This window comes from Trueperella sp. HMSC08H06 (genome assembly GCF_001808465.1).
Taxonomy (GTDB): domain Bacteria; phylum Actinomycetota; class Actinomycetes; order Actinomycetales; family Actinomycetaceae; genus Trueperella; species Trueperella bernardiae.
On record NZ_KV793344.1, the window covers coordinates 42696 to 100366 of the forward strand.

At 66.0% G+C, this 57671-nt stretch carries 49 protein-coding genes (1 of these 49 only partly in view); 38 read left to right on the top strand and 11 right to left on the bottom strand.

What is annotated here, in order from left to right; translation table 11 throughout:
• Positions 1-157 precede the first annotated feature (157 nt).
• Positions 158-1864, top strand: a complete 1707-nt coding sequence (locus tag HMPREF3174_RS02575) for a dihydroxyacetone kinase family protein (RefSeq protein ID WP_062613241.1) — start codon at positions 158-160, stop codon at positions 1862-1864.
• 66 nt (positions 1865-1930) lie between these two features.
• Positions 1931-2974 carry an alcohol dehydrogenase catalytic domain-containing protein gene (locus HMPREF3174_RS02580; protein WP_070447740.1) on the top strand — a complete coding sequence of 348 codons (1044 nt, stop codon included), beginning with the start codon at positions 1931-1933 and terminating at the stop codon, positions 2972-2974.
• Positions 2975-3235: 261 nt separating this feature from the next.
• On the opposite strand, the gene HMPREF3174_RS02585 is transcribed toward HMPREF3174_RS02580, so the two are convergent.
• Together HMPREF3174_RS02585 and HMPREF3174_RS02590 are read right to left on the bottom strand one after the other, a co-directional pair.
• On the bottom strand, positions 3236-3670 hold the full coding sequence (locus HMPREF3174_RS02585; protein ID WP_062613245.1) for an RpiB/LacA/LacB family sugar-phosphate isomerase: 435 nt from the start codon (positions 3668-3670) through the stop codon (positions 3236-3238).
• Positions 3671-3900: 230 nt separating this feature from the next.
• Positions 3901-4596, bottom strand: coding sequence for a GntR family transcriptional regulator (locus tag HMPREF3174_RS02590; protein WP_062613246.1), 696 nt, complete (start codon positions 4594-4596; stop codon positions 3901-3903).
• A gap of 143 nt (positions 4597-4739) precedes the next feature.
• Here HMPREF3174_RS02590 and HMPREF3174_RS02595 point away from each other — a divergent pair, with 143 nt between their 5' ends.
• The 8 genes from HMPREF3174_RS02595 (at position 4740) to HMPREF3174_RS02630 (ending at position 12805) form a co-directional block, all read left to right on the top strand.
• A complete protein-coding gene (locus HMPREF3174_RS02595) occupies positions 4740-5786 on the top strand; it encodes an L-idonate 5-dehydrogenase (protein ID WP_201783149.1) in 1047 nt (348 codons plus the stop codon).
• Between the two features lie 43 nt (positions 5787-5829).
• A complete protein-coding gene (gene dctP, locus HMPREF3174_RS02600; RefSeq protein WP_070444798.1) occupies positions 5830-6846 on the top strand; it encodes a TRAP transporter substrate-binding protein in 1017 nt (338 codons plus the stop codon).
• 53 nt (positions 6847-6899) lie between these two features.
• Positions 6900-7535 carry a TRAP transporter small permease gene (locus HMPREF3174_RS02605; RefSeq protein WP_083200540.1) on the top strand — a complete coding sequence of 212 codons (636 nt, stop codon included), beginning with the start codon at positions 6900-6902 and terminating at the stop codon, positions 7533-7535.
• On the top strand, positions 7532-8854 hold the full coding sequence (locus HMPREF3174_RS02610; RefSeq protein WP_210382919.1) for a TRAP transporter large permease: 1323 nt from the start codon (positions 7532-7534) through the stop codon (positions 8852-8854). The genes HMPREF3174_RS02605 and HMPREF3174_RS02610 overlap by 4 nt, the downstream gene beginning before the upstream one ends.
• Positions 8855-9238: 384 nt before the next feature.
• Positions 9239-10138, top strand: a complete 900-nt coding sequence (locus tag HMPREF3174_RS02615; protein ID WP_148132149.1) for a sugar-binding transcriptional regulator — start codon at positions 9239-9241, stop codon at positions 10136-10138.
• An 89-nt stretch (positions 10139-10227) separates the two neighbouring features.
• A complete protein-coding gene (locus HMPREF3174_RS02620; protein WP_062613254.1) occupies positions 10228-11232 on the top strand; it encodes an ADP-ribosylglycohydrolase family protein in 1005 nt (334 codons plus the stop codon).
• The gene (locus HMPREF3174_RS02625; protein WP_070447747.1) at positions 11229-12188 is read left to right on the top strand and encodes a PfkB family carbohydrate kinase; all 960 of its coding nucleotides are present in this window, start codon (positions 11229-11231) and stop codon (positions 12186-12188) included. The genes HMPREF3174_RS02620 and HMPREF3174_RS02625 overlap by 4 nt, the downstream gene beginning before the upstream one ends.
• A gap of 35 nt (positions 12189-12223) precedes the next feature.
• Positions 12224-12805: a gluconokinase gene (locus HMPREF3174_RS02630; protein ID WP_083297656.1), complete on the top strand. Its 582-nt coding sequence runs from the start codon at positions 12224-12226 to the stop codon at positions 12803-12805.
• A gap of 98 nt (positions 12806-12903) precedes the next feature.
• Here HMPREF3174_RS02630 and HMPREF3174_RS02635 read toward each other — a convergent pair whose 3' ends face one another.
• A complete protein-coding gene (locus tag HMPREF3174_RS02635) occupies positions 12904-13392 on the bottom strand; it encodes a DUF4411 family protein (RefSeq protein ID WP_070447751.1) in 489 nt (162 codons plus the stop codon).
• A complete protein-coding gene (locus tag HMPREF3174_RS02640; RefSeq protein ID WP_068538607.1) occupies positions 13389-14546 on the bottom strand; it encodes an ImmA/IrrE family metallo-endopeptidase in 1158 nt (385 codons plus the stop codon). The genes HMPREF3174_RS02635 and HMPREF3174_RS02640 overlap by 4 nt, the downstream gene beginning before the upstream one ends.
• A 393-nt stretch (positions 14547-14939) precedes the next feature.
• Here HMPREF3174_RS02640 and HMPREF3174_RS02645 point away from each other — a divergent pair, with 393 nt between their 5' ends.
• Positions 14940-15719, top strand: a complete 780-nt coding sequence (locus HMPREF3174_RS02645) for a sulfite exporter TauE/SafE family protein (RefSeq protein WP_070447755.1) — start codon at positions 14940-14942, stop codon at positions 15717-15719.
• Complete coding sequence (locus HMPREF3174_RS09180; RefSeq protein ID WP_143601975.1) at positions 15712-15882, top strand: arylsulfatase-activating aslB domain protein; 171 nt, start codon at positions 15712-15714, stop codon at positions 15880-15882. The genes HMPREF3174_RS02645 and HMPREF3174_RS09180 overlap by 8 nt, the downstream gene beginning before the upstream one ends.
• A 536-nt stretch (positions 15883-16418) precedes the next feature.
• Here the strand turns inward: HMPREF3174_RS09180 and HMPREF3174_RS02650 are convergent.
• Together HMPREF3174_RS02650 and HMPREF3174_RS02655 are read right to left on the bottom strand one after the other, a co-directional pair.
• Positions 16419-17372 carry a cation diffusion facilitator family transporter gene (locus tag HMPREF3174_RS02650; RefSeq protein WP_083297657.1) on the bottom strand — a complete coding sequence of 318 codons (954 nt, stop codon included), beginning with the start codon at positions 17370-17372 and terminating at the stop codon, positions 16419-16421.
• Complete coding sequence (locus HMPREF3174_RS02655) at positions 17373-17729, bottom strand: ArsR/SmtB family transcription factor (RefSeq protein WP_070447758.1); 357 nt, start codon at positions 17727-17729, stop codon at positions 17373-17375.
• A gap of 159 nt (positions 17730-17888) precedes the next feature.
• Here HMPREF3174_RS02655 and HMPREF3174_RS09525 point away from each other — a divergent pair, with 159 nt between their 5' ends.
• A complete protein-coding gene (locus HMPREF3174_RS09525) occupies positions 17889-18287 on the top strand; it encodes a TM2 domain-containing protein (protein ID WP_083280982.1) in 399 nt (132 codons plus the stop codon).
• A gap of 381 nt (positions 18288-18668) precedes the next feature.
• On the opposite strand, the gene HMPREF3174_RS02665 is transcribed toward HMPREF3174_RS09525, so the two are convergent.
• Together HMPREF3174_RS02665 and HMPREF3174_RS02670 are read right to left on the bottom strand one after the other, a co-directional pair.
• On the bottom strand, positions 18669-18974 hold the full coding sequence (locus HMPREF3174_RS02665; RefSeq protein ID WP_062613265.1) for a hypothetical protein: 306 nt from the start codon (positions 18972-18974) through the stop codon (positions 18669-18671).
• A 363-nt stretch (positions 18975-19337) separates the two neighbouring features.
• The gene (locus tag HMPREF3174_RS02670; RefSeq protein ID WP_062613266.1) at positions 19338-19532 is read right to left on the bottom strand and encodes a hypothetical protein; all 195 of its coding nucleotides are present in this window, start codon (positions 19530-19532) and stop codon (positions 19338-19340) included.
• Between the two features lie 222 nt (positions 19533-19754).
• Between HMPREF3174_RS02670 and HMPREF3174_RS02675 the strand changes: the two genes are divergently transcribed.
• The 13 genes from HMPREF3174_RS02675 (at position 19755) to HMPREF3174_RS02735 (ending at position 41799) form a co-directional block, all read left to right on the top strand.
• Positions 19755-21632 carry a site-specific DNA-methyltransferase gene (locus HMPREF3174_RS02675; RefSeq protein WP_070444814.1) on the top strand — a complete coding sequence of 626 codons (1878 nt, stop codon included), beginning with the start codon at positions 19755-19757 and terminating at the stop codon, positions 21630-21632.
• Between the two features lie 15 nt (positions 21633-21647).
• Entirely contained in the window at positions 21648-24617 is a 2970-nt protein-coding gene (locus tag HMPREF3174_RS02680; protein ID WP_070447761.1) for a restriction endonuclease, read from the top strand.
• A 24-nt stretch (positions 24618-24641) separates the two neighbouring features.
• The gene (locus HMPREF3174_RS02685) at positions 24642-27518 is read left to right on the top strand and encodes an SNF2-related protein (protein ID WP_371440859.1); all 2877 of its coding nucleotides are present in this window, start codon (positions 24642-24644) and stop codon (positions 27516-27518) included.
• 249 nt (positions 27519-27767) lie between these two features.
• On the top strand, positions 27768-30500 hold the full coding sequence (ppdK, locus tag HMPREF3174_RS02690; protein WP_068538613.1) for a pyruvate, phosphate dikinase: 2733 nt from the start codon (positions 27768-27770) through the stop codon (positions 30498-30500).
• 217 nt (positions 30501-30717) lie between these two features.
• Positions 30718-31755, top strand: a complete 1038-nt coding sequence (locus HMPREF3174_RS09190; RefSeq protein ID WP_068538614.1) for a hypothetical protein — start codon at positions 30718-30720, stop codon at positions 31753-31755.
• Positions 31756-31757: 2 nt separating this feature from the next.
• Positions 31758-32000, top strand: a complete 243-nt coding sequence (locus HMPREF3174_RS02700) for a hypothetical protein (protein ID WP_070447766.1) — start codon at positions 31758-31760, stop codon at positions 31998-32000.
• Between the two features lie 2 nt (positions 32001-32002).
• Positions 32003-33739: a hypothetical protein gene (locus HMPREF3174_RS02705; RefSeq protein WP_070447769.1), complete on the top strand. Its 1737-nt coding sequence runs from the start codon at positions 32003-32005 to the stop codon at positions 33737-33739.
• A 497-nt stretch (positions 33740-34236) separates the two neighbouring features.
• Entirely contained in the window at positions 34237-34461 is a 225-nt protein-coding gene (locus HMPREF3174_RS02710) for a FeoA family protein (protein ID WP_068538616.1), read from the top strand.
• The gene (locus HMPREF3174_RS02715) at positions 34458-35294 is read left to right on the top strand and encodes a FeoB small GTPase domain-containing protein (RefSeq protein WP_070447772.1); all 837 of its coding nucleotides are present in this window, start codon (positions 34458-34460) and stop codon (positions 35292-35294) included. The genes HMPREF3174_RS02710 and HMPREF3174_RS02715 overlap by 4 nt, the downstream gene beginning before the upstream one ends.
• Positions 35230-36738, top strand: a complete 1509-nt coding sequence (locus HMPREF3174_RS02720; RefSeq protein ID WP_070447775.1) for a ferrous iron transporter B — start codon at positions 35230-35232, stop codon at positions 36736-36738. Before HMPREF3174_RS02715 ends, HMPREF3174_RS02720 begins: the two co-directional genes overlap by 65 nt.
• Positions 36735-37094: a hypothetical protein gene (locus HMPREF3174_RS02725; RefSeq protein WP_062613279.1), complete on the top strand. Its 360-nt coding sequence runs from the start codon at positions 36735-36737 to the stop codon at positions 37092-37094. The genes HMPREF3174_RS02720 and HMPREF3174_RS02725 overlap by 4 nt, the downstream gene beginning before the upstream one ends.
• A gap of 30 nt (positions 37095-37124) precedes the next feature.
• Positions 37125-40058, top strand: coding sequence for an FAD-binding and (Fe-S)-binding domain-containing protein (locus HMPREF3174_RS02730; protein ID WP_062613281.1), 2934 nt, complete (start codon positions 37125-37127; stop codon positions 40056-40058).
• 208 nt (positions 40059-40266) lie between these two features.
• A complete protein-coding gene (locus HMPREF3174_RS02735) occupies positions 40267-41799 on the top strand; it encodes a hypothetical protein (protein ID WP_070447778.1) in 1533 nt (510 codons plus the stop codon).
• Between the two features lie 153 nt (positions 41800-41952).
• On the opposite strand, the gene HMPREF3174_RS02740 is transcribed toward HMPREF3174_RS02735, so the two are convergent.
• Both HMPREF3174_RS02740 and HMPREF3174_RS02745 read right to left on the bottom strand, forming a co-directional pair.
• Entirely contained in the window at positions 41953-42990 is a 1038-nt protein-coding gene (locus HMPREF3174_RS02740; protein ID WP_070447781.1) for an alpha/beta hydrolase, read from the bottom strand.
• A 7-nt stretch (positions 42991-42997) separates the two neighbouring features.
• Positions 42998-44257 carry a homoserine O-acetyltransferase MetX gene (locus HMPREF3174_RS02745; RefSeq protein ID WP_070444832.1) on the bottom strand — a complete coding sequence of 420 codons (1260 nt, stop codon included), beginning with the start codon at positions 44255-44257 and terminating at the stop codon, positions 42998-43000.
• A 303-nt stretch (positions 44258-44560) separates the two neighbouring features.
• Between HMPREF3174_RS02745 and HMPREF3174_RS02750 the strand changes: the two genes are divergently transcribed.
• Positions 44561-46153, top strand: coding sequence for a C40 family peptidase (locus HMPREF3174_RS02750; RefSeq protein ID WP_148132150.1), 1593 nt, complete (start codon positions 44561-44563; stop codon positions 46151-46153).
• 116 nt (positions 46154-46269) lie between these two features.
• Here HMPREF3174_RS02750 and HMPREF3174_RS02755 read toward each other — a convergent pair whose 3' ends face one another.
• A complete protein-coding gene (locus HMPREF3174_RS02755) occupies positions 46270-46797 on the bottom strand; it encodes an inorganic diphosphatase (protein WP_062613290.1) in 528 nt (175 codons plus the stop codon).
• Positions 46798-46923: 126 nt separating this feature from the next.
• On the opposite strand from HMPREF3174_RS02755, the gene dacB reads away from it, so the two are divergent.
• The 11 genes from dacB to HMPREF3174_RS02810 all read left to right on the top strand — a co-directional run.
• Positions 46924-48282 (top strand): D-alanyl-D-alanine carboxypeptidase/D-alanyl-D-alanine endopeptidase, encoded by a 1359-nt coding sequence (dacB, locus tag HMPREF3174_RS02760; RefSeq protein ID WP_070447898.1) that lies wholly within the window; start codon positions 46924-46926, stop codon positions 48280-48282.
• Between the two features lie 129 nt (positions 48283-48411).
• Positions 48412-49290 (top strand): zinc-dependent metalloprotease, encoded by an 879-nt coding sequence (locus tag HMPREF3174_RS02765; RefSeq protein WP_070444834.1) that lies wholly within the window; start codon positions 48412-48414, stop codon positions 49288-49290.
• Positions 49290-50330 (top strand): tRNA lysidine(34) synthetase TilS, encoded by a 1041-nt coding sequence (tilS, locus tag HMPREF3174_RS02770; RefSeq protein ID WP_070447786.1) that lies wholly within the window; start codon positions 49290-49292, stop codon positions 50328-50330. Before HMPREF3174_RS02765 ends, tilS begins: the two co-directional genes overlap by 1 nt.
• Positions 50327-50884, top strand: coding sequence for a hypoxanthine phosphoribosyltransferase (gene hpt / locus HMPREF3174_RS02775; RefSeq protein ID WP_070447788.1), 558 nt, complete (start codon positions 50327-50329; stop codon positions 50882-50884). Before tilS ends, hpt begins: the two co-directional genes overlap by 4 nt.
• Positions 50885-53071, top strand: coding sequence for an ATP-dependent zinc metalloprotease FtsH (ftsH, locus tag HMPREF3174_RS02780; RefSeq protein ID WP_083297660.1), 2187 nt, complete (start codon positions 50885-50887; stop codon positions 53069-53071).
• Positions 53068-53628, top strand: a complete 561-nt coding sequence (gene folE / locus HMPREF3174_RS02785) for a GTP cyclohydrolase I FolE (protein ID WP_070447790.1) — start codon at positions 53068-53070, stop codon at positions 53626-53628. Before ftsH ends, folE begins: the two co-directional genes overlap by 4 nt.
• A gap of 2 nt (positions 53629-53630) precedes the next feature.
• Positions 53631-54404, top strand: coding sequence for a dihydropteroate synthase (gene folP, locus HMPREF3174_RS02790; protein ID WP_070447794.1), 774 nt, complete (start codon positions 53631-53633; stop codon positions 54402-54404).
• On the top strand, positions 54404-55351 hold the full coding sequence (gene folK, locus HMPREF3174_RS02795) for a 2-amino-4-hydroxy-6-hydroxymethyldihydropteridine diphosphokinase (protein WP_062613304.1): 948 nt from the start codon (positions 54404-54406) through the stop codon (positions 55349-55351). Before folP ends, folK begins: the two co-directional genes overlap by 1 nt.
• Positions 55348-55821: a DUF3180 domain-containing protein gene (locus HMPREF3174_RS02800; protein WP_062613306.1), complete on the top strand. Its 474-nt coding sequence runs from the start codon at positions 55348-55350 to the stop codon at positions 55819-55821. Before folK ends, HMPREF3174_RS02800 begins: the two co-directional genes overlap by 4 nt.
• 314 nt (positions 55822-56135) lie before the next feature.
• Positions 56136-56633, top strand: coding sequence for a PH domain-containing protein (locus HMPREF3174_RS02805; protein WP_068538629.1), 498 nt, complete (start codon positions 56136-56138; stop codon positions 56631-56633).
• Positions 56630-57671, top strand: the 5' portion of a protein-coding gene (locus HMPREF3174_RS02810; RefSeq protein ID WP_068538630.1) for a PH domain-containing protein. The gene runs 665 nt beyond the window's last position; 1042 of the gene's 1707 nt are visible here — the first part of the coding sequence; it begins with the start codon at positions 56630-56632; its stop codon lies beyond the right edge, outside the window. The genes HMPREF3174_RS02805 and HMPREF3174_RS02810 overlap by 4 nt, the downstream gene beginning before the upstream one ends.

Below are 57671 nucleotides of genomic sequence, written 5' to 3' on the forward strand. Positions count from 1 at the left end.
CGGGTGCGGCAGGGTGCCGCACCCGCCGTTGCTCTGCCCCGCGTGAGACTGGCGGCGCGCAAGGGGGACCAGCCCTCGGGCGTTGCGCCGGGCCGGCCCACGCCACCCCCGTATCCGCACCCAGCACATCCGACAACCCCTTAGAAAGGACAGAACAATGACGTTCCTCGTCAACGATCCAGAAAAGTTCCCGGCGGAGGCCGTGGCAGGCTTCGCCGCAGCATACTCAACCTACGTCCAGCCCGTTCACGGCGGAGTCGTGCGGACGGGAGCCTCGCCGAAGGGGGAGGTGTCGATCGTCGTCGGCGGCGGTTCGGGCCACTACCCGGCGTTCGCCGGCTGGGTGGGCCAGGGCATGGCGCACGGTGCTGTGTGCGGCAACATCTTCTCCTCGCCGTCGGCCTCGCAGGCCACGTCCGTGTGCCGGGCCGCCGATAACGGCGGTGGCACCATCATCATGTTCGGCAACTACGCCGGCGACGTCCTCCACTTCGGCAACGCCGCCGAACAGCTGCGCGCCGAGGGCCAGGATGTGCGCATCTTTACGATTTCTGATGACATCGCCTCCAACACGCCTGAGAACCACCTGGATCGGCGCGGGATCGCTGGCGACCTGCTGGTGGTCAAGGCCGCCGGCGCCGCGGCCGCCGAGGGGATGAGCATCGACGACGTCGAAGCGGTGGCCGTCCGCGCCAACGCCCGCACGCGCACGCTCGGCGTGGCCTTCACCGGCTGCACCTTCCCCGGCGCCACCGAGCCGCTGTTCGAGGTGGCACCCGGCACGTTCGGCCTGGGCCTGGGCATCCACGGCGAGCCCGGCATCTCCGAGCACGAGATGATGAGCTGCGACGACATCGCCGCGATGATCATCGACAAACTCCTCGAGGAGGAGCCCGCCCGCGGCGAGGCCGGCTACGAAGGCCGGGTGGCCGTGCTGGTCAACGGCCTGGGCGCCACGAAGTACGAGGAAATGTTCGTCTTCTACGGGGCTGTTAAGCGCATGCTCGAAGATCGCGGGCTGACCATCGTGGGCCCGGTGGTAGATGAGCAGGTCACCTCGCTCGACATGGCCGGTATCTCCCTGTCGCTCATGTTCCTCGACGACGAACTCGAGCGACTCTGGCTCGCCCCCGCCGACACCCCCGCCTACCGGGTGGGTAGCGTGGATGCGGGCTCGGCGGAGCGGCGGGTCGTTGCCGACGAAGAGCAGGCCGAGATCGAGGCGGGCGCCCCGGAGTCGGCCGAGCAGGCCAAGGTGATCGCCCGCGTGCTCGCCGCGTTCGAGGAGCGGGCGCGCGAGGTGGAGCACGAACTGGGGCACATGGACTCCGTCGCCGGCGACGGCGACCACGGCCAGGGCATGGTGCTCGGCGCTACGGCGGCGGCCAAGGCCGCGCGCGAGGCCGTCGAGGCCGGAGCTGGAGCTCGCACCCTGCTCGCCCGGGCGGGAGCCGCCTGGTCCGAGGGCGCGGGCGGAACCGCCGGTGCACTATGGGGCGGGGCGCTCGCCAAGGTCGGAGCGGGCCTGTCCGACGACGCCGCGACGGATGACGCGGGAGTCAAGGCCGCTGTCGTCGACGGAGTGCGATCCTTCGTCACCATGGGCGGGGCCGCGGTGGGCGACAAGACCATCGTGGACGCCTCCGAACCGTTCGCCGACGCGCTCGCCGGCACCGACGCCGAACTCGTGGACGCGTGGGCCGACGCCGCCGACGCCGCCGAAGAAGCCGCCGCGGGCACCGCGAACTTCGCCGCAAAGAAGGGCCGCGCTCGCACGCACGGAGACAAGTCGGTGGGCACGCCCGACCCCGGCGCCACCTCGTTCGCTATCCTGATGAAGGTAGTCCCGCACGTCATCAAGTAACCCTCGGTGGGGGCGGCCGGGCGCCGCCCCCACCGGTACACCCCGGCCCCGGCACAAGGAGGACACATGCTCGCCGCCCACCTCAACGCACCCCACGACCTCGAACTCGTCACCAAGGACCGCCCCGAACCCGGCCCCGGCGAGGTCCTGCTGAAGATCGAAGCCAACACCCTGTGCGGCACCGACTACCGGCTCTACACCGGTGCGAAAACGGCGGGCGTGCGCCCCGGCGTCGTGCCCGGACACGAACTCGCCGGCCGCGTGGCCGCAATCGGGGAGGGCGCGATCGACATCATGCCCGACCTCGAAGTGGGGCGGCAGGCCACCGTGTCGATCGTCGTCTCCTGCGGGTACTGCCGCAACTGCCTCGCTGACCGCGAGCACCTCTGCCTCAACCTCGAACTGTTCGGCTACGGGATCGACGGCGGCCTGCAAGAATACATGATCGTGCCTGAACGCGCACTGCGCCGCGGGAACCTGTTCCTCACCGACGCCGAGCTCGACCCGCGCGCCCTGTGCCTCGCTGAACCGATCTCGTGTTGCCTCAACGGGCTCGACCAATTCAAGGTGAACTCGGGGGAGACCGTGGCCATCCTCGGCGCCGGGCCCATCGGGCTCATCCACGCCCAACTCGCCCTCGCCTCTGGGGCAAGTTACGTGTTCGTGTCAAACCGCGGCGAGGAGCGGCGGAAGGTGGCGGACCGGCTCGGCGCGATCGGCGTGGGGCCGGAGGAGCTGCCCGCGCGCGTGGCCGAGGTGACGGGCGGGGCCGGAGCCAACGTTGTCATCGTGTGCATTGGCGCCGAAGCACTTGCCCAGGACGCGCTCGAACTCGCCGCCGACGGCGGGCGTGTCAGCTACTTCGCCGGATTCCCCAAGGGCTCGACCTCGGAGCTGGAGCCCAACCTCATCCACTACAAGGAACTGGCCGTCACCGGCGGGTCCAACGCCCGGCGGCGCGACGTCAAGCGCGCGATCAAACTGCTCGAGGCGGGCAAGATCAACGTGGACGAGATCGTCACCCACACCTTCCCCCTCTCCCGTGTGGCCGACGCCTACCAGGCGCTCCACGACCGGGTAGGGGTGAAGATCGCGGTCGTGCCCGAGTAGCCGGGGCCGGGCCGCGCGTGGGCTGGGCCTTCGGCGGGGGTGCCTGCCTCCCTTTCAGCTTTCACGTCTTTCGTTTTCACGGCACGCAAAGTGTTTTCTCGTCACTCAAATGGCCGATTTTGGTGTGCACAAAACACTTTTGGTGACGATAAACGCGGGTGGTCGGGCAGCGCGAGGATTGATGTGGGTGGACCGGTGGGCTAACGCGAAGCCGCCGGGCGGGGGACAATGCCCCGCCCGGCGGCTTGCTTGACGCGGTGGTTACTGGCGCTCGAACTCGCAGATGCGATTGACCTTGTCCTTCGAGCGGCTGTTGGGATCGTAAGTGTACTTGAGGTACTCCTCGAGAAGCTTCTCGGCCAGCTTGGTGCCGATCACCTGCGAACCCATCGCGATGAGGTTGGCGTTGTTCGACAGGACGGCGCGCTCGGCCTGGTAGACGTCGTGGATGCAGGCGCAGTACGCGCCCTCAACCTTGTTGGCTGCGATCGACACGCCAATGCCGGTGCCACACACGAGGATGCCGCGGTCGTACTCGCCGCCGGCCACCGCGGTGGCGACGTCGAAAGCAACGTTGGCGTAGATCGGATCGTCGGATCCAAGATCAGCGACTTCATGACCAAGCTCAGTGGCCTTCGCCATGAGGATTTCCTTCAGCTCCGAAGCGTTGGGGTCACAACCAAATGCCAGTTTCATTCCTGCTCCTTTGACGGGTTCTAGCAATAATCCAATTCTAAGATGCTGTGCTCACTAGCGGAATGGTTGGCGCGTTCATGCCCATAAGTGCACGGTAGGGCGGGGCTTTGCACCCCGCTCGCCGCCCGGCGCCGGACCCTTACCGGCAGCGGCTCTGGCGTGGCTAACTCGTGAGTCTGGGGCCAAAAAGCCAGGTTTTATCAATGAAACTGCTTTTTCTCACCAGTTGGTTACAGGTCGGTCTCCGCCAATTCCGTCAGCTTGAAGATCGCGGGGTAGCGGGTCATGGCGTTCTTGAGGTCATCGAGCACGATCCGCAGGTGGGCGCACAGGGTGGCGTGGGCCGCCGCGAGGTCCTCGGCGAGCAGGGACTCAGTGATCTGCACGTGCTCCTGGTGGAAGCGGGCGAGGGAGTCGCGCGTGGTCAGCCCGAGGAAGCGGGCGCGGTCGAGGTGGGTCTTGTAGTCGGCCACCTGCTGCCACAGGCGTCGGTGCCCGCTGAGCTCGAGGAGCAGCTGGTGAAACTCCTCGTCGAGGGAGAAGAACTCGGACGGGCCGCGTTCGATCGACTCGTGCTGGTGGTCGAGGTTCGTGTGGATCCGCGCCACGACGTCGTCGTTCAAAGGGAAGGAGATGGAGTCGAGCGCGTGAAGTTCGACGGATTCGCGGAGGAATTGGGCGTCACGGATGTCGTCGAGGCTGAGGCTGGAGACGAACGTGCCCTTGCGGGGGACGACGTGGACCAGCCCGTTGTCGGCGAGGAGGATGAGCGCTTCGCGGACGGGAGTGCGTGAGCAGCCGAGTGCCTGCGCGAGTTCGTTTTCGGACAGGAGTGAGCCCGGGGGCAGTTCCAGGCTAATGATCCTGTTGCGCAGCGTGTTGTAGGTGATGCGGCGTGCGGAGACGGCTCCCGCGTTAGATGTCATGGCGCCTCAATCCTCGTCGATTCTTGATATCAAGTATGGTCCAAAACTGGATTTCTTATAAATCAGCTTATATACTAGCCAGGATGTAAGGCGGTATGTTAGCCCTGGAGCACGTCATTTTAAGCGCAAGGAGGCGCCGAGACATGAACGAAATGAAAGCTGTTGTTGCGCACGGCCCTGCCGACTTGAGAGTCGACACCGTCCCTGTCCCCACGCCCGGCCCGGGCGAGGTTCTTATGCAAGTGGCCTACGCCGGCATCTGCGGCTCCGACCTCGGATACGCCTTCAAGGGTGCGTCCGGAACCGCCATCCTTCACGATCCGCTCGTGCTCGGGCACGAAATCTCCGGCACGGTGGTGGAGGTTGGCGACGACGTCGACCCTGCGCTGGTCGGCGTGAAGGCCTCGGCCTACCCGGCCACCGTGGTGGGCGACGACGTGCTCCCCGAGCACATCGCGAAGCGCCACAACCTGTACCCGTCCGTGCGCTACTTTGGCTCGGCCGCGATGCGCCCGCACACCGACGGCGGCATGTGCGAGTTCAAGGTGATGCGCGCTGATCAGCTACGCCCCCTGCCCGCCGGGCTTGACCTCAAGCGTGCCGCGTTGGCCGAACCGCTCGCGGTGGCGCTTCACGCCATCAACCGCACCCGCGACTACCTGGCCGACGGGGTGGCGGGCAAGACCGTGCTCGTCAACGGCGCGGGCCCGATCGGGCTGCTCGTCGTCGCGGGTGCGAAGGCGCTCGGTGCGGCCCGCGTCGTCGCCGCCGATATGGCCGAGCCCGCCCTCAAGCGCGCTCGCGAGCTGGGTGCGGACGCCACGGTGCTGGTCGGCACGGAGAAGCTGCCGGGCGACGTCGAGGTCGTCTTCGAAAGCTCGGGCGCGCCGGGTGCACTCGGCGGTGTCCTCCAGGCGGTTGCCCGCGGCGGCCTCCTCATTCAGGTGGGCAACCTGCCTGCTGACGAGGTCAAGGCGGTGCTCGGCCAGCTCGTCACCCGTGAGATCACGTGGGCCGGCTCTTTCCGCTTCGTTGATGAGATGGACCAGGCGCTCGCCCTGCTCGCCGACGGCCTGTACGTCGATCCGCTCATGAGCCACGAATTCCCCATCGAAGAAGCCGTCGAGGCTTTCAACGTTGCAGCCGATCGCACGACCGGCTCCAGCAAGGTCATGATCAAGATTTCCTAAACACAACCAGCATCACACGCGTGGATATTCAAAGGAGAACCCCATGAAGAAGATTATTTCCGTGATTGCCGCGGCTACCCTCGCGCTGAGCCTGTCCGCGTGCGGCGGGGACGACGGCGGTAACACCTCTAGCGACGGCACCGTCACCTTCCGCATCGGTTCGAACTGGGCCGCCAGCCACCCGATGGCCAAGGCGATCGACGAGGTCTTCGTGCCCATGATCGAGGAGGAGTCCGACGGCAAGCTCAAGGCGGAGGTCTACCACTCCGGCCAGCTCGGCAACGAGGGCGACCTGTGGGACGGCGTGCGCAACGGCACGATCGAGATGGTCCTCGTCGGCACCCCGATGAACCAGGAGTACTCGAAGATGCTCATCTCGGACTGGCCGTTCCTCTACCGTGACCTCGAGCACGCAAAGGCCGTGTGGACGGGAGACATCGCCCAGGAGATGAGCGACGACTTCCACGAGGCTTTCCCCACCACCTACATCCTCGGATGGGGCCCGAACTCGGCCCGCACCTTCTCCTCTGCCAAGCCGCTGACCTCGATCGACGACTTCCGCGGCCAGAAGTTCCGCATGCCCTCCAATGAGATCCACATCGGCCTGGCCGAGAACCTGGGCGCGTCGGCGCAGGTCATCCCGCTGGGAGACCTGTTCACCTCGCTCGAGACAGGCGTGGTTGACGGCCAGGACAACGGCATGGTCACCATCATCTCCGAGGGCTTCTACGAGGTGCAGAAGTACGTCTACGAGTCGAACCACATCGTGGCGACCCTCGAGATGATCACGTCCGCCAACTTCCTTGACGGTCTGAGCGAGGAGCTCCAGCGGGTTGTTCGCGACGCCGCCGCCAAGGCCTCCGAGGAGGCGTGGACCAACTACATTTCCGCCGTCGACGAGGAGCGCTCGTTCCTCGAGGAGAAGGGCCTGACCGTCACGCAGATCGACGACGCCGAGCGCGCCCGCCTCATCGAGGCCACCAAGCCGGTCGTGGACAAGCTGCTTGCTGAGAACGACTGGGCTGAAGATCTGACCGCGCGTATCCGCGACGTTCAGTAAGACTCACGGTGGGGCGGGCCTGGCTCGCCCCACCACTTTTCTGGAGCACTAACATGTCGAAAACTCTAGACAGAATCTTCCGGGCGCTCGAATACCTCATGGCGATTTTCCTTGCCATCATGGTGGGGCTCATGCTCGTGAACGTCATCATGCGTTTCATCTTTAACTCAGGCCTTGCGTGGTCCGAGGAGGTGGCGCGCCTGTCCTTCATCTTCCTCGTCTACCTGGGCACGATCGGCGCCTTCCGTGACAACCGCCACCTGGGCGTGAACTTCCTACTCGAGCGGTTGCCGTTGCGCGCGGCGCAGGCGATGTACGTGGTTGTGCAGGGCATCGTCATTTGGGTGATGTATCTGCTCATGATGGGGTCGATCTCGCTCGCTCAGCAGTCGCTCAACGATCGCTGGGTGGCCACCCAGTTCCCGCGCTGGATTGTCAGCGGCGTGGGTGCGGTGACCGGCGTCGCGATCATCATTCTCGCGGTGGCGAACATCGTGCGGATGATCCGCGGCACCACGATCGAGGAGCTGCTGCAGGCGCAGAACGACGACTCGGCCGAGGCCCTCTACGACGACGCCGAGGCCGGCGCGCAGGCGGCGCTCGCGGAGATCGAGGAGCTTGAGCGCACCGGATCGGAGCACCACGGCTCGCACACGGGCCACGTCCACGGTAAGGAGGAGCGGCGATGAGCAAGATTCTTTTCACTGCACGATCGGGGATGTCGATCCTGGGCGGGATGACGGGCTTCCTCGTCGCCGCCATCATGATCGGTGTTCCGATCGCGTTCGCGCTGCTGTTCTCGGGTGCGGCGTCGGCGCTCATGATCGGTGGGAGCGCCACTGATCCCCAGATCATTGCCACGCAGTTGCTGCGCGGCACGGACTCGCTGTCGATGATGGCCCTTCCGTTCTTTATCCTCACGGGCGAGCTCATGAACCGCGGCGGTATCACGCAGCGCCTCATCGCGCTGGCCAACGTCTCGGTTGGACGCATCCGCGGCGGACTGGGCTATGTCACCATCCTGGTGACCATGCTGTTCGGCGCCCTGGTCGGTTCGGCGGTGGCCTCGACGGCCGCGCTGGGTGCGATCCTCATCCCGATGATGGTCAACTCCGGCTACAACCGCGAGAAGGCCGCCGGCCTGGTGGCTGGCACCAACATCATCACCCCGATCATGCCGCCCTCGGTGCCGCTCATCGTGTACGGTGCGACGGCGGGCGTGTCGATCACCCAGCTCTTCATGGGCGGCATCGTCCCGGCGTTCTACCTCGTGCTACTCATGGGGGCCACCTGGTGGTTCGTCTCCCGTAAGGACGCCGTGCGTTCGGACGTTCCGTGGCCGGGCATGCTCGGCTTCCTCAAGCTCCTCGGCGGTGCCTTCTGGGCGATCTTGCTGCCGGTCATCATCCTCGTGGGCCTGCGCTCCGGCGTCTTCACCGCCACCGAGGCCGGCGTCATCGCCGCCGTGTACGCACTGTTCGTGGGCGGCGTCATCTACCGCGAACTCGACATGAAGGTGATCATCCGTGCCCTCGTGTCCTCGGCGAAGATGTCCGCCGTCGTCATGTTCCTCGCCGCGACCGCGCAGGTGGCCGGCTACTTCATGACGATCTCGGGCCTGCCGGGCGTGGTCACTTCGATCATGGAGCCCTTCATCGACAAGCCGAAGCTGCTCGTGCTGGTGCTCATGATCTTCGTGTTCCTGCTCGGGTTCATCCTCGACGTGATCCCCACGATCCTCATCCTCACCCCGCTCGTCATCCCCGTCCTGCAGACGGCCGGCGTGGACCTGGTGTACTTCGGCATTATCTTCACCCTCGCCAACGTGCTGGGGCTGATCACGCCGCCGGTCGGGCCGTCGCTGAACGTGGCGAGCGCTGTGGGCAACGTGCGCATCGAGGCGGTGGCCAAGACCGTGCTGCCCTACCTCATCTCCCAATGCGTGCTGGTGCTGCTGTTCGTGGCCTTCCCCGGACTCATCACTGTGCCGCTGGGCTGGTTGACGTAGCCGGAAGGCGGGCTCGGCGCCGGGATTCGCGCCTAGCGCCGGGCCTGTTGGGCTCGCGCCCGGCGCCGGGGCTCCACCCGGCGAATACCCCACCCGCCGCCGGGCCCGCCGGCTTCGTATCTGCAACGCTCATCCGGAATGTGCAACGGTAAAAAGTGCGAAATTGGTGTTGCATCTGGGGGATTAGCGTTGCATATGCGTAAAGAAAGCGGCGTGTGTGGGTCTTGTGACTCGCACGCGCCGCTGTTGCGCTCAACCTCAGCGGCCCTCTAAGACCTCTGGGTTGACCGCGTTTTTCGGTGTCTGGCCGTTCAGCCAACGCTGGATATCCTCGGCTCCAATCCGCGCGGCGATCCGCGCCGCTTCCTTGGACGCGCCGCCCAGGTGGGGCGTGACAGTGAGGCGTGGCGTGTTGAGGATCCGATGATCGGCGGGGAGCGGCTCGAACGGGAAGACGTCGAGCGCGCCCGCGAGCTGGGCATTGTCACCATTTCCATCCATGGCGACGCGCGGCCGTACGAGGACCTCGAGGCGGCCCTTGTACAGAAGTTCGGGCTGAAGGCTGCGCGGGTCGTGCCTGCGCTGGGCCCGGGACAAGCCGCGCGTGAGAACGTGGCCCGGGAGACGGCGTCGTTCCTGGCGACCGCGCTGGCGGAGGGGGCCGCGGTGGCGATCGGGGCGTCCCAGACGGTGGCGATGCTTCCCGCTTTTGCTGCCGAGAGTTTCCCACGGGGCGTGTCCTTCGTGCCCGGATCGGGAGGGTATGCCGGGGCCGATCGGTCGCTCAACCCCGATCACGTGGCGCAGGCCTTCGCGGATCGGACAAACGGGCAGAGCTTTGCGCTTGCCGCTCCGCTCGTTGGCGTCGATGCGGAGGTTGCCTCGGTGCTGGCTGGCAACGACGCGACGAACGAGGTGCTGAGGCGAGCGCGCGAGGCCCACGTCTTTATCTCGGGCATCGGGACCCGATTCGGCGGCTCCGCCTGGGACCGGGCCGCGCTCGCGCCGGAGATTAATGACGTGGAGCTCGCCGAGTTGGCGCGCCGCGGGGCCATGTCGGATATCAGCGGCCGGTTCTTCGATACCGACGGGCGCGCGGTCGCTGGAGCCTTCGACCAGCGCATCATCGGCTTAACCCTGGAGGAAATCCGCCAAATTCCGCAGAGGATTGTGGCCACAGAGGGAGCCGACCGGGCCGAGCCGCTCGCTGCGGCGGTCAGTGCGGGCCTGTTCAACGTCGTGGTGATCGACCGCGAGAACGCCGCGGCCCTGCTATCCCAGTAGACCAGCGCGCCCCGCCTCGGGCCGAAACCGGGCCCGCCCGCCCCGCCCCGTGGCTTACCCTGGAAGTAGCCACGAGGTAAGGACGGGACATGAATCTTCTTTCGCGAGCGCAGGGCTGCCTGTGGGGCTTGGCCATCGGTGACGCGCTTGGTATGCCCACGCAGGACCTACCCCCGGACATCATCTGCGCCGACTACGGCCACATCCACTCCCTCCTCCCCGCCGGCCCTCGCCAAGTCATCGCGGCGGGCGCGCCCGCGGGCATGATCACCGACGACACCGAGCAGGCCATCGTCCTCGCCCGCCTCCTTGCCGCCGACGGCCGGGTTGACCCCCGCGCCCTCACCGACGCCCTCCTCACCTGGGAAAACGACATGATCGCGCGCGGCTCCCTTGACCTCCTCGGCCCGTCCACCAAGCGCGCCCTTCTTGCGATCCGCGAGGGCGCTTCGCCCGCCGACGCCGGCCGCACTGGCACCACCAACGGCGCGGCGATGCGGGTGGCCCCGGTGGGGATTGTGGTGCCGTCTGAGCCGATGGGCGAGCTTGTCGACGCCGTCGTTGCGGCTTCTCGCCCCACCCACGGAACGTCGGTGGCGCTGGCGGGTGCGGCGGCGGTGGCGGGGGTGGTGTCGGCGGCGCTGGACGGTGCTGACCTGGCCGCTGCCCTGGAGTTTGGCCTGGCCGCGGCCGCTGAGGCCGCGGCCCAGGGCACCCACTTCACGGCGCCCGACATCGCCCTTCGCACCCGATGGGCGATTGACCAGCTCCGCCGAGCCCCCGACCCGATCACTGCCCTCTTCCACCTGATCGGCACCTCGATGCAGTCGCACGAGTCGGTGGTCGCGGCGCTCGCGATCACCGCGCTCGACATCCCGGATTGGGAGGCCGTGTGCTTGGCGGCCTCGGCGGGTGGCGACACCGACACGGTCGGCGCGATGGTCGGCGCCATGCGCGGCGCGCTCTCGGGCATGGAAACCTGGCCGGCCGACGTCGTGAATCAGATCGCCGAACGCAACTCGCTCAGCTTCGACACCCTTGCCCCCGCCCTCCTCGAGCGCCGCGCGCGGGCGGCCGGAAAGGACGCGCCATGACGCTGATTCACACGGGTTCCGTGATCGTCGACCAGGTGCTACGCATCGCGAAGATGCCCGAGCCGGGCGGCGACATCGTGGCCACCGGGGCCTTCACCGTGGCCGGCGGTGCGATGAACTCCCTGCTTGCGGCCGTGCGCGACGGCATGGACGTGCTCTACTGCGGGCTGGTGGGCACCGGCATGAACGCGGCCGTCATCGCCCGGGCGCTCGAGGAGGCGGGCGTTCGCGTCAACTACGAGCGCCTCCCCGCCGACAACGGCTTCTGCGTTGCCCTCGTCGAGGACTCCGCCGAGCGCACGTTCATCACCTCGATCGGGGTGGAGGGAGACTTCGGGATCGAGCACCTCGATGCGATCGACTTCCGCCCGGGCGACTTCGTCTACGTCTCCGGCTACTCTCTCGCCACCGCGAAAAACGCCGACGGCCTCGCCCGCTGGCTGCCCGGCCTGCCGCCGTCGGTCACGGTGTTCGTCGACCCCTCGCCCCTCGTCGCCGACCTCCCCTTTGACCTGTTTGCCCCGGTCCTCGCGCGCTGCGACATCCTCAGCGCCAACGAACGCGAGGCCGCCGTCATCCTCGAGCGTTTCGGCGTGCTCGGTGCCGGCTTTGATCACGACGATGTCGCGCGCGAATTGGCCGCCGCCCTGCCGGAAGGTGCGTGGGCAGTGGTACGCAACGGGGCCGAGGCCACGCGGGTGAGCCGCAACGATGGGAGAGGCAAGGTCACCGCGGTGCCGACCTTCCCCTGCGAGCCGGTGGACACCAACGGGTGCGGCGACGTCCACGCGGGCGTGCTGCTTTCTGCGCTGGACCGGGGCCTTGACATGATGAGCGCCGTGGAGCGGGCCAACGCGGCCGCGGCCCTCAAGGCCGGGCGGAGCGGGCCGAACACGGCGCCCACGTCCGCCGAAATCGACACCTTCCTGAGGGAGCTCGGCCGGGCCGGCCGCTAAGCCTGTCCGGCTACCAACGGTCGAAGGTGAGGAACATGGAGAGTACCAAAGTGCCGGCTACATTCGGAGCGGCCGGCGGCGTCGCTGGCTCGTTGCACGTGATCATCATGGGCGTGGCCGGCTGCGGCAAGACCACCGTGGCGGGCATCCTCCAAGACCGCTGGGGCTGGGACGCCGCCGAGGCCGACGACTTCCACCCGCAGGCGAACGTCGAAAAGATGCACTCCGGGGTTCCCCTCACCGACGACGACCGCTGGCCCTGGCTCGAAACCATCCGCGCCTGGATGACCGAGAAGGAAAACGAGGGCCGGTCCACGATCGTCACCTGCTCCGCCCTCAAGAAAAGCTACCGCGACGTGTTGCGCAACGGCGCGGCCCGCGTCATCTTCATGCATCTTGACGGCGACCGCTCCCTTCTTGCCAGCCGCCTTGGCGCCCGCACCGGCCACTTCATGCCCGCCTCCCTCCTCGACTCCCAGTACGCCACCCTCGAAGCCCTCCAGCCCGGCGAGCTCGGGGCCGTGATTGACGTGGTGGGCACGCCCGCCGAGATCGCCAACGAGGTGGAGGCCCGGATCCGGGAGGTCAGCAAATCGGGATCGGTAGCTAACTGGTGAGTCTGGGGCTTCAAAAGCCCGGTTTTGACACTGAAACTGCTCAGATTCACTAGTTAGCTACAAGAGGCGCGGCTAGCCACCCGGAGGTGAGAGCCTGATTACTCGGAAAGGACCAGCCGGACCTGCGATTGTCTGAGCATGTCGAAGGTATTGGTGTACTCAACCCCGAGTGCTTGGCACGCGTTGGGGATCTTGACTCTGTTGACGCCACGGGAAAAGGTTTCATGAGTGACAAGGGTGAGATTATGGGCGCGAGCGTAAGTGACGAGCAAAAAGTCGGCATGGCTCGCAGTGAAGCTGTCGCGCGCGACCTGCGTAAAATTGTTGTTGTAAACCCAGGTACTGAGCTCGGTGAAGTAGCGCGTCGTGGGGGCATCAATCTCTTGAAAGAAGTCTTTCCTCGCTCGTGCCCACGCGCCCAGTTCGTCGTTTCCCTGCACAAGTTCGTTACGAACAGCGGTGATGCTGTGGATCTGAGATTGTTCAAAGGCCATGTTTAACCACGACCAAAAACCCGGCGCGAAGTCGAAGCCATAGTAGAGATTCTTGGCTTGGATGAAGACGTTGGAATCGAGCAGGTACGTCATGCCGTGAGGAGCCTGTCAGCGAGATTTTCGAACGTCGAGGGCTTCTTCGTGCCGAGGAGCCGGTAGGCGTCCCGGAACGGGGTGGCCCCGGCGAATGCGCTTTCGAGCACAGCGCGGGCGAACCGTGCGCTGACCCGGCGTGGATGTGTCTTGTAGAAATCGCCTCCGGAACTCGGGGCTGGGCGGCTGGCGAGGAGCTCAAGGATGCGCCGGTGCTCGGCTTCGTAGGCTTCGTGATACGGGTCCCACGCCAATAGCCCGACATCAAAGAGCCGCTTGAGCACGACAAGTGTGCTTGCCTTGAATATCCCGGCGAGGCGTTCAAGCTCGTCGTCATCAAGGACCCCCGCATACTGCTCGCGGAGAACGGCCTGAGGAATGAGGACCTCGGCGGAGACGCGGTTGCACCACAACTCTTCGGCGTTCCCTGCATGCGTTTCCACCTCCGCGTCAGAAAGTGCGCTGTGTCCTAGCCAGAGGTGAGCAAGCTCGTGGAGAATTGTGAAGATCTGTGCGGCCTGCGTGTCAGCACCGTTGACGAAGATCAGGGGCGCCCGGGCATCGGCCAACGCGAAACCGCGGAATTCTGCCACGTTCAGCTTGCGGTGGGTGTTGTTACCGACGATTCCACTGACCATCACGAGGACTCCGGCTTGCTCGACGACGTCGATCAGGGCGCTGCGGGCTTCACTGATTGTGCGGAGCTTGTGCCTGCGGGCAACGTCGAAGCCAAGCAAATCGATCATCTCGGCTGCAACATGGGCCACGGGACTCTGTATGGTTGCCGCCCCAATGAATGGTACCAGGGGCAGGCCCACCTCTTCGGCGTACTCCCTGTACCAATCTTGGCGATTCTGGCACTCGTAAATGGTGTCGAGAAGGTTGGCCGACGGTTTGGCAACTGCCCGGTTGCTCAGAGTTCGCATGTCGGGGATGGGGATGTGCTCGGCGGGAGGCTCGTCAAGAAAGAGCGCGGCGAAGGGGGTATAGGTGTCCGCGGCGAACTTCTGGATCTGGTTCAAGGTGGGCGTGCGGCTTCCGCTCACCCATTCGTGAAGGTGCGGGGCGCGCCTTGCGATGTCGTTGTTATCCCAACCGGCACGTTCAGTTGCCCAGGTCAGTAGCTCAGGCGCGACATTCACGCGGACGACCATTGGCACCCCCTCAACTGCACTCGTTGCTCGTGGCATAACACTATCAACGCTGCCCTACGGCAAGGAGAAGATTTCCACAGCGCCCCCGGATCATTTAACAAACAGGGACAAATCATCATGCCAGGACTGTCCAGCCAACAAGCCCATCATCTCAGGAATCCAGGCCTATCAATAAGGTAACGGGCGACGTTCGAGCGCTTCCTGGGCGGCCGGGCTGAGGGGAGTCTTGTCGGAGGCCGGTTCTAGACTGTGGAGTGAGAGGCCGGCCCTGGCCGCGGCCGCGCGTGAAGGAAGGAGAACGCCCGTGTTTGGAATGCAGTCGACGTCGCTCGCGGAGCGCATCGTGCGGGCGCTCGCGCTCCGCCGGGCGAAGCAGATCTTGGGAGGCCGCGCATGATCCTCGCAGCTGTGATTGGCCTGGCGGTCGGCGTGGTGGTGGGCATGCTCGGCGCCGGGGGAGGGATCCTGTCCGTCCCGATCCTAGTGTACATCCTGGGGCAGGAGCCGCATCAGGCTACGGCGGCCTCGCTGGTGATTGTGGCGTTGACGGCGTGCGTGTCGATTATTCCCCATGCGCGGGCGGGCCGCGTTCGGTGGCGCGACGGACTGATCTTCGCCGCGCTGTCCGCGCTGGGCTCGTTCGCCGGGGCGCGGGCGTCGGCGCTCGTGGCACCGACGGTGCTCATGGTGTCGTTCGGGGTGATGCTCAGCGTTGTGGCGGTGGTGATGCTACGCAAGGCGTGGAAGATGCGTAGAGATGCGGGTGACATGCCTGGCGGGGAGGCCCGTGGCGCGAGCCCGCTGATGTTGCTGGCGGTGGCCACACTAACGGGCGTGCTCACCGGGTTCTTTGGCGTGGGCGGGGGATTCGTGGTGGTGCCGGCGCTCGTGCTGGTGCTGCATTTCTCGCCGAAGAAGGCCACGGGCACGTCACTGCTGGTGATGATCATCGCCTCGCTCATGGGCCTGTTGGGCCGAATCGGCACGGGTGTGGAGCTGAACTGGGACATCGCGCTGGCGTTTGCGGCGGCGAGCATGTGCGGAGGGCTGGTCGGCGCCAGGTTAACCACGCGCGTGCGGGAATCCACGCTCACGTTGGCCTTCGGCATCCTCCTGGCGGGGGTGGCGCTGGGAACCCTCGTCGAGGCGCTGCCGGGGGTGATCCGTGGCTAGGGGCGTTGACGTTGTGGCCGAGTGCCTGGCGGCGAGCGGAGAGCCGGGCCGCAACTACCTCTGGGCTGGCTACACCGAGTTCTACCGCCACACCTTTGCCGCGTTCACGCGCATGGCGCGCACGATCCAATCAGGCGGGACGGCGGCCGACGTCGTTAACTGAGCTGGGGCCCCAGCGCGCTGAGCGGTAACACGTGGAAGCCGCTGGGCAAGGTGAAGCCCGTGCGCCCGCCGGTTTCTTTGGCTGTATTTTGGGCGTTCCCGGAATCAGCGTTTACCGAGGTCGCAGGGTGGCGTTGTCACTCTTGCGGACGTCTCGCTGTCACTCTTGCGGATGTTTCACTGTCGCTTTTGCGGATGTTCTGCTTTCACTTCAGCGGACGTTGGGTGGCCGCTCTTACAGGGGCCGTACCGGTCGGAGCATTGCTAACTGGTGAATCTGAGGTCGAAAAGGCCGGTTTTTGCGATGAGATTGTTCAGGCTCACCGGTTACGCCGGCTCGGCGGTCTGGCGGGTGCTGAATCTCCATTGACGGGAGAGCAACGCTCTGACCTGGAGTTTTATCTTCCGCCCGGGCCGGGTCTCTCGCCGCCCCGTCAAATCTCATGACTCTGAGGCTCGAACCCCCGATTTTGGCGATGAAAAGCTACAGGGTCCTGAGATTTGACGGCCGGCCACCTCCGCACCGCCGGCCCAGCCCTACTTCCCGGCCTCCTGCGGCACCGAGCATGCGTGCCCGCCGGCGTGGAACCCGGGCGCCTCGAGCTGGAAGGTGGTGTGGGCAACGTCGAAGTGCTGGTCGACGCATTCGCGCATGGCGCGCAGCACCTGCTGGGCGTGCCCGTCGGTGAAGCATTCATCGTCGAGGACCACGTGCGCGGTGAGTACGGGCAGCCCGGTGGAAACGGCGGAGGCGTGCAGGTCGTGGACCTCCACCACGTGATCCACCGCGACCAGGTGCCGCCGCACCTCCTCCAAATCAAGCCCCTCGGGTGCGAACTCCATGAGCACCCGAATCGTCTCGCGAAGGATGACAAACGCGCGCGGCAGGATGAGCGCGGCGATGAAGAGGCCGGCCAGGGCGTCGGCGCGTTGGAACCCGGTGGCCCAGATGACGATCGCTGCCACGATCACACCGAGCGAGCCGAGCGCATCATTAAGCACCTCGAGGAAGGCTGCCCGCAGGTTGAGGTTGGCCTCCCGGCTGCCGTGTAGCACGAGCAGGCCCGCGAGGTTCGCGCACAACCCGATCACGCCGAACACGAGGAGCTCGCCGGCGGGCACGACCGGCGGGGCGAACAGTCGCTGCACGCCTTCGATCACGGCATACCCGCCCACGACCAGCAGCAGCACAGCCTGCCCGAGCGCGGCAATAACCTCGACGCGGCGGAAGCCCCACGTGTGCTGGGCTGTGGCAGGGCGCAGCATGAGCGTCGCGGCTACGAGCGCGACCACCAGCCCGGACAGGTCGGTGAGGGCGTGCACGGTGTCGGTGAGCAGTGCGAGGCTGCCCGTGACGATCGAGCCGACGAGCTGCGCGGCCACGATGATTCCCGTGATCACGACGACGATCGTGAGCCTCCGCCGATGGTCAGGCGTCGCGGGGGAGCCGGCCGCGCCAGCGTGAGAGTGTGAGTGCATGTGGTGGGACATTTAGGCCTCGTTGGGGTGCATGAGTTGGGAACACAGAGTGACCTGGGAGCCGGTGGCTGCGAGGAGGTGCTCGGAGGCTTGGAGGAGGGAGGCGAGGTCGTCGGCGTCGGCGAGGCAGTACCAGGAGGCGCGGCCCTCCGCGCGGAATTCGATGAGGCCGCATTCGAGCAGGCAGGAGAGGTGTTTGGAGACGGTGGATTGGGCGAGCCCGAGGTGATCGACCAAGTCGCGCACGCGGTGCTCGCCGTAGGAGAGGTGGTGGAGAACGGCGAGGCGTGTGGGGTCGGACAGTGAGTGGAAGAGGCTGGCGTAGACCGCGGTGGCGGAGTGGTCGAGGGGAGGGCTGCTGATCGTCATGACTCGATAGTATCGTGTTTAGGCGATAAATGTTACCCGGTGGTTGCGTAGTCGGCATGCACTGCTTGGCTTGTGGGCGAGTGGGTGTTGTGAAGGGGGTGCGGCTAGAATGACCACCACGGGTAAGCACGACCCTTCACAGAAAGGTCACGCAATATCATGTCTAATCAGGATTTTCCGCCGAACAATCCGCCCCAGCCAACGCCGGGATTCCAGCCTCAGCCGGGGTTCCAGGAGAACTCGGCGTTCCAGGGTCAGCCGACGTATCAGGCTCAGCCCCCGCATGTGTACCAGCAGCATTACGATATGGCTGCTCCTCAGGCGCCTGGAATGAAGAGGGTGAATAAGACTCTGTACATCCTGATGTCGTTCTTCTTCAGCACCTTTGGCGTTCACCGTTTTCTGCGCGGTCAGGTTGGGATTGGTGTTTTGATGCTGCTCGTGTCGTGGATGACGCTCGGTATTTGGCAGTTGATCGATTTTATTATCGGGCTGACCAAGATCGGCGACTACCCGGGCGACGATTTTGTGTTCACGGAGCATGGTAACTGGGCTTAGCGCTGGGCTATGCCCAACGGACGCCGGAGTCCGGCGTCCGTTGGCCGGCCGCGGGCAGGCGCCTGGATCCCCGGACGCCCGCCCGCATTCCGCCCTCACGATCTGAAGGTACAGTGCAGCTCGCCCCGCCATGCGCATGAGGGCAGACTGCCCGCCCGCGAGCCCCACTCCGTTCATCACTGATGCTCGGTTCCCGTCCCGACCTATCGGCGTGGGGAACGCTTGGATGGGGATTTGCGACGTCGTGGTGATGCTCGCGATGTTCCACGACCCTTCGATCAGGTTGGCGTAGACGCTCGAGGTCAGCGACTCGATTGTGCCAATCCCCGAGGTGGCGATCGACAGCGGCGGCATGTATCCCTTGTCGATCAGGGAGCGCCACTATTGGATGTTCTCGTGAGGCTCGGGTGCGTCGTAGTTAAAATGCTGGCCCCACGGGTTCTCATCGGTCCACGCCCAGTGCCCATTCGATAGGGCGAACGGCGCCCACTGCACCTGGCCGTAACCGGAGCCGGCCTCGTTGTAGCCCATGCCGTGGACCTTGACGTGGTTCTTGTCGAAGCCCTCCTCGTCGCCTTGCACGCCGTTCGCGCCCACCGTGAGCTGGGCGAGGAGCTTCTCGAAGGAGCTGCCGTCGGTGGGGTCCCATTCGAGCGAGCACAGGTCCTCGGCCGGATATCCCGCCACCAGTGCTCCGCCAGCTTCGACCGCTGGGCCAAGGGGCCACCGCCGCGGCGATGGTGCAGTGACTCGTGGATGCCACGGGCGAGTGGTAGGATTGCCGCCCCCGGCGGCGGGGTGCGGGTGTGGCCGTGCGATTTGAAAAACTTGGATGATTCCGGGGCGATCTTTTTATATGCGAAGATCGCCCCGGATTCGTCCAGTAGATTTTAATGCCCAGCGAGCTCCCGGCGCGCGGATCCCTGGTTCTCCGGCCGGGGCCCGCCGTTCCGGCCGGCCCCGGCAGGACCGAACACTTCGGTCTTGTCCGAGCTCTAGGATTTGCGGGACGATCCGGTCTGCCCGCCTCCCGAGTGGTCCGGACCGCCCTTAGAACGGGTACTCGGTCGAGTCCATTGATGGCAGCAACACCCCGACCACCTCACGGTTGCGGTCGAGCGCGACCCGGGCCATGATCTCGCCGACCTCGTGGACGAGGGTGGTCACCACGACTGTGGTGCCGATGTCCTTGCTGTTTAGCGCCTGGGTAGTCGGCGTCTTCTGGCGGGTGCCCTTCGCTCCCACGGCCTGCGGTTTGGTATTTGCGAGAAGCGCGACGATGACTGTCTTATTGATGATCCGCGATCCGCTGCGAGCGGCTTGACCAGCGCTGTTGCCTGGTTCTTTGGAGCGCGTCGAGGCGGCCGTGGCGTCAGCACTTGAGTAGTATCGTCATGTGCTGAGCGCCGAGGCAAGGATATGCTCGGCTGAAAAGGCTAGGAACAAACGACTGCGACGGAGCACGACATGGATGACACCACGAAGCAGGTTCCCGGGATCACTCCCGATTTTGCAACCGAGGCGGCCGAACGCCTGGCTGAGCTGTTCCCTGAGGTGATTGCGGACGGGAAGGCTGACGTCGAGAAGCTCAAGGTCTTGCTTGGTGACGATGTTGAGGATGCACGGGAGCGGTTCGGGCTCTTCTGGCCAGGTAAGACTCGGGCAATTCGTGCTGCGCAAACGCCGACGACGTCGACCCTCATGCCCGACAAAGAGAATTCCGTTGACTGGGACACCACTCAGAACGTGTTCATCGAGGGCGACAACCTCGAAGTGCTGAAGATCCTCCAAAAGCACTATTACGGGCAGATCAAGATGATCTACATCGACCCGCCCTACAACACGGGCAACGACTTCGTCTACGCTGACGATTACGCCGACTCCATCGGCAATTACCTCGAACTCACCGGGCAGACCGACGAAGGCGGGAAACTGTCAACGAACTCGGAATCATCTGGGCGCTTCCACTCCAACTGGCTCAACATGATGTATCCACGGCTAAAGCTCGCTAGAAACCTCCTCACCCAGGACGGACTGATATTTATCAGTATCGACGAGTCAGAAGTCGATCGGCTTACGCTTATTACCAACGAAATTTTCGGCGAGCACAACGTCTTGGGAAAATTCGTCTGGCGGCGACGACAAACCCCCGACAGCAGAAACTCCTCGCGCTTCTCGTTAGACCATGATTATGTTTTGGTGATCGGTAGGACCGTACATGCCTCGCTCACAGGACAGGACATAGATCAGGGTAAATACTCGAACCCAGACAATGACCCTCGTGGCCCCTGGATGAGCGTTGACCTATCCGGGCTTGCTTCCGCTAGCCAGCGCCCAAACTTGCATTATGACTTGGTCGACCCCGAGACGGGCTTTCACTATCCCCCAAACCCGAATCGTGGCTGGTCGAAGTCTCGAGAGACTATGCAAACCCTGTTGGATGAGGGGAGGATTCTTTTCCCAAAGTCGCCTGACGGCAGGCCAAGGGAAAAGAAATTCTTGAGAGACTTGCGAAATAGCAAAACAGGATTTTCGAGCTTACTAGAGAAGAAGTTGTCAAATACGAATACTGAGGGTGCACGTGAAGTTCGCGATCTTCTAGGCGGAAAAATATTCGACTTTCCTAAACCCCTGCAACTCCTGAAAACTCTAATCGCTCAGGGGGCTCATTCCGACTCCTTGGTGCTTGATTTCTTCGCAGGCTCTGGTACGACCGCTCATGCAGTTTTGACATTGAACGCTGAGGACGGTGGCAACCGCCGATGCATTTCCGTTCAGCTACCCGAACCAACGGATGAGAAATCTGAGGCATACAAGGCAGGTTACGAAACTATTTCAGAAATTACTCGTGAGCGTATCCGTCGTGCGAGTAAGAAGATTCTCGAGGAAGAAGCGTCGAAACTTGATGGCCAGGCGGATTCCCTCGATATTGGATTCCGCGCTTACAAGCTCGTAGATACGAATTTCACGAAGTGGAAAGCCGACTCGGGCCTGTCCGAGGGTGATCTGATTGGTTTGTTCTCCGATCTTGCGGACTCGGCTGATGATCATGCCCGCCCCGAAGCACTGTTGACTGAGGTGTTGCTGAAGCTTGGGTTCTCGCTGACGGAGAAGATCGAGATCATCAAGGTCGCAGGCCTGAGCGTCTTCAGTGTCGCGGACGGTCTAGTGATGGCTTACTTAGATGAGCACACGCAGCCGACCTTGGATCAGCTCCGTGCTCTGGTCGCGAAGGAGCCTGAGCGCTTGGTGGTCTTGGAGGATGCGTTCCAGGGGAATGACGAACTGAAGACGAACCTCGTGCAGGAATGCCGCACCCGCAATGTTGATCTGTGGACGGCGTAGAAGGACTTGAGTTCGATGAAATTCCAGTTTGACCCGCGCCAGCCCTACCAGACGAGCGCCATCGAGGCCGTCACTGACCTATTCGATGGGCAGCCTGCCGATGCCGACCAGCTCGTCACGAAGCTGGAAGACTACTCGCCCAACCCGGCGCTCGACATCCCTGGCCTAGCGCCAGACGGGCTCGACCTGTTCGCCGAGATCGGTGCCTACGGTAACAACCTTGTCCTGGATGAGGAGACGATTGCCGTAAATCTGCGCCAGGTGCAGGACCGCAACGGTTTAGAGGTTAACGACACCCTGGTGGATGGGCTTCAGTTCGATATTGAGATGGAAACCGGCACCGGTAAAACGTACGTGTATTTGCGTACCGCGTTCGAACTCGCGAGCAAGTACCGGTTCAACAAGTACATCATCTTGGTGCCGTCGGTGGCGATACGGGAGGGTGTGAAGACCAGCATCCAGTTGATGCGCGAGCACTTCCGCCACCTGTACCCGCAAATCAACATGGACTACAACGTTTACTCCGGTGACCGCGCCGAGGACGTGCGAGATTTTGCTACGGCTACATCGTTGCAGTTCTTGGTGATGACGATCGACTCGATTAGGGGCGATAAGAACACCCGTATCATTCATCAGCAGCGCGATAAGCTCTCTGGCCTGCGGCCACTTGACTTCTTGCAGGCAACTCGGCCGATTGTCATCATGGATGAGCCGCAAAACATGGAGTCCCAGCTCTCCCAGTCCGCTGTCACCGACCTGAACCCGCTGTGCACACTGCGCTACTCGGCAACCCACCGGACCACCCGCAACGTGGTGTACCGGCTCGATCCGCTCGATGCTCACCGGCTGGAGTTGGTGAAAAAGATCGTCGTCTCCGACGCCCTGGAGATAGGCGGCGCGGCGAAGCCGTATGTGAAGTTACTGGAGGTCAAACGCGACCCGAGCTTCAAAGCAAGCCTGGAGTTGATCTGCCGTAAGAAAGACGGCTCGTATGCCAAACGGAAGGTTAACGCCACCCAGGGCGCGGATCTGGAACGGCTGTCGGGCGGTAACCCGGCCTATGAGGGAAACTGGCGGATCAACGAGATCAGCGTGCTCCCTGAGCAGATCGAGCTGACCAACTACGGCTACCTGCGGGTTGGCGAGACGATTGGTGACAACCAGGACGCCGTGTTCCGGGAAATGATCAAGGAGACCATCAAGGAGCACATCCGCAAAGAGACCCAAGTTCACGAACGCGGCATAAAAGTGCTCTCCTTGTTCTTCATCGACAAGGTCGCCTCCTACCTCGGTGAGGGCATCAACAACCTCGATGCGCGCGGCCCGTTCGCCGAGGCCTTCGACGCGATCTACGTTGAAGAGCGCGCGAAAAACCCGGCCGCCCACGCGTTCCTGCCCGAGGATCCGGTGGAGGCCCGCTCTGGATACTTCGCGCAGATGAAGGCAGGTAAGGGCAAGAACGCCCAGCTCACGTTCAAGGACTCCTCGGGCAAGACAAAGGCCGATGATGACGCCTATGAGCTGATCATGAAGGACAAGGCTCGCTTGCTCAGTATGGACGAGCCGGTCCGGTTCATCTTCTCTCACTCTGCGCTCCGTGAGGGGTGGGATAACCCGAACGTGTTCCAGATCTGCACGCTGCGTGACATGTCGACCGAGACGGAGCGCCGCCAGACCATCGGCCGTGGCCTGCGCCTGCCCGTGAACCAGGACGGTGAGCGGATCAAGGATGCGGGCACCGCACAACTCACTGTCGTGGCGAACGAATCGTATAAGGCGTTCGCGTCTGCACTGCAGGATGAGTACAAGCAGGCTGGTGTGGCGATCGGATACGTGAGACGGACTGAGTTCGCTGCCTTGCCGGTGGTTGATGAGGTGACGGGTAAGGAGATGCGACTGGGGACGAAGCGTTCCAGTGAGATCTGGGAGTCGCTCCTCAGCCAGGGTTACATCAACGCTGCCGGTGAGGTGATGGGCACATGGGTGCCAGACCAGCTGGGCTTCACTGTAAACCTTCCCGAAGAGTTCGCAGGTTACGAGGAAGACGTCATCCGGATTGTCGATGGCTGCAAGATCGAAACGATCGTCAAGCACAAGCGCAAGCGCCAGCCCCGCGCCCTCAACAAGCAGGTCTACGCCACCCCCGAGTTCGAAGAGTTCTGGGAGGCAATCACCGCGCGCACCACTTACCGCGTGGCGCTCGATCGTGAGGACCTCATCAAACGGAGCGTGGCGAGTATCCAGCAGGCGCCGCAGATCGATCCGATTCGTATCCAGGTCACCCGAACTGGGCTTGAGATCACGCGTGGTGGCCCAAAAGGCACGGAACTGGGATCCCGGTCCACCGTGCTCACGGACTCGTATCCGTTGCCGGACATCATCAGCCAGCTTCAAGAATCAACGTCGCTGACGCGGAAGACGATCATCGAGATCCTGCTCGGCTCCGGCCGCATCGGGGACTTCCTCGCGAACCCGAATGACTTCATCAAGATGGTCACCGAGCGTATCGAGACCGAGCTCGCTCACACCCTCATCGACGGGATCCAGTATGAGCCGATCGGTGGCTCCATCTATGAGCTGCGCGAACTTCAGGCCGATGGGTTGGAGGAGAAGGACCGGTTCATCGACCAGCTGTACAAGGTGACGAATAAGGAGAAGACGGACTTCGACTACCTCGTGCTCGACTCGGCAGTGGAGCGGCAGTTCGCTCAGTACTTGGATGGGCGTGAGGACATCAAGTTGTTCATGAAGCTGCCCGACAAGTTCCGTGTGCCTACACCGGTGGGTGATTACAACCCGGACTGGGCGATTATCAAGGTTGAGGACGGCACCGAGCACCTCTACCTGGTGAGGGAAACGAAGTCGAGTCAAGACCCGGCGAAGCGCCGCCCGAGCGAGAATGCGAAGATCAAGGCCGCAATGAAGCACTTCGCCGCGATCGGCGTGGATTATGCGGTGTCCGCGCCTGAACGGTGGGAAGTCTAAGGGGAGCGGCGACGAGTGCAGTATTTGAGTGACTATCAGGCCAAGCTCTACGCTCACGAGCTCGACCGTTCCTATGCCTCCGACCATGTCGGCAAGCTCGCGGGGCTGCTATTCGATGCGCAGGTGGAGCCCAAACCCCACCAAGTCGACGCCGCCCTGTTCGCCCTGCAAACCCCGTTCCTGAATGGGGTGATCCTTGCTGACGAGGTCGGGCTTGGTAAAACGATCGAGGCCGGAATCGTCATCTCCCAATACTGGGCACAGCGCAACCGGCGCGTCCTCATCATCGCACCATCGTCGCTGCGCCAGCAGTGGAAGCAGGAACTGGACGAGAAATTCGCTCTGCCCGCCTCACTGCTCGATCGCACCAACATTGATGAGTTGACCGGGCCAGGCGCGAAGGATCAGATCCTCATCTGCTCCTATGAGTTCGCGAACTCGCAGACCACGAAATTGCTCCGGACCTGGGATCTCGTGGTCTGCGATGAAGCCCACCGCCTGCGCTCCCACTGGACCGGGCAAGCCAAGATCGCAGCAAACGTCGCCCGCATCTGCCGCGCCGCCACGAAGACGGTCATGCTCACCGCGACTCCGCTACAGAACCGGCTCGAGGAACTCTACGGGCTGGTCTCGGTGTTCGCGCCGGACTACTTCCATTCTCTCGAGGCATTCAAGGAGCGCTACCTGGACAACCCTGACGGGGTCGGCAACGATGACCTCGCCCAGCGGGTCGCGATGGTGGCGAAACGGACGCTTCGCAAGGATGCGGATAAGTACATTCGCTTCACCGAACGTATGCCGCTGACCGTCGCGTTTACCCCGAGCGATGCTGAGATCGAGCTGTACGACAAGATCAACGAGTACCTGCAGCGGCCGTTTCTGTGGGCGTTTGCGAAATCCCAACGCCACCTGTCCGCTCTCATCATGCGCAAACGCCTCGGCTCCTCCTCCTACGCCGTCGCCTCTACTCTAGAGCGCACTGCAGACCGCCTCGAAGCGGAAGTCCGCGCCGGACGCCGACGCAACGACGCCGGCGGCTTCGTCGGTGACCCAGACCTCACCGGCGAGCTACGGGAAGAAGCAGAAAACACCCCGGTCACCCCTGAGGTGATTGACCCGGAGCAGCGCCATGCGATGCTCAGCGAAGTCGAAGAGCTGCGCGAGTACGCAAAGCTCGCCCGCTCCATTACCGTCAACCAGAAGGCTGTGAAGCTGGTTGATGCGCTCGAGCAGGGCTTTGCGAAGCTGCGCGAGATTGGTGCACCGGAGAAGGCGATCATTTTCACCGACTCCACCGTCACCCAGGACTACCTCGCCCGATCCCTCACGGAGGCAGGATGGGGCGAAGGCCTCGTCTTGTTCAACGGCACCAATACCAGTCCGAAAGCCAACACGATCTACAAGCGGTGGCTCGAGGAGAACCAGGGCGGTGATCTTGTCACAGGTATTCTTGCTGCAGACCGGCGTAAAGCCCTCGTGGATGAATTCCGTGAACGCGGTCGGCTCATGATCGCGACCGAGGCCGCTGCGGAGGGTATCAACCTGCAGTTCTGCTCGATGCTGGTCAACTATGACCTGCCGTGGAACCCGCAACGCATCGAGCAGCGCATCGGCCGCGTGCACCGCTTCGGGCAGAAACACAACGTCGTGGTCGTCAACTTCTCCAACAAAGGAAACCTTGCCGAAGAACGCATCCTCGAGCTGCTCACTGAGAAGTTCGAGCTGTTCACCTCCGTGTTCGGCGCGTCCGATGAGGTTCTCGGTCAGATCGAAGACGGCCTGGATTTCGAGAAGAACATCGCCCACATCCTTGACAACTGCAAGACCTCCGCCGAGATCGATGCCGCGTTTACTGCTCTCGAAGCGAAGTACGCGAAGCAGATCAACCGGGAGATGAAGAAGACCCGCGCCAAGGTGTTCGATAACCTCGACCCGAAGGTGCGCGACAAGCTCAAGTCCTACGACGCCCAAACCGGAATCGTCCTCAACGCCTTTGAACGACTCTTGATCGATGTTACTCGGCACGAGCTGGGGGATAAAGCCACCTTCAACGATTCGGGTACGCAGTTCAAGCTTCACGCCTCGCCCCGTAGTGGAATTACGGCCGGTGACTACTACTTCAAGTCGGAGCCGCGGAAGGGCGCGCATCAGTATCGCTACTCCAGTGATCTTTGTTCGTGGGTCATCGAGTCGGCGAAAACACGAAACACTCCACCTGCCCGGCTGATCTTCCAGATTCAAGGATCAGACCGGGCCAGCACGATCGCCAAGCGTATGCGCAATAAGCAGGGGCGGTTGCGAGTTGAGGAAGTCACCTTCGCGATGCGCGCTGGTAGCAAGGACCTTCGAGAGTCGTATCTCCTATTCTCAGGGTTCTTTGATAACGGTACCCCCATGGATCCAGAGCAGATTCGAGATCTGCTCGACCTGAACTGCGTCAACGTCAGTGAGGGCGATGTGGATACCAACGGCTTCGAGCGCGGCATCGCGCAACAGATCAAGAGGCTCGAGCGGGATGTCGAAGAGCGAAATGCCACTTTCTTTCTTGAACAAGAAGCCCTCGTTGATGCTGCTCGCCTCGACCTCAAAGCGACATTTGACGCCAAGATCCGCGATTACCAAGCCAAGGCCGCCACAGCAAACAAGGAAGCTCGAAAGGCATCAAACACGGCGCAGGAGTTGAAGCTCCGCCAAGAGGCACGGCGCTGGCAGCGCAAGGCTGACGATGCTGAGGACGACTATCGCGCCGAACGAAATCGTCTACGCACTGAGTCTGAGGAGCTGCTCCGTAGCGCAGAGGATGCTCTGCGAGCCACCGAGACTCGGCAGGAGTTGTTCACCATCAATTGGGAGGTAGCGCGAGCGCGGCGCCGGGACGCAAGCCGCCCCATGGCGTCGTGACGCCGGCCTAGGCACCCGGGCCCAGGCGTGCGTGAGACGGGCCCGCCACCCGGGGGCTTGCCGTTGCGGGAACCGGGTCGAAAGTCGCATATGGCGCCCGGCCGGTGATACATTTGAGGGCGGTGCGTGGCGGCTAAGGCCGCCCATACTAGGCGGGCCACACCGCTCGAAATAGGCGGGCCGAACCGCCCGAAACGGGTGGCGCGCCCCTACAACATACGACAACCCATGATTCCCAACGGAGGGCAGATGACAAAGTACGTATACGACTTCACCGAGGGTGATAAGGACCAGAAGGACCTCCTCGGCGGTAAGGGCGCGAACCTGGCTGAGATGACCAACCTTGGTCTCCCGGTGCCTCCCGGCTTCACGATTACCACGGAGGCCTGCCGCGTGTACCTGAACGAGGGTGCGGCGCCGGAGGAGCTGGACGTGCAGGTCACGGGCGCGATCCGTGAGGTCGAGGCGAAGATGGGCAAGCACCTGGGTGATCCGGCTGATCCGCTGCTCATGTCGGTGCGCTCGGGTGCGAAGTTCTCCATGCCGGGCATGATGGAGACCGTGCTCAACATTGGTCTGAACGACGAGTCGGTGCTCGGCCTTGCGGAGCAGTCCGGGGATGAGCGTTTCGCGTGGGATTCGTACCGCCGCCTAGTGCAGATGTTCGGCAAGACCGTGCTGCACATTGAGGGTGAGCCGTTCGCGGACGCCCTGCATGCCCTCCAGGATGAGAAGGGCTACGCCGGCGATCCGGACATGACCACGGAGGACCTGCAGCGCCTGGTGGTGGAGTTCAAGGCGATTGTCAAGGAGGCCACGGGTCACGACTTCCCGCAGAACCCGCGCGAGCAGCTTGATCTGGCGATCAAGGCCGTGTTCAACTCGTGGAACACGGAGCGCGCCCGCATCTACCGCCGCCGCGAGCACATCCCGAACGACATCGGCACCGCTGTCAACGTCCAGACCATGGTGTTTGGCAACATGGGTGCGGGCTCCGGCACGGGCGTGTGCTTCACGCGCGATCCTTCCACGGGCCACTCGGGCGTGTACGGCGACTACCTCGAGAACGCGCAGGGCGAGGACGTGGTGGCGGGCATTCGCAACACGCTGCCGCTGTCGGCGCTCGGTGAGCTGGACAAGAAGTCGTACGACGAGCTGCTGGCCATCATGGACCGCCTCGAGATCCACTACCGCGACCTGTGCGACATCGAGTTCACGGTGGAGCGCGGCAAGCTGTGGATGCTGCAGACCCGCGTGGGTAAGCGCACCCCGGCCGCGGCGTTCCGCGTGGCGGACCAGCTGGTCGACGAGCGTCTCATCACTCGCGACGAGGCGGTCACCCGCGTGACGGGCGACCAGCTCACCTCCCTGCTCTTCCCGCAGTTCGACAAGGACGCGAAGAAGGTCACCATCACCCGCGGCATGCCGGCCTCCCCGGGCGCGGCCGTGGGCGAGATCGTCATGGACAACGCCACCGCGGTGGCACGCACGCAGGCGGGCGCGAAGGTGGTGCTCGTGCGTCGTGAGACGAACCCCGAAGACCTCCAGGGCATGGTGGTCTCCGAGGGCATCCTCACCGCCCGCGGCGGCAAGACCTCGCACGCGGCCGTGGTGGCGCGCGGCATGGGCCGCTGCTGTGTGGTCGGCGCCGATGACCTGGTGGTCGACGACGTGGCCGGCACCATGAAGGTCAAGTCCACCGGCAAGGAATTCAAGGTGGGCGACATCATCGCGATCGACGGCACCACCGGCGAAATCTTCGAAGGCGACGTGCCCGTGACCGACTCCCCGGTCACCACCTACCTGGCCGAAGGGCTCGAGGCCGGCCTCGCCGCCGCACACACCGATGACGACCGCGACCTGGTGGGCGCCGTGGACCGCATCATGAGCCACGCGGACGAGAAGCGCCGCATGCTCGTGCGCGCCAACGCCGACTCGCCGGAGGATGCCGCCCGTGCCCGCGCGTTCGGCGCCCAGGGCATCGGCCTGTGCCGTACCGAGCACATGTTCCTTGGGTCCCGCCGCAAGCTCATCGAGAAGATGATCCTCGCCCACGACGAGGCGACCCAGGCCGAAGCGCTGGCCGAGCTGCTGCCATACCAGCGCGAGGACTTCATCGGCATCTTCGACGCGATGGACGGCCTGCCGGTCACCGTGCGCCTCATCGACCCACCGCTGCACGAGTTCCTTCCCGACCTGACCGACCTGTCGGTTAAGCTCGCGGTCAAGGAAGCCAAGGGCGAGGAGATCACCGACGACGAGCGCGAGTTGCTCGCGGCCGTGAAGTCGCACCACGAGCAGAACCCCATGCTGGGCCTGCGCGGCGTGCGCCTCGGGCTGAAGATCCCGGGCCTCATCCGCCTGCAGGTGCGCGCGATCGCCGAAGCCGCCGCCCACCTGATGAAGGAAGGAAAGGACCCGAAGCCGGAGATCATGGTCCCGCTCATCGGCGGCGTGCGCGAACTGCAGATCGTGCGCGACATGGCCCTCGAAGTCATCGCCGAAGTCTCGAAGGAGACGGGCGTGGAGCTCGACCTGCCGATCGGCAACATGATCGAGCTGCCGCGCGCGGCCGTGTCGGCTGACACGATCGCCACCGAGTCCGACTTCTTCTCCTTCGGCACGAACGACCTCACCCAGACCACGTGGGGCTTCTCGCGCGACGACGTCGAAGGCACGTTCTTCAACGAATACTTCGACTACGGCGTGTTTGGCGTGTCCCCGTTCGAGTCCGTGGACCTCGGTGGCGTAGGCGCCCTCGTGGACATGGGCGTGCAGCGCGGCCGCCACTCCAAGCCCAACATGAAGATGGGCGTGTGTGGCGAGCACGGCGGTGACCCGAGCTCGATCCACTTCTTCGAGAAGGTCGGACTGAACTACGTGTCCTGCTCGCCGTTCCGCGTGCCGGTGGCCCGCCTCGAATCGGGCCGTGCGGCCATCGAGAACGAGACCACGTACGTGCGCCACTTCAACGACCTGTAAATCGCTGAAGGGCCTGCGAGTACGCGGGCGAATCGGGAGGGGCTCGGCCAGGGATGGCCGAGCCCCTCCTTCTTTCCGCTGGCGGGCCGGGCGGCGTCGGTGGGCGCGGGCCGGGCGGCGTCGTCGGGAAATCGATGCCCCCAAAGTGACGTAAGTTATAGTGATAGGGTCATGTCGCACAGACGTGCCCCTCACACGCACACACGAAAGGGAAATCGTGGACAACGAACTCACACCCACGCCTGAATCGGCAGATGGTACCGAGACCGCGCCGCTTCAAAGGGCTGACGGCCCCGAGGCGGCGGGCGCCGCGCAGTCGGCCCCCACGGAGCCGCTGCCCCAAAACCCCACGGAGCCGCTCGAGCAGGCCGCTCCGGCTGACTACACGCCCACCGACTCCTACGCCGCGGCCCCGGCCAACACCTATGGGCAGGCGCCCGGCGCCCCGGCGTCGTCGGCCGCCGAGAACGCCCCACAGGCCTACGATCCGAACGCGGCCCCTGCCTACGTGCCCTACGTGCCCGGCCAGGGCTACGACCCGAACGCAGTCTACGCGGCCGGCGCCCCGGCGTCGTCGGCCCCCGCGAACCCCGCGGACTCCATCGGCGGGGTTTTTGGTGCCATGTGGTCCGTGATCAAGCTGATCCTGGGCGGCCGCCTGCTCGAGGCGATTAAGCTGGGCGAGTCCTACCGCTACTACTGGCACGTGGCCATGGGCATCTTCGTGTTCGTCGGCGCGCTCATCCCCGCGGGCGTCGGCGTGGCAGCGTTGAAGGGGATCGTCAACTTTGTCAACACCTACAGCCGCTACGGCTTCGGCTACTCCGGCCCCAGCGTGGGCGACCTGCTCGGCACCGGGTTGAAGCTCTGGCTGTTCGGCGCGGTCGTCTTGGCGGCGTTGGTGTTCGCCTTCACGTGCGCCCTGTACTTCACACTGAAGATGCGAGGCGTCACCGTGCCGTTTGGGCAGGTGGCCACCCTGTGGTCGGTGTCGGCCACCCCGGCGATCTTCATGATGGTGATCGGCGCTTTCCTGGTCATCATCCCCACCACGGTCACGTTCTTCCTGGGCTTCCTCGTGCTCTCCATTGGCGTGGGCCTGGCGGGCAACATGGCGTTTATCGCGAACTACGTGGGGCTCAACCGGATCGCGCGGGCGGAGAAGTCGATGCTAGTCCCGTACGTCCTCTTCTGCGGGCTTGCCGCCGTGGTCGTCATGCTGATCTTCCTCATCCTCGGTCAGCTGGTGTCGTAGCCATGAAGACCAAGTCACGTTTCAGCGTGGTCGCCCTCGCGGTGGCCCTGCTCATGTTGCTCACGGCGTGCGGCGCGCGCCTGAACACCACCGTGGCCCTGGAGGAGGGCGGCGCCGGCACGCGCACGATCTCCTTCACCGTGGCCAACGACGCCGACACCCGGGACCGCATCACCGGCGGCTTCGAAGCCGCCGACGCCGCGATCGTCAAGACCTGCCCGAAGGCCTCGAGTTCTCCGGGCTGACGATGGGCGAGGCGGAGGTGACGGGCAACTTCACCCTGTCCTTCACCGACATGGACGACTACAAGTCGAAGGTCACCGCGATCCTCGAGGCCGGCGGCCTTGACGGGGATCCCGAGATCACGTTCTTCTCCGCCGACGGCTCGTTCAAGAAGGGCTTCGAGTTCGAAGAAAGCTTCTCCTCCTCCGACCTGCTGGCCTGGGTGCCGGACGCGCTCGTCGTCGAAGGTGTCATCGCCGAAGACGACCGCAGCAGCGTCATCGACGGCGAAGACCCCAGCACCGTCACCTACGGAGGGGAGACCTACACGTCGGACTACGGCGGCTCCATCTTCATCGATCAAACCCAGGACCAGGGCTTCGACAACGTCTACCTGACAATCGCTGACAACGACGACGGCTCGTTCGGGGCCGTCGTCGTGCTCGAACGCTACTCGAAGCCGACCGAGCCGATCAAGAAGATCGACGACGAGTTCCTCGGCAAGTTCTCCGGCATGACGATCGACTCCGACACCGACACCTCGACCAACAACTACCAGCGCTCGCTCAGCTTCGACGCGATCTCCGCCGAGGACCTCGTGTTGAAGCTCGACGACGTGTTCGGCGAGGGGGCGACGTCGTTCGAAGTCGGCACTGGCGGCGAAAACGGGGAAGCCAAGCTCCAGCGCACCTACCGCGGCACCGCCGACCCGGTGGAGCTGTGCAGCAGCTACTGCGGGCTAGAAGTACACATGATCGCACCCGAGGGCTACACCTCCGGGGGTGGCGACAACACCGACTACGCGTACGGCACCAGCTTCGAGTTCGCCTTCGACAAGGACATCGTCTTCGACTCGCTCGACTTCGCGGTGAACGTGTCGATGTCGAGGGAATGGACACTCGACGTCGACGTCGTGCTCGATTCCACCGAATACGCCGACTTCCTCGACCAGGTGGAGGCCGCGCTCGCCGAGAACGGCGGTTCTATGAAGACCTCCGACGCCGACGGCAAGCGCACCTACTCCTTCTCCTTCACGCCAAAGGACGAATCCGCGTACGCCTGGTCCGTCCGCGTCCGCACCCTCGAAGGCGTCGAGAAGGAGGTCACCGACGGCGACTACGAGGTCCAGCTCGAACTCGACCCATACGACTTCGTGGGCGGCGCCCAGATCTCCCAGGTGACGGGCAGCGTTGAACTCGGCACCATGCAGAAGTGGGCGAATGTTAGCGACTACCTGTGGACCCGCGATGGTGACACGTACACCTACTCCGTCTCCGACGCCAGCTCGCTCTGGTTCGAGGGGTATGCGTCGGGTCCGACGATGGGCAAGCTGATAGGCATGATCATCGCTGCCGTGGTGGTGATCGCGCTCATCGCGCTGGCCATCATCTTCCGCAAGAAGATCGCCAAGCTGTTCTCCAAGGGGCCGAAGCCGGCGCCGTACCCGGGAGCTGCCGGTGCCGCCGGTGTGGCTGGGCCGGCGGGCGCGTATGGCGCGCAGCCATACAGCGTGCAGTCGGGGGCTCCGGTGGGCCCGGGCGCGCCGGGTCAGGGCGCCGAGCTCGGCGTTCAGCCGGAGGCTCCTCAGTTCTCCGCGGCCCACTCGGCCGAGGCCAGCACGTTTGCGGGAGCTCAGCCGGGCATCGCGCCGGGAGTTCCGGCAGGTCCTGGAGCGCAGGCCGGGCCGGGTGTGCCGGCACCGGGTGCTCCGGCACCGGGTGGCTCCGCCTCGGGCGAGTTCCGCGAGTACGACCTCACCTAACGCCAGCTAGCAGTGTGGGCCCGGACACCCGTCCGGGCCCACACTCATGCCCGCGCTTGCCTGCCGCGTCACCGCACGCCTGCCCGTGCGCCCGCACCCGCGCCTGCCCGTGCGTGCGTTTCGCGTCACCTGCGTCACCAGCGCCCGCAGAGCCCGCAGCGCCCACAGCCCCCGGGCACGAGCTCGCCACCACGCGCGCGGCCTTCCCGCCCGGCAGCTGCCCTCCGGCTGGTGGTCGTTGCAGATGCTGCACTACCTGGCAAGATGCGGCACTACTTTCCCGTTATTTAGTACCGCGTTTGTCAGTTTAGTGCCGCATCTGCTGAGAGGGGGCCGGCGGCAGCCCACCGGCGGGCCGGCGACAGACCACCGGCCGCCACCGCCGCACCCCAAACTGGAGTCATTCCAAGGTGTAAATAACGGGACTTTGGGCTTTCTTATATGAGCAAGGCAAGGATAGCCTTACTCGTGACAATTCCATATTTCCTGGAGGAAGAATGAAGCTCAGCGAATGCCCCACACGCGTTACGCTTCGACTCACTAACCTGAAGCTCCCCGAGCATAGCCTGCTGCGCATGCAGGAGATCGGTGTGCGGATTGGCGCCGAAGCCACGGTGATCCAGCATGCCGGTTTTGGCGGCTTGGTCCTTAATATTGCCGGCTCGCGCGTGGCGATCGACCACCGGTCCGCGAAGAACATCGAAGCGGAGCTGGTGGCATGACGGTCCAGGAAAAGGTCAAGGAAAACAAGCGTTACGCGGGCGTGACGATCGCACTGGTCGGCAACCCGAATGTCGGCAAGTCCACGCTCTTCAACGGCGTGACGGGCGCCCGCCAGGCGGTCATCAACGCCCCCGGCACCACGGTGGAGGTCAAGGCCGGCACGTGGCGGAGCCTCGGCGCCCGCGTGCTCGACCTGCCCGGCGCCTACTCGCTCATCCCCAACAGCCCGGATGAGAAGGTGGTGGCTGACACGCTCGCAGGCCCCGGTCGCGACGCCGCCGCCCCGGCTGACCACGGCCATCACGGCCACCGCGGCCCGCTCGATCAGGACGTCAACCTGGTGCTCGCCGTGCTCGACGGCGGCGCGCTCACCCGCTCCCTGTACCTCGTGGCCCAGCTGGCGCAGACGGGCTACCCGGTCGCGGCGGTGATCCACATGGCTGACGTCGCCGCCGATAACGGCATCAAGATCGACCCGTCGGTGGTTTCGCGCGAGCTTGGTATCCCGGTCATGATCTTTGACCCGCGCAAGCGCGGCCAGTACGCCCAGCTTGACCGCTTCGTCGAGCAGGCGATCCTCGAGCCGCGCCGCGTGTCCGGCCTCGACGCCGACCCCACGGCCCCCGGCTACAACGCCCGCGCGGCCGCGAACCCGCTGGCTAGCTGCCGGCTGTCCGACGTCGACGAGCGCGATCTCCTCGCCCAGACCTCCTGCGGCGGCGGTGCTGCGTGCGGTTGCGGCCACGACAAGGCTTCGTCCCTGGAGCTTGACGACGTCGCCCCCCACGGGCCTCGCCTGCGGCTGCGGGCACGACCGCCCGACCAGCCTTGAGCTTGGCCCCACGCACACGACTGAGCCTGCCTCCGCCACGGATGCGGAGCTTGAGCGGGCCACCCGCCTGTTCGGCTGGGTGGACCGTGTGGAGTCGGCGATCAACACGTCCGCCGAGCGCCCTGAGACCCACGGGCCGTCGCGCTCGGATCGCGTGGACAAGGTGCTGCTCAACCCGGTGGCTGGCCCGATCGTGTTCTTCGCGGTCATGTGGCTGCTGTTCAAGCTGGCCGGCGAGTGGGTGGGTCCCATCCAGGACTGGTGTGATGCGATCTTCTCCAGCACGGACGAGGGCGCGATCTCACTGGCGAACGGCGTGAGCTGGCTGCTCGGCGTCGTCGGCCTGGGCGGAACGTGGGTGGATTCGCTCCTGGTGGGCGGTCTGTGTACGGGCCTGGGAGTGGTCGGGTCGTTCGTGCCGCTCATGTTCACGATCTTCGCCGCGCTGTCGATCTTGGAGGATTCGGGCTACATGGCCCGTGCCGCGTTCCTGGCGGACCGCCTCATGCGCCGCATCGGCCTGGACGGGCGCGTGGTGCTCCCGCTCATCATGGGCTTCGGCTGCAACCTGCCCTCCCTCGCCGCGGCCCGCACGCTGCCCTCCCCGGCGCAGCGCCTAGTCACGGTACTCATCACGCCGTACACTTCCTGCGCGGCGCGGCTGACGATCTACCTCATGATGACCAAGATCTTCTTCCCCAACAACGCAGGAACCGTGGTCTTCGCCCTCTACCTTGCCTCGATCGTGCTGGTGGTGCTGGGCGCGTGGGTGCTGAAGTTCTTCTATACCAAGAATGACGCCCAGTCCCCGCTCATGCTGATCCTGCCCGCCTACCAGGTGCCGCGCGCGCTTGTGCTGCTGCGTCAGGCGGTGCAGCGCTCGTGGATCTTCGTCAAGGGCGCGGGCAAGATCATCGTGGCCATGACCATGGTGGTGTGGCTGCTGGGCGCGATCCCGATGGGCGCGGGAGGCGCGGGCAAGTCCTTCGCTGACCCGGAGCTGCCGATGGAGGATTCGGCCTACGGGCAGGTGGCCAAGGTGCTCGAACCCGTCTTCGAGCCGGCCGGCTTCGGCGACTGGCACATGGCTGGCGCGCTCATGACTGGTTTCGTGGCGAAGGAAACCGTGGTGTCCTCGATCGTGGCCTCCTACAACATGGACCCGGAGGCCGCCGGCGACGCCGAAGACAACGGCGACGACCTCGGTGAACTTCCCGACCTCCTCGCCTCCACGTTCACGCAGACGGCCGGCGAGGGCTACCAGGGCCTGGCCGCGATCGCGTTCCTCGTCTTCGTCCTGGCCTACACCCCGTGCCTGGCTACGGTGGCCGAGCAGGCCCGCCTGATCGGCGGCAAGCGCACCACGATCGCTGTGGGCGCCCAGCTCGTCATCGCCTGGGCGCTGGCGGTGGGTATCTTCCAGATCGGGAAGCTGTTCCTGTGAACGCTCCCGCTCGCTTGAGTGCGCCCGCGGCTAACGTGGGCGCACCCGCGCGTCCGGCGTCCCTGCGCCCGGCTAGCCCGGCTAACGCTGCCAGCCAGCGTCCCGGCAGCCCCGCCTACTCGGTTGCCGACCGGGTCCTTGCCGAGATCCGGGCCGGCGGCACGATCCCTAACGTTGCGAAGAAGACCGGCACCAGCGAGGTCTTCGTCCGGGTGCTGGTGGACCACCTGGAGCGGACGGGGCTGGGCGGGTCGGCGTCGTCGTTGTGCTCGTCGGGACAGGGGGCGTGCGGGCCGAACGGCGCGCAGACTGACGAGGCTCTCATTAGTTGTGCAGGGTGCGCGTTCGCGCGCTAAAAAGGGGACAATGGCCTCGAAGGAGGCATCATGGAACCTACGCTTGCCCACGCGCTTGAGGCCGTCATCGAGGGGGACGTCCATTCCTCGCCCCGCGCTCGCGCCGAGTACGCGACGGACGCGTCGAATTATCGGGTCCCGCCGCAGGTGGTGGTGTGCCCCAAGAACGACGACGACGTCGCGGCCGTTCTGCGCATCTGCCGGGAGCGTTCGGTGCCACTGACGTCGCGCGGGGGTGGCACGTCGGTGGCGGGTAACGCGGTGGGTGAGGGCGTGGTCCTTGATTTTTCGCGTTACATGAATGCCATTGAGGTCGACCCGGTAGCGCGCACGGCCCGCGTCCAGCCGGGCGTGGTGATGAGCGATTTGCAGGCGGCGGCCGCCCCGTACGGCCTGCGCTTCGGCCCGGATCCTTCCACGCAAAATCGTGCCACGCTGGGTGGCATGATCGGCAACAACGCCTGTGGCCCGCACGCGGTGGCCTGGGGGCGAACGGCCGATAACGTGGTCTCCCTCGAGTGCCTGGACGGCATGGGCCGGCGCTTCACGGCCGGTGCGGGGGAGCTCAACGTGCCGGGGCTGGAGGCCCTCGTGGATGCCCACCTGGCCGACATTCGCAAAAACTTTGGCCGGTTTTCCCGCCAGGTCTCGGGCTATTCGCTCGAGCACCTCCTGCCCGAAGCCGGGCGCGACTTGGCGAAGATGCTGGTCGGCTCGGAGGGCACGCTCGTCGTGATGACGGAGGCGGTGGTGCGCCTGGTGCCGCTGGCGCAGACGCCCACGCTCGTGGTGCTCGGCTACCCGGACATGCCCGCGGCCGCCGACGCCGTGCCCGCGCTACTTCCCCATTCGCCGCTCGCGGTGGAGGGGATTGATGCGCAGCTGGTGGACGTGGTGCGGCGCAAGAAGGGCTCTGTGCCCGAGCTGCCGGAGGGCGGCGGCTGGCTGTTCATTGAGGTCGGGGCGCAGGAGGGCGAGGAGCTCGCGGTGGTCGAGGAGCGCGTGGCGGGCATCCTTCGCGACGCCGGCACCGACGCCGCCCGCGTCTGCCCGCCGGGGCCGGAGGCAACCGAGCTGTGGCGAATCCGCGCCGACGGTGCGGGGCTGGGCGGGCGGACGCCGTCGGGAGCCGCGGCCTGGCCGGGCTGGGAGGACTCGGCGGTGCCGCCGGAGAAGCTCGGCCCCTACTTGCGCGACCTGCGCGCCCTCATGGGTGCCAAGGGCCTGGACGGGCTCATGTACGGCCACTTCGGGGATGGGTGCGTGCATGTGCGCATTGACTTCCCGATCGAGGAGCTGGGCGGGGTGCCGGTGATGCGCGCGTTCATGGAGGAGGCCGCCGACGTGGCGGTGCGCTACGGCGGGTCGCTGTCAGGTGAGCACGGCGACGGGCGCGCCCGCTCCGAGCTGCTGACCCGCATGTACCCGCCGGAGGTCATCGAGCTGTTCGGCGCGGTCAAGGCACTCTTCGACCCGGAAGACGTGCTCAACCCGGGGGTGCTCGTGCGCCCGCGGCCCCTCGATTCTGACCTGCGCCGCCCCCACGCCTCGCCCAGTGAGTACGCCGGCGGCTTCCACTTCCGCGAGGACGACGCCGACCTCACCCGCGCCGTCCACCGCTGCACCGGCGTGGGCAACTGCCGGGCGAACCGCACGGGCGCGGGGTTTTTCATGTGCCCGTCGTACTTGGCCACGCGCGAGGAGAAGGACGCCACGCGCGGGCGGGCGCGCGTGTTGCAAGAGGCGACGAGCGGGAAGCTGATTAAGGGGTTCGCCGATGCGGCGCTGCGCGAGTCGCTCGACCTGTGCCTGGCGTGTAAAGCCTGCTCCTCCGACTGCCCCACGGGCGTGAACCTGGCCAAGTTCAAGTCCGAGGCGCTCTATCGAGGGTACAAGGGCAAGCTCCGTCCGCGCACGCACTACGTGCTGGGCAACCTGCCGCTGTTGGCCCGGTGGGCCACGGCCGTGCCCGGGGTGGCGGCAATCGCGAACGCGGCGCTCAAGGTCACGCCGCTGCGCAAGCTGGCCTTCGCCGTGGCTGGGCTGGACTCGCGCCGGCAGATGCCCGGGTTCGCTACGACGCGATTTTCCAAGCTCGCGCGGGCCGAGCAGGCCGAGATGCGGCGGGTCGGCGGCGAGCTGGCCGGGGCTGGCGCCGGCGAGGAGTCGCGGGTGCGGGCGGGGGCCGGGGACGGCGTCGTCGGCGCGCACGAGCTGGGGAAAAAGTACGTGATGCTGTGGGCCGACTCGTTCTCCGAGACGCTCGATACCACGGGCGCGCAGGCCATGGTGGCCGTGTTGCAGCGGGCGGGGTACACGGTGCTCATCCCGCCGTCGGACACGTGTTGCGGGCTGACGTGGATCACCACCGGGCAGCTGGGGCACGCGAAGAAGGAACTCACGCACCTGTTGGATGTGCTGGCGCCGTTCGCGGCGTCGGGGATCCCAATTGTGGGCGTGGAGCCGTCGTGTACGGCGGTGCTGCGCGAGGACATGCCCGACCTACTCGATGACGCCCGCGCCGGCCTCGTCTCCCACATGACCTACACGCTCGCCGAGCTGCTGACCGCGCCCGCACCGATAGGGCCGGAGGTGTGGACGCCGCCGGACCTCAGCGGCCTCACGGTGGTGGCCCAACCGCACTGCCACCACTACTCGGTCATGGGCTGGCTTGCCGACGCGGAGCTGCTGCGCCGCGCCGGCGCCGACCTCACCACGGTCTCAGGATGCTGCGGGCTCGCCGGCAACTTTGGCATGGAGAAGGGGCACTACGAGGTATCGGTCAAGGTTGCCGCCAACGACCTGTTGCCCAAACTCGCCGCCGCCCCCGACGATGCCGTCTACCTCGCCGACGGTTTCTCCTGCCGCACCCAGGCCGCCCAGCTGGCGGGCGACCAGGGCGTGCACCTCGCCGAACTCCTGCGCGACGGGGTGGCCGTGCGGCGCAAGGGCGGGCGCCGGTAGGGTGCGGCTGTGGTGGCCGGGCGGCGTCGTGAACGAGCCGGGCAGGAAGCCGGGGCGCGCCGTCGTTGGGCGGTTGGCTACGGGCGCGCGGGCGGGCACGGAAGGCGTGGTTGGCCGCGTGGCTGTCGGCAAGTCCACTTCACGGATGAGGCGGCGCCCATCCGGGGCCGGTAGGCTGGAATAAACTGAGGTGCGGGAAGGAGAACGCGTGGTGGTTTTCGCATTGCATCAGGGGCGCCTGGTGGCGGCGGCGCAGTCCGTGCCCAGTGAGGCGAGCCCCGAAATCCTTGACGCCGTACGCTCCCAAATCTTTGACTTTATCGGCCAACCGCTGTTCGGCGTGGGCTGGGCGGACCAGACCTTCCTCGCGCTTGATACGACGGGGCAGGTGGTGAGCGTTGACGTCGTGGAGGCGCTCTCCGCCCAGGACTTCAGCGCGGCGCTCACGCGCGCCGGCCGGCACGCCCAGATGAGCCGGGCCGCGCTCGGGCAGATGTACCCCGGCGGGCTCGAGTCCTTCGACGCCGACTACCGCGCCTTCGTCGACTCCGCTCCGCCGCGCACGGCGCCCGGGCCGCGCCTGCACATCTTCTCCCTGGCCTACGACACCGATGTCCTGTGCCCTATCCTCGCCCTGCGCGGCGGTGGGGTGGAGGCCCATCGGGTGCTGGCCTATCAGAGCGCGCAGGGACTGCTGGTAGAGATCGCCGAGCTGGCTGAGCTGCCCGCGGCGCTGCCGTGGGCGGGAGAGGCGGTTGAGCCGGAGCTCGTTGCGGAGGAGTCGGCTACCGAAGAGGTCGTTGAGGGGGCGCCGGCCGAGGACGTGCCGGCCGAAGTGGTTAATGCTGCTGAGCCGGCGGCCGAAGAGCCGGCGGCGGACGTTGCAGAACCCGCCGAAGATGTGGCTGAGGCTGTTGAGGTTGCCGAGGTGGCCGACGTCGCGGAGCCTGAAGTCACGGCGGAGCCGTCGCCGGAGGCGGAGGAGATCGTCGACCGCGCCCAGCGCTACGACGACGCCTGGGACATCAGCGGCTGGCGCTTTGAGAAGGAGAGGCCGGCGAAGAGGTCGGCGTCGGAGGTCATGTCCACGGTGGAGTCCCGCCGAACCTCGCGGGAGAGCCGCCGGGCGCTGAGCGAGGAGGCCCGGGATCTCTTGGAAAAGAACCGCCAGGACGTGGGACCCACCATGTACGACCAACTCATGAGCGAGGCCAAGCGCCCCGAACAGCGCCTGTGGGATATGAGCGCGCCGAAGGATCACGGTGCCACCATTTACTCGGAGCAGGCTTCGTCGGTGGCCTCGCAGGAGGCGGTGACCCGCGCGGCAATGCGCCCGTGGAAGTCGCTGGCTCCTGCTAAGCCTGCACCTGCCGGCTCGCCCGCGCCTGGGCCCCAGCGCGCCGACAGCACCGATCGCGCGGCCGCGCCTGAGTCTGCTACCCAGCTCGCGGCTAACACGCGTGAGCCCAACATTGACTCCACGGACCTGCCCGAGCCCCTGCCGCGGATGCAGCAGGTCGTGGCCGAGGTGGGCGCTGTTGACGTGACGTGGCGCTCGCGGCGCCGCCGCCGGCGCAGCCTTTCCGCGCGGCTGACAGAGACCGGCCTGCTCGAGGTGGAGGGCAAGGGCGTGTTTGCGGATCCGTCGCAGGCTGCGGTGGCGGCTTCGGGCATGATCGGCGCGGACGGCTGGCGCATGTGGCTCGTCCCGGACGGCCGCTCCTTCGGCGAGATCGCCTAGCGCAGCACCCCCGCCCCGCTCCGGTACCCGCGCCGATTTGGGCGCCGATAATCCGTGTTACTGGCTTGGTTCCTGCTCGGCTCTGGCTCCCGTCGTCACAAGTCGTGAATCTGAGGGCGAGCGGGCTTCTATAGCGATCGGTAGCCGGTATTTTCACGAGTTGTGTCGGCCAGGCCCCGGGTCTGGTCGAACAGCGCCGCGGACGAAGCGCTCGATGTGGCCGTAGGCGTACTGGCGGGCGGAGCGCCGGGAGAGTAGTACGTCGTGGATGGCGTCCGGCACCTTGACCAGGGTGGTTACCCGCCCGAGCCAGGGCACGCGCTTCCAGATTTGGTCGACGTTGAGGACGGTGTCGGCGTGGCGCATCTGGTCATTCCACGTGTCGGAGTAGAAGGTCTGCGCGCTGGTGAGCACCAGGATCGGGCACTGGATGTCGAGCCCTTGGGCCACGCGCTCGTGCCCGTTGGCGATCGCGCGTAGCCAGCCGGCTCGGATGGGGAAGGAGGGCACTTGCCGGTAGCGCGGGTCGGGGTGCCAGCCGCCGTCGGTGACGAACGGGTCATCGCAGGGATCGGCGCTGGCTGCGGCGCGTTCCTCGTCGGTCATGTAGCCGGTCAAGAGCCGGTGGTAGAAGTCGTTGCCGGGCATGGGGATGACGGTGGTGCGCGAGAGGCGATGGATTGTGTCGAGGATGGGCTGGCTGGCGAGGCGCAGCGCGGTCTGGCCTTGGAATTCGAGCCAGGGGGAGTTGAGGATGACGCCGGCGAGGGCATCGGGGTGGCGGTCGGCCCAGAGTGTGGCGGTGAGGCCGCCGGTGGAGTGGCCATAGAGGAAGAGCGGGACGGTGTCGCCGAGTTCGGAGTAGATGACGTCGAGCGCTTCGTGGATCTCCTCGTCGTACGTGGATAGGTCCTCGATGTAGCCCCACATTTGGTCGTCGAGGTGCGAGCGGCCGTATTTGCGCAGGTCAATGGCGTAGAAGCGCCCGCCCATGCGCTCCACTTCGAGTGCGAACTCGTACTGGTAGAAGTAGTCGTTCCAGCCGTGGATTGCCAGCACCGCGAACGTGGGTGCGCTGTCCCCAGGCCGGTAGGTCACGAGTGTGGCGCGGTTGGGCCCGAACTCGTCGTCGTGCAGGGGGAGGACGCGCTGGTAGAAGCCGTCCCCGAGGAAATCAGGTGTCCACGACATGCCACCATTATTGCACCCGGCGCGCGCGGGCGGGGAAGAGTGCGGGGTCGTCGAGGAAGTCGCGCAGGATGGCCGTGACCTGGTTGTTTTCGATGAGGAAGCCGTCGTGGCCGTAGGCGGAGTGCACGGTTCGCAGCGGGCGCGCGCCGGGGAGGGCGGCGGCGAGCGCGGCCATGTCAGCGGGGTAGAACAGCCGGTCTGAGTCGACTGCCACCACGAGTGCGGGCATGGTCAGGTTTGCGACGACGGCGGGGGTGCCGCCGCGGCCTCGCCCGATGTCGTGGGTGATCATCGACTGGGAGATTGTGAGATAGGAGTTTGCGTCAAAGCGGGCGGCGAGCTTGTAGGCGTGGTGATCCAGATACGAGGAGACGGCGTAGCGGCCGCCGGCGAGTGGATCTTCGCCCTCTTGGGGCGTGCGGCCGAAGCGCTGGTGGAGTTCGAGCGGGCTGCGGTAGGTAATATGTGCGAGCTCGCGGGCGAGGCCCAGGCCGCGGTGGGGGCCGGCGCCGTCGGGAAGGTGATAGTAGTCGCCGCCGTTGAAGGCGGGGTCGAGGGCGATGGCCTGATTTTGGGTTTTTTGGTAGGCGATCTGCTCGGCAGTGGTGGCCGGGCCCGCCACTAGCACGGCGATCGCCCCGCACATGCGCGGGTACGACGCCGCCCACTCCATCACCCGGTTGCCGCCGAAGGACGCGCCGGCGACGAGCGCCCAGCGGCTCACGCCGAGCCGGTCGGCCAAGAGGTTTTCCGCCGCACACATATCCCTGATCGTGATCTCGGGGAAGCGCGAGCCCCACGGCTTGCCGTCGGGGGCGATGGAGGCCGGGCCGGTCGAGCCCTGGCAACCACCCAGTACGTTGGGGCAGACCACGAACCAGCGGTCGGTGTCGATGGCTTTGCCCGGGCCGACGATCTCGTTCCACCAGCCGTCCGTGCCGTCCTTCGAGGTGGCGTGAGAGTCGCCCGTGAGGGCGTGGCACAGCAGGATCGCGTTCGAGCCGTCCGGGCTGAGCGTGCCCCAGGTCTCGAAGGCGAGCGTGACGTGGATTGTGCCGCCAAGCTCGAGGGGAAGTGGGCCGAGGTCTGCGAACTGGCGCTCGCCGGGCTCGTCGCCGTCGCGCCAGGCGCCGGTGGCCGGCAGGGGCTTACGGGAGAGGGGCGGGTGGTAGCCGGTGTCGAAGTCCGCCACGGGGGCGGCGTCGGTGACGGGCGTGAGCGGCGGGTAGCCCACAAGGAAAGGCGGGTAAGAAGCGTCGGGTGTCATGGAGGTCCTCATCGTAGATCACGGGCATGTCAAGGGCACCCGCCAGGAAGGGGCCGGTGCCCGCTCTACATTCGCTTCATGCCTCCACCATAGGGCGCGCCCGAAAGGGGCGCAACGGGATGACGCGGCATGAGACAGCGGCAAGATCGCGGGCGTGTGACAGTTGTTAATGGTGAGAATGAAGTAAATAAAGTGAATTGTGATTCTCGTGTTTCATTTTGTAACGAATGGGTATACGGTGGTGGGTGAAAACGCGTTGTCAAGCCGACACGCCCGCACGCATCACACATATGGAGGTGGCTGGTGGCACGTAAGTCACTGGTAATGCTCTCAGCCTTCGGGTTGGCATGGTCCTTCGCGCTACCCGCACAGGCAACTCCCATCTCGGGAAACGACATCGAGGATTCGTACGCTGCGCAAGAGCAGACCGCTCGCTCGCTGGCCGATCTCGAACTGGAGTTGACGCGCCTGGCACAGGAGTCGGACGCCGCCACGGCCGCTGCCGCCGAGGCGGAGGCTGCCTCGATCATCGCGCAGTCGGATCTGTCAGACGCGATCTCCGAAGCGATCGCCGCTCAGGAGAAGGCAAACGCTGCGAACGATGACCTGCAGGTCGCGCGTCGTGAACTCGGTTCTGTCTCGCAGGCGATGTACAAGAATCAAGCGGGCGAGGTCACGCAGTCCTACTACCTCTTCGGTGCGGACTCGATGGAGGACGCGAATAAGCGCTCGCAGGTCTTCGGCGCGGTGGCGAACTCGGTTGACTCCAGGGTGCAGCGCTTCCAGGCGCTCGAGGAAGTGGCGCGTGTGCTCCAGGAAGAGGCCGACGCCGCCGCGGAGGCCCAGACCAAGGCCGCGGACGAAGTGACCGCCAAGGCCGACGCCGCGAAGGCCGCCGCCGAATCCCAGAAGCAGATCCTCTCCTCGGCCCAGGCCCAGCGCGATGGCCTGGCCTCGGAGCTAGCCGCACGTCGTGGTACCACGGAGGAGCTGGAGCGCGCACGCCTCGCCCAGCTCGAACAGGAGCGTCAGGGCAAGGCGGAAGCCGCCGCGAACCTCGTGCGCGCCCAGGCCGAGCAGGTCCGCCAGGAGCGCGCCACGTCGGACGCTCAGGCCGCTGTCGACCAGTTGGCCACCAATGCTGCTGCTGCCGACGCCGCCGCGAACGCCGCCGAGAAGGAGGCCCAGCGCCTCGCCGAAGAAGCGAAGAACTCCTCGGGTGCGGGCAAGGCCAACACGGAGAAGGCTGCCAAGGAGGCCGCTGACTTCGCTGCCGCCCAGCGTGCGCAGGCTGATCGCATCGCCGCCCAGAAGGCCGCCGCCGAGCAGGCCCAGAGGATCGCCGCGGAGAAGGAGGCGGCCGCTAAGGCTGCTGCCGAAAAGGCCGCGGCGGAGAGGGCCGCGAAGGAGGCCGCTGACAAGGCGGCACGCGAGAAGGCGGAGAAGGAGGCGGCTGCCAAGGCTGCCGCTGAGAAGGCGGCTAGAGATGCCGCCGCCAAGGCCGAGAAGGAGGCCGCGAACAAGGCCGCCCAGAACGCGCCGACGTCGGGCTCGGGCCAGGCCCTGGTCAACTACGCACGCCAATTCGCCGGTGTCCCGTATGTGTGGGGCGGCGTCTCGCCCACCTCGGGTTGGGACTGCGTGGGCTTCGTGTGGTATGTCCACCAGCGCTTCGGGGTGACCACCCCGCGCCGCACTGGCCAGTCTGTCACCCAGTTCTGGGGCGCCTACCGCCAGGTGCCGGCCTCCCAGGCCCAGCCCGGTGACGTCATGTGGTGGCCCGGCCACGTGGGAATCTACACCGGCAACGGCATGCACATTGCCGCCTGGAACCCGTCGATGGGCACCCAGGAGCGCGCGGTGTGGGGTAACCCGATTTACCTGCGCGTCCGCTAAGAACCATCCCGTCAAGGAACACGCCTAGAAGAGGAGGCCACCCCAGCCGGGGCGGCCTCCTCTTCTAGGCTTTGCGGCTTTCCGGGCTTTGCTTCTTCGCTCAGCCCCGGCGCCTGCTACTTCATGTTGTCGGGGTGGATGTTCGGGTTGTGCTCGTAGTAGCCGGTGTCGATCGCGCGCTGGAAGGAGGCGCGGATCTCCGCCTCGGTTTCTTCGCGGCCCACCCAGTGGGCGCCCTCCACCGACTTGCCGGGCTCCAGGTCCTTGTAGACCTCGAAGAAGTGCTGGATCTCGAGGCGGTGGAATTCGGAGATGTCCTCGAGCTCGGTGCGCCAGGAGGCTCGCTGGTCGCCCGTGGGGACGCAGACCACCTTGTCGTCGCCTCCCGCCTCGTCCTTCATGCGGAACATGCCGAGCGCGCGGCAACGGATCACGCAGCCGGGGAAGGTGGGCTCGTCGAGGAGCACGAGCGCGTCGAGCGGATCGCCGTCTTCGCCGAGCGTGCCGTCGATAAAGCCGTAATCGTCAGGGTAGCGGGTGGAGGTGAAGAGCATCCGGTCGAGCCGAATGCGGCCGGTCTTGTGGTCCACCTCGTACTTGTTGCGGTTCCCCTTCGGGATTTCGATGGTGACGTCGAAGTCCATTACTCTCTCCTTCGCTGTTGAACTGACCACCATTCTAGCCCGCGGTTTGAACATTTTTGCGTGTCATTGCGGCTTTCGTGCGCACATGTGTCCACGCGCTGCGCCTGGGTGTGGGAAGATGGCAAGGTGTGGAAGAGAGTTGTTGCGGCGCTCGCGGTGATCTTGGCCTGTACCTACGTTTTCGCTGATGCCTGGGACCTTGCCCCGGGCCCGCTCACCACGAAGCCGGAGCCGGCCCACCCGTTGCCGTATCCGACGTTGGATGCGGTGGTGGCGGAGGCCCCGGAGGTTGAGGAGTCGGATGCGAGCGCGCCATCGGGCGACGCCGTGGCCTCCCTCATCTCGGCTTTGGCAAACGCCGAGTCGAATACGGGCCAGACCTCGGTGATTGTCACGGATCCACGCACGGGCGAGGTGATAGCCTCCTACAATGCGTCGCGTGCGGCCACGCCGGCGTCAAACATGAAGCTGGTGACGGCCCGGGCGGCGCTCGACGTGCTCGGCCCCGAGACCACCCTGCCCACGGTCGCCGCGCTGTCCGGCAACACGCTCTACCTGATCGGCGGGGGCGACGTGCTCCTCACCGACGGCGCGGGCGATCCCACTGTGACCCGTGGCCGGGCGGGCCTGGCGGACCTCGCCGCGAAGGTGGCCGAGGCGCTCACTAGCCGTTCGGACGTGTCCGGGCCGCTCGAGCTCGTCGTCGATTCGAGCCTGTTCGAGGGCCCGCTTCATTACGACGACATCGAGGGCGCCGACCGGGGCTACGTCATGGAGCTGCGCCCGATCGCCGTCGACCGCGGGCGCGTGCAGGGGATGGGCTACCGCCCGAACCCGGACCTGCTGGCCGGCGAGGCGTTCGCCGAACAGTTGCGGGCGGCGGGCGTCGAGGTCGGGGAGGCGAGCCGCGGGAAGGCGCCCGACGGCGCCGCCCTGTTGGCCCGCGTCGAGTCCGCGCCGGTACGTGCCCTGGTGGACCTCCTGCTCACCGAGTCGGACAACTCGGTCTCGGAGGTCATGGGGCACCTGGTGGCGATCGCGAAGGGCAAGCCGGCCACGTTCGCCGGATCCTCGCAGGCGATCGCGGAGGTGCTGCGGGCGGCGGGTTACCCGATGGATGGCGTCGTGCTGGCGGATGCCTCGGGGCTGTCGGCGTCAAACAGGGTGACCGCCGAGCTGCTGACCTCGATTTTGCTTGACGTGTGGCGCTGCGAGGAGTGCCCGTTCGCCGCCCTGCCCGCGGGCCTGCCGGTGTCGGCCCTGGATGGCACGCTTCAAGACCGCTTCACCGGCTCGGACGCGGAAGGGCAGGTCCGGGCCAAGACGGGCACGCTCGTGCAGGCGACCTCCCTGTCCGGCTTCCTGCGCACGGAGGCTGGCTACCCGCTCATCTTCTCCATCCTGCTCGACCAGCTCGAGGAAGGCACCGCGCCCGGCTCGCGCGCGCTCATCGATTCTTTCGTGGCGGACCTCACGAAGTTGTAGCGGGCCCCGTGGCGGGCCGTGTTTCACGACGCCGTCCGCGCTGGTCGCGGGCCCGTGCCTGGGCGTCGTGGGTTTGCGCCTTGAGCGACTTTTCTCGCGAGTGTCGGAGGGGCACATTACCCTTGAGACATGATTGATCACAGCAAGGTTCACCGGGCTGCGCGCGTGCTGTCGGGCGGCGGTCCGGAGGTCAGCCCAGCCAAGGCTCGCGCGCTCGTCACTGACCTGCGCGCGCAGGCGAAGCGCGCCCCGGGTATCGTCGCCTCCGTCACGGGCCTGGCCGAGGCGGCCGAGCACGCGACGGCGGTGGAGGTCAAGGTGGTGGACCGAGCCACGTGGGCGAGTGCGGGCGCGGTGTCGATTGAGAACATGATCCCGGGTCGGGACGTGGTGGGAACGCTCGAGGGTGCGGTGGTGTTCTCGGCCGTGGCCGCAAAGGTGCTCGGCCAGTTCGATCCGTTCTCGGAACCGGAGCGCCTGTACCTGGTGGCGCCGAACGTGGCCGCCTTCCGCATGAACTTCGATCTGGACCGGCGGGATTTGTGCCTGTGGGTGGCCGTCCACGAACTCACGCACGCCACCCAGTTCGCCGCGGCCCCCTGGCTCAAACCTGAGTTGGCGAAGCGGGCCGGGCAACTGATGGACGCCTTCAACTCAAATGCGGGGGTGGAGGAGGCGCTGGCGAACGTCACGGCCGTCATGTCGCTGCTCGAGGGGCACGCCGAATACGTGATGAACAACGTGCCCACCACGCGCATCCCCTCCCGCCAGCGCATCGTGTCTGCCATGGCGGCCCAGCGCGCGGGCAGCAACCCGATCGTGGCGTTCCTCGTGCGCAAGCTGGGCCTGGATAAGAAGACGGCGCAGTACGCGGCGGGGGAGACGTTCGTGAAGTACGTGGTGCGCGAGCGCGGCATGGAGTTTTTCAACAAGGTGTGGCTGGCGCCCGAGCATCTGCCCACGCCCGCGGAGCTGGCCGACCCGGCGGCCTGGATCGAGCGCATGTAATGTCCTTCCCGGCCCCTGCCCTCACCGCCGCCCGCCACGCCATGAGCGAGGCGCTCGCCCCCATCCCCGATGGGGGCTCGGTCCTGCTCGCCGTGTCCGGCGGCTCGGACTCGATGGCGCTGACGAAGGTGGCAATGTGGGCCAGCGCGGGCCGGGTGGAGGTTCTCGCGGCCACGGTGGACCACGGGCTACGCCCCGAATCGGGGCGTGAGGCACTGGCGGTGGAACGGTACCTGAGGGGAGTGGTGGACACCCCGATTGCCACGCGCGTGGAGGTAGCCGCAGCGGGCGGGGACGGGCCGGAGGGCAACGCCCGCGCGGCCCGCTACGCCAGGCTGGCTGAGATCGCACGGGCCGGCGGGGAGCTCAAGGGGTGTGGCCCGCTCACCGTGCTCCTCGGCCACACGGCCGACGACCAGGCCGAGACGGTGCTCATGGGGCTCGGGCGCGGCTCCGGCACCCGCTCGATTGCGGGCATGGCCCGCCGCGGCCACCTGCCAGGCCACCCCGACGTGCCGATGGTCCGCCCCTACCTCCACCTGCGCCGCGGCGAGCTGCGCGCGGTCTGCCGGGTGCTCGACCTGCCGTGGCTGGAGGACCCGTCCAACGATGTGGATGGGCCGTGGCGTTCGGCCGATGGCGGCCCGCTTCGCCGCTCGCAGATCCGCCACAGGGCCATGCCGGCGCTGGAGGAGGTGCTGGGCCACGGCGTCGTCGACTCACTGTGCCGCACGGCGCACATGGCGCGGGAGGACGACGCGGCGCTGTCGAAGATCGCGGAGCGGGTGCGGGCGGACGTAACTGGGCCGGAGGGGATCGACGTGCGAGCGCTGGCACGTGCCCCACGGGCGGTGCGAACCCGGGTCCTACGCGAGGCGGCGGGCGGCGTCGGGCGCCCTGGTGACATTGTTTACTGGCACATTGACGCGCTTGATAGGCTCGTGTGCGGGGCGGACAATAATCGTGAACTCGATCTACCCGGCGCCCATGCCTGCCGGCGAGCCAACCTTTTAACCATCACAAGAGCGGAGAAGTCATGAATCTTGAGGATTGCAAAGATGACGTGGTGAAGATCGTCGTCACAGAGGAGCAGATTAAGGAGCGCCTGGCCGAAATGGGAGCCCAGATCAGCGAGGACTACAAGGATGAGGACTCACTACTGCTCGTGGGCGTGCTGCGCGGGGCCATCATGGTGATGGCTGACCTGTCGCGGCAGATCTCCGTGCCCCTGCACATGGACTGGATGGCGGTCTCCTCCTACGGCGCCTCCACGAAGACGTCGGGTGTGGTGCGCATCCTCAAGGACCTGGACACGGAGCTGGAGGGCCTCAACATCCTCATCGTCGAAGACATCATTGACTCGGGCCTCACCCTCGACTGGCTGCAGCAAAACCTCGTCACCCGCGGGGCGAAGTCGGTCAAGATCGCCACCCTGCTGCGCAAGCCGGACGCGGCGAAGGTCAAGGTGGACGTGGAATACGTCGGCTTCGACATCCCCAACGAATTCGTGGTCGGCTACGGGCTCGACTACGCCGAGGACTACCGCCACCTTCCCTTTGTGGGTGTCCTCGCTCCCCACGTGTACGGAGGTTAAATGTCTAATCGACAGCGACGCAGCCTGGAGGACTTCAACCGGAGGGGCCGCAAGGCCAAGCAGGGAGGCGATGCGGATGAAGGCCCGCGCTCGAAGCGCGAGCGCAAGGAACAGGAGGAGCGCGAGCGCAAGCAGCGGCGCATCTTCTGGGGGATCATGAGCGCCCTGACCGTGGGTGCCATGCTTATTTTCTTCTTCTTCAACCCCGCCGGCTTCACGCAGGTTAAGACCAGCGAGGGCCGCCAGATCCTGCAGTCGCAGTCGATTGAGCGCATCCAGGTTACCGACGGCAGCCAGATCGTCCAGATCTGGCTCAAGGACGACTACAAGCCCACCGACCTGGAGGGCAAGAAGCAAAAGCCCACGAAGAAGGTCCAGTTCCAGTACACGGACCCGGAGGGCGACGCGATGCTCGGGCTTGTGCAGAGGGCGAAGTCTGAAAACGGGTACAACTCGATCGTGCCGCAGCAGTCGCTGCTGTTCTCCCTGCTATCCTTTATGCTGCCGATGCTGCTGATCGTGGGTTTGTTCTTCTGGATGATCCCCAAAATGCAGGGGCGGATGAACGAATTTGGCAAGGTCAAACGCGACGGGGTCGAATCGGACCTGCCGGACGTGACGTTTGCCGACGTCGCCGGCGTCGACGAGGCAGTCGAAGAGCTACGCGAGATCAAGGAGTTCATCGAGACTCCGGAGAAGTTTTACAAGATGGGGGCGAAGATCCCGCGCGGCGTGCTGCTCTACGGGCCGCCGGGAACCGGCAAGACGCTGCTGGCGAAGGCCGTGGCAGGCGAGGCCGGCGTGCCCTTCTTCCACATCTCGGCCTCCGAGTTCGTGGAGATGTTCGTGGGCGTGGGTGCCTCCCGCGTGCGTGACCTGTTTACGAAGGCCAAGAAGGTGGCCCCGGCGATCATCTTTGTGGACGAGATCGACGCGGTCGGGCGCAACCGCGGCGCCGGGATCGGCGGCGGCAATGACGAGCGCGAGCAGACTCTGAACCAGCTGCTGGTGGAGATGGACGGCTTTGACGAGCGCACGAACGTCATTGTCATTGCGGCCACCAACCGGCCCGACGTTCTCGACCCGGCGTTGCTGCGCCCCGGCCGCTTCGACCGGCAGATCGGCGTGGACGCGCCGGACCTGCCCGGACGCCAGGAGATCCTCAAGGTCCATGCCGACGGCAAGCCGTTGGAAGAGGGGGTCTCGCTCGAGTCGATCGCCCGCCGCACGCCCGGTTTCTCCGGAGCGGACCTGGCAAACCTGTTGAACGAGGCGGCGCTCCTTGCGGCCCGCCGCGGGCACACGAAGATTGATGAGGACGACATCGACGAGGCGATCGACCGCGTGATCGCTGGACCGCAGCGCCGCACCCGGGTGATGAACCCGAAGGAGAAGCGGATGACCGCCTACCATGAGGCCGGCCACGCCGTGGCCGCCGCGGCGCTCAACCACACCGACCCGGTCACGAAGGTGACGATCCTGCCGCGCGGGCGGGCCCTGGGCTACACGATGGTCATGCCCACCGAGGATCGGTACTCCACCTCTCGCCACGAGCTGCTGGACGAAATGGTCTACGCGATGGGCGGGCGCGCGGCGGAGGAGGTCGTGTTCCACGATCCCACCACGGGCGCCTCGAACGACATCCAGAAGGCCACCTCGGTGGCGCGCAAGATGGTCACCGAATACGGCATGTCGCAGCGGGTGGGGGCCGTGCGCCTCACGGCAGACGACTCCGATCCCATGACTCGGATGGGCGGCGGGCAGGCCCGCGAGCACTCCGATGACCTGGCCCGGATCGTGGACGAGGAAGTGCGCACCTTGCTCGACCGCGCCGCCCAAGAGGCATGGCAGATCATGATGGACAACCGCCACGTGCTCGACCGCCTCACCTCCGTGCTCCTGGAAAAGGAGACCGTGCTCGAGGGCGAACTCAAGGAAATCTTCAAGGACATCGTCAAGGCGCCGGCGCGCCAGCTGTGGCTGTCCTCGCCCGAGCGGCCCGTGTCCGACCTGCCGCCCGTGCCGCTGCCTGAGGCCCCGAAGGCCGACGACGAAGCCGAGGCTGGCGAGGGTTCTCATGCAGGGGCTGGAGACAGTGCCGACGCCGGCCAGGACAAGAACGCCGAGGACAGTGCCGAGGGCGGGCGGCCGTCGTCGGGAAGCGAGCCCGAAGGAGGAATCAAGTGAGCGTGGACGTTGAGCGCGCACAGGCCGCCGTCCGTGAACTTCTCTTTGCGATTGGGGAGGACCCGGACCGCGACGGCCTGATTGACACCCCGGCCCGCGTGGCCCGGTCGTATGCGGAGATCTTTTCCGGCCTGGACGAGGACCCGGGCGAGCACCTGGAGAAAGTGTTCGACGTGGGGCACCAGGAGATGGTGCTCGTGCGGGACATTCCGGTGTATTCGATGTGCGAGCACCACCTGTTGCCGTTCCACGGCGTGGCCCACGTGGGCTACATCCCCGGAGCGGACGGCCGGGTGACCGGCCTGTCGAAGCTGGCCCGGCTGGTCGAGGGCTATGCGCATCGGCCACAGGTCCAAGAGCGGCTCACCACCCAGGTGGCGGAGGCGATCTACGAGCGGTTGGGTGCGACAGGCGTGATCGTCGTCGTGGAGGCGGAGCACCTGTGCATGTCGATGCGCGGGGTGCGTAAGCCGGGGACGCGCACGGTGACGTCGGCCGTGCGGGGCACGATGCACGATCCGGCCACGCGCGCCGAAGCGATGAGCCTAGTGAGGTAGCCATGAACATCATGGGAATTGTGAACGTCACGCCGAACTCGTTCTCGGACGGGGGCCAGTTCCTGGACCCGGGCGCCGCGATCGAGCACGGACGCGAGCTCGTGGCCGCCGGCGCCACGATCCTCGACATCGGCGGGGAGTCCACCCGCCCGGGAGCCGAACCGGTGGCCCCGGAGGACGAGTGGGCGCGGATTGCGGACGTGGTGGCGGAGTTGTCGGGCGAGGTGGCGGTGTCGGTGGACACCTACCACGCCAGCACCGCGCGCCGGGCCGTGGAGGCGGGCGCGGTGATCGTCAACGACGTGACCGGCGGGCAGGGCGATCCGGCCATGTTCGCCACCGTGGCCGAGCTCGGCTGCGACTACGTGCTCCAGCACGGGCGGGGCAATGCCCGCACGATGAACGACCTGGCCTCCTACGGCGACGTGGTGGGCGAGGTGCGCTCCGAGCTGCTGGCTTCGCGCGATGGGGCGGTGGCCGCAGGGATCGCGCCGGAGTCAATCATTCTCGACCCGGGCCTTGGCTTTGCGAAGGTGGGCGATCAGGACTGGGAGATCCTGCGCGGGCTCGGCGCCTTCCTAGGCGAGGGGCACCGCGTGCTCGTGGGGCACTCGCGCAAGCGCTTCCTCGTGCCGTTTGCCGTCAACGACGAACGGGACGTGGCAACCGCCGCGATCGCGGCCTTCATCGCGGAGTCGGTGTGGGCGGTGCGCGTGCACAACGTGGCCGCCACGGCTACCGCGATCGGCGTGGCCCGCATGATGAAGGGCCTGTGATGGCCCTGTCGACGATCCGCCTCACCGGCCTGCGAGTCCGCGGCATGCACGGCGTGCTCGACTTCGAGCACGCCGAGGCGCAGGACTTCGTGGTCGACGTGGCGCTACACCTCGACATCTCGCGGGCGATTGCCACCGACGATGTCGCCCACACCATCAACTACGCCGAGGTGGCCGACATGGTGGTAGGCGTGATCGAGGGTGACCACGCGGACCTCATCGAGACCCTGGCCGGCCGCATCGCCGAGCGGGCGCTGGGCTTTGGAGCCGCGGGCGTGGAGGTGACTGTACATAAGCCGCAGGCACCGATCCCGCACGAGTTCACCGACGTGGCCGTCACGCTCGAGCGCTGGGCCCTGGAGGCCGGGTCGGCGGGCGATGGGCTCGCGGCCGGGCTGGCTGTGGCCCCGGGTGCCGGGGCTGCGGCACAAGCCGGCGGCCAGCTGTCGGCGCCGGCGGGCGCGGAGCGGGCCGTGATCGGCGTCGGGTCCAACCTCGATGCGGCCGGGCACGTGCGCGCCGCGATCGAGGAGCTGGGCGAGCTGGGAGTTGTCGTCGCGGCCTCGGGGCTGTATGACACCGCGCCGCGACTGGCGGAGGGCCAGGCCGGGCAGCCGGATTACGTTAACGCCGTGGTGCTGCTAGACACGCACCTATCGCCCCTCGAACTGCTCGACGCCCTGCAGGGGATCGAGGCGGCTCACGGGCGGGTCCGATCCGAGCGCTGGGGTGCGCGCACGCTCGACCTCGACATCGTCACCTATGCGGGCCTCGAACTCGACACCCCGCGCCTAACCCTGCCCCACCCGCGCGCCGCCGAGCGGCGCTTCGTGCTCGAGCCCTGGGCCGCCGTCGACCCGGGCGCGCGCCTCGCCGGCCACCCCGTCGTGAGCCTGCTCGCCGGCGTCGCCGACCAGCGGGTCCAGCCCCTGGGGGAGCCAGCATGAGCGAGAGCCCGAAGCTGCGCCCCACGTCGATCTCGATGTTGGTCGGGGCAGGGTTAGTCGCGGGGATCACGGTTTTTTCGCTGACGTCGGTGTTCATCCGCTCTGGCGCCAGCCCGGTGCCAGTGCCGTTTTGGCTGTTCCTCGCGCCGCTGGCGATCGGCGCGGTGGTGATCAGCCAGGCGTGGCTGGTGCGCCAGTACCGCCGGGGCAAGCGCCCGGTCGATCAGCTGTATGCCGCCCGGATCTGGGTGCTGACCCAGGCCACGTCGCGTGGCGGCACCCTGATGGCTGGCGGCGCGCTTGGCGTCGCGGTGGCCTACTATGCCGGTTCGGCGGTCTTCCTCACCGACAACGCGCACAACGCCCTCCTCGCCGGGATCGCGTCGATCATCATGACCGTGGCGGCGCTCGTTGGCGAGCGCTGGTGCACCTACGACGACCCGAGCCCCGACGCCGCTGCCAGCGCCTAGCCGTTCGCCGTGCTGGGGCCGCGCGCCGTGCTGGGGCCGCGAGCCGCGCCACGGCGTCGTGCGCAGGGGCCGCGAACCGCGCCACGGCGTCGTGCGCAGGGCCCGCCCTGTCCAAATGCGGCACTAAACTGACAAATGCGGCACTACATAACGGGAAAGTAGTGTCGCATCTTGCGGTTTAGTACAGCTTCTGCGGGTAGGCCTCACACGGGCAAGCGACGGCAATCCTCCCGACCTCGGCCACGAGCTCGAATCCGCTGAGCCTCAGAGGCTAGGTGGACGGGGCCGGCCGCGCGGGCGGTAGAATGTCAGACATGAGACATCCACTTGCCCAGGACACCGTTTTCATCCCCTTGGACCCCGGATACACGAAGGTGCAGGCCATCCGCTGGTCGGTCGCCGTGATCGTGATCGTGGTGGTCGGCGCGATCCCCGGGATTTTGCTCGGGAGTGCGAGCTTCCCGGGCGTGCTGTGGTGGGTCGGCTTTGCGATCTGGGCGGTGGTGTGGCTGATCCAGGTCCCGTTCGCGCTGCGCCGGGCCCGCGCGTTCGGCTACGCCGAGCTGGAGGACGAGCTCCTCATCCGCTCCGGCATCATGTTCCATTCCGTGACCGTGGTGCCTTACGGCCGCATGCAGCAGGTGGAGGTGGGCACGGGTCCGCTGCTGAAGCGCTTTGGGCTGGGGTCGATTGAGCTGGTGACGGCGTCGGCGGGCTCGAATGCCTCCATCCCCGGGGTGGCGATTGAGGAGGCCGAGCGCCTGCGCGAGAAGCTGACCGCGCTGGGCGAGGCGAGGATGGAGGGCCTGTGAGCGACAAGCGTACGCTCGGCGAATCCGTGCCCGAGGGCGCGTGGCGCAAGTTCCACAAGGTGACCCCGCTGGCCAATGGCGGCGTGCTGTGGGTGGCGCTCGCGATTTTCCTGTACAACATCCTGCAGTCGTTGCTTGAAGATGGCGTGGACGAGCTTCGTGACGCCGCCTCCCACATCACCCTCATGTGGATCTTGATCGCGGCTGGGGCCCTGGTTCTGCTCACGATCGTGGTGGTCGTGTGCTCGTGGGTGGTGTGGCGCTTCGCATCCTTCGCCGTGGTCGACTCCGGCATCCACCACCGTTCCGGCGTCCTCATCAAGCGTCACAAGCATATGCGTTGGGATCGCGTGCAGAGCGTGGAGGTGGAGCAGAAGATCTTCGGCCGCATCTTCGGTTTCGGCTCGGTCAAGGTCGAGTCCGCGGGCTCCGACGAGGGCATCACGCTCGGCCTGCTCACCATGGCCGACTGCGCTGCCCTGCGAAAGGAGGTCTTGCAGGGCCTTGCCAACGCCCGCGCCGGCCGCCCGATTGGTCTTGCCAACGAAGCCGTCGCCCCAGCTTCCACCGCCCCCGCGGCGACCCCCGGCTCGGTGCTCGGCGGCCAGCCTGACGCAGGCCAACCCGGCGCCGCGAACCAAACGGGCGCCACCGACCACGCCGCGGGCGCGACGGGCGCTACCGGCGTCGTCGGACCTGATCACGCCGGCCTGCCGGGCCAGCCAGACGCAGGCCAACCCGGGGAGACCGGCCAGCCCGCCGCCACCGGGGCCGCTCCGGCGATCCCCATCTTTGACCCTGACGACACCGAGCTCGACCAGCTCATCTTCGAGATGCCCACCTCCCGCCTCATCGCCTCCCGACTGCTGAGCCCCACGTTCCTGTCGGTGTTGACGGTAACGCTAGCGATGCTGGTGGGCTCGATCTGGCTGGGGGAGACCCTCATGGCGGTGATCTTCCTGGTGGTCGGCTCGGCCTACACGTTCGTCAAATCCTCGCTGGGGCAGTACGGCACGAAGGTATACCTATCGGCGAACG

Excerpts from the sequence above, each read along its gene's own strand:
- HMPREF3174_RS02675 (WP_070444814.1), top strand. The coding sequence starts at position 19,755 with ATGGATGACACCACGAAGCAGGTTCCCGGGATCACTCCCGATTTTGCA.
- HMPREF3174_RS02745 (WP_070444832.1), bottom strand. The coding sequence starts at position 44,257 with ATGACACCCGACGCTTCTTACCCGCCTTTCCTTGTGGGCTACCCGCCG.
- folP (WP_070447794.1), top strand. The coding sequence starts at position 53,631 with ATGAACATCATGGGAATTGTGAACGTCACGCCGAACTCGTTCTCGGAC.
- HMPREF3174_RS02630 (WP_083297656.1), top strand. The coding sequence starts at position 12,224 with ATGGAGAGTACCAAAGTGCCGGCTACATTCGGAGCGGCCGGCGGCGTC.
- HMPREF3174_RS02605 (WP_083200540.1), top strand. The coding sequence starts at position 6,900 with ATGTCGAAAACTCTAGACAGAATCTTCCGGGCGCTCGAATACCTCATG.
- ppdK (WP_068538613.1), top strand. The coding sequence starts at position 27,768 with ATGACAAAGTACGTATACGACTTCACCGAGGGTGATAAGGACCAGAAG.
- HMPREF3174_RS02585 (WP_062613245.1), bottom strand. The coding sequence starts at position 3,670 with ATGAAACTGGCATTTGGTTGTGACCCCAACGCTTCGGAGCTGAAGGAA.
- HMPREF3174_RS02620 (WP_062613254.1), top strand. The coding sequence starts at position 10,228 with ATGAATCTTCTTTCGCGAGCGCAGGGCTGCCTGTGGGGCTTGGCCATC.
- HMPREF3174_RS02575 (WP_062613241.1), top strand. The coding sequence starts at position 158 with ATGACGTTCCTCGTCAACGATCCAGAAAAGTTCCCGGCGGAGGCCGTG.
- HMPREF3174_RS02650 (WP_083297657.1), bottom strand. The coding sequence starts at position 17,372 with ATGTCCCACCACATGCACTCACACTCTCACGCTGGCGCGGCCGGCTCC.
- HMPREF3174_RS02755 (WP_062613290.1), bottom strand. The coding sequence starts at position 46,797 with ATGGACTTCGACGTCACCATCGAAATCCCGAAGGGGAACCGCAACAAG.
- hpt (WP_070447788.1), top strand. The coding sequence starts at position 50,327 with ATGAATCTTGAGGATTGCAAAGATGACGTGGTGAAGATCGTCGTCACA.
- HMPREF3174_RS02710 (WP_068538616.1), top strand. The coding sequence starts at position 34,237 with ATGAAGCTCAGCGAATGCCCCACACGCGTTACGCTTCGACTCACTAAC.
- HMPREF3174_RS02765 (WP_070444834.1), top strand. The coding sequence starts at position 48,412 with ATGATTGATCACAGCAAGGTTCACCGGGCTGCGCGCGTGCTGTCGGGC.
- HMPREF3174_RS02805 (WP_068538629.1), top strand. The coding sequence starts at position 56,136 with ATGAGACATCCACTTGCCCAGGACACCGTTTTCATCCCCTTGGACCCC.
- HMPREF3174_RS02700 (WP_070447766.1), top strand. The coding sequence starts at position 31,758 with ATGAAGACCAAGTCACGTTTCAGCGTGGTCGCCCTCGCGGTGGCCCTG.
- HMPREF3174_RS02625 (WP_070447747.1), top strand. The coding sequence starts at position 11,229 with ATGACGCTGATTCACACGGGTTCCGTGATCGTCGACCAGGTGCTACGC.
- ftsH (WP_083297660.1), top strand. The coding sequence starts at position 50,885 with ATGTCTAATCGACAGCGACGCAGCCTGGAGGACTTCAACCGGAGGGGC.
- HMPREF3174_RS02635 (WP_070447751.1), bottom strand. The coding sequence starts at position 13,392 with ATGACGTACCTGCTCGATTCCAACGTCTTCATCCAAGCCAAGAATCTC.
- HMPREF3174_RS02740 (WP_070447781.1), bottom strand. The coding sequence starts at position 42,990 with ATGTCGTGGACACCTGATTTCCTCGGGGACGGCTTCTACCAGCGCGTC.
- HMPREF3174_RS09525 (WP_083280982.1), top strand. The coding sequence starts at position 17,889 with ATGTCTAATCAGGATTTTCCGCCGAACAATCCGCCCCAGCCAACGCCG.
- HMPREF3174_RS02680 (WP_070447761.1), top strand. The coding sequence starts at position 21,648 with ATGAAATTCCAGTTTGACCCGCGCCAGCCCTACCAGACGAGCGCCATC.
- folK (WP_062613304.1), top strand. The coding sequence starts at position 54,404 with ATGGCCCTGTCGACGATCCGCCTCACCGGCCTGCGAGTCCGCGGCATG.
- HMPREF3174_RS02580 (WP_070447740.1), top strand. The coding sequence starts at position 1,931 with ATGCTCGCCGCCCACCTCAACGCACCCCACGACCTCGAACTCGTCACC.
- HMPREF3174_RS02730 (WP_062613281.1), top strand. The coding sequence starts at position 37,125 with ATGGAACCTACGCTTGCCCACGCGCTTGAGGCCGTCATCGAGGGGGAC.
- HMPREF3174_RS02590 (WP_062613246.1), bottom strand. The coding sequence starts at position 4,596 with ATGACATCTAACGCGGGAGCCGTCTCCGCACGCCGCATCACCTACAAC.
- tilS (WP_070447786.1), top strand. The coding sequence starts at position 49,290 with ATGTCCTTCCCGGCCCCTGCCCTCACCGCCGCCCGCCACGCCATGAGC.
- HMPREF3174_RS02800 (WP_062613306.1), top strand. The coding sequence starts at position 55,348 with ATGAGCGAGAGCCCGAAGCTGCGCCCCACGTCGATCTCGATGTTGGTC.
- HMPREF3174_RS02640 (WP_068538607.1), bottom strand. The coding sequence starts at position 14,546 with ATGGTCGTCCGCGTGAATGTCGCGCCTGAGCTACTGACCTGGGCAACT.
- HMPREF3174_RS02705 (WP_070447769.1), top strand. The coding sequence starts at position 32,003 with ATGGGCGAGGCGGAGGTGACGGGCAACTTCACCCTGTCCTTCACCGAC.
- dctP (WP_070444798.1), top strand. The coding sequence starts at position 5,830 with ATGAAGAAGATTATTTCCGTGATTGCCGCGGCTACCCTCGCGCTGAGC.
- HMPREF3174_RS02655 (WP_070447758.1), bottom strand. The coding sequence starts at position 17,729 with ATGACGATCAGCAGCCCTCCCCTCGACCACTCCGCCACCGCGGTCTAC.
- HMPREF3174_RS02715 (WP_070447772.1), top strand. The coding sequence starts at position 34,458 with ATGACGGTCCAGGAAAAGGTCAAGGAAAACAAGCGTTACGCGGGCGTG.
- HMPREF3174_RS02610 (WP_210382919.1), top strand. The coding sequence starts at position 7,532 with ATGAGCAAGATTCTTTTCACTGCACGATCGGGGATGTCGATCCTGGGC.
- HMPREF3174_RS02645 (WP_070447755.1), top strand. The coding sequence starts at position 14,940 with ATGATCCTCGCAGCTGTGATTGGCCTGGCGGTCGGCGTGGTGGTGGGC.
- HMPREF3174_RS02595 (WP_201783149.1), top strand. The coding sequence starts at position 4,740 with ATGAACGAAATGAAAGCTGTTGTTGCGCACGGCCCTGCCGACTTGAGA.